The organism is Acidimangrovimonas sediminis, assembly GCF_002871005.1.
In the GTDB taxonomy this organism is placed as follows: Bacteria; Pseudomonadota; Alphaproteobacteria; order Rhodobacterales; family Rhodobacteraceae; genus Acidimangrovimonas; species Acidimangrovimonas sediminis.
On the sequence record NZ_PHSN01000005.1, the window covers coordinates 113,350 to 167,681 of the forward strand.

Here is a 54,332-nt window from a genome sequence, read left to right on the forward strand (position 1 = left end):
CACCCGGGTGAACCGGTCGAGCTTGTCGTCCTCGGTGCAATGAATGCAATCCTGCGCATGAACCTTGTCATGGGTCACGTCGACCCGGACATGGGCCAGCGGCCAGCCCTTGCGCCGCGCATACATCCGTATCGTCATCGAGGTGCAGGCACCCAGCCCCGCGGCCAGGAACTGGTAGGGCGACATCCCACGGTTCGTCCCGCCATAGGCCTTGGGCTCGTCCGCCAGGGCATGGTGCACGGCGCCCGCGCTGATGTCCTGCAGGAAGCCGCGCGGATCGGCCTCGGACACCCGGGTCACACCCTCGGGCGCGCCGGGCGGCGGCGCTGGGGGCCTGAGGTCGAGATAGCGCGAGGCCCAGGCCGCGATCACCCCGGCGGCATATTCGGCATCCGCCCCGTCGCTGATCAGGTGATCGGCCTTGTCGAGGGTGACGAAGCTCTTGGGATGTTTCGCGGCGATGAAGATCCGCGTGGCATTCTCGATCCCCACGACCTCGTCCTCGGGCGCGTGCATCACCAGCAGCGCGCGCTTGAGATGGCCGAGGTCGGCGGTGATCGCGTCGCCGCAGACATCCTCGATGAAATCGCGCCCGATGCGGAACTTGCGCCCGGCCAGCGTGACCTCGGCCCAGCCCTCGGCGTCGATGCGTTCCAGCGCGCCCGCGAAGTTGCGCGCCACGTGGCCGGGGTCGTAGGGGGCGCCCAGCACCGCCACCGCCTTGGCCGAGGGAATCGACCGGGCCGCGCGGATCGCCGCCGCCCCGCCAAGTGAATGTCCGATCAGCAGGGCCGGGGGCATGTCCCGGTCGGCAAGCGCCCCGGCCGCGGCGACCAGGTCTTCGACGTTCGAGGTGAAGGTGGCGTTCTCGAACTCGCCGCCAGAATGGCCGAGGCCGGTGACGTCGAACCGCAGCACCGCGATCCCCATCGCCGCAAGGCGCCGGGCGATGCGCCGCGCCGCCAGGATGTCCTTGCCGCAGGTGAAGCAATGCGCGAACAGCGCGGTCGCAAGATGCGGCCCCTCGGGCAGGTCGAGCCGCGCGGCGAGGCGATCGCCCGCGTGGCCCGAAAAGATCATCTTCTCGGTCGGCATCTTTTTCGTCCCCTCTGCCGCGAACGTGCCGCGAAAGCGGCGCACCGGGCAAGCTTTGTGTGCCCATCTGACGACAAGGTGAGTTAGATGAAGACCTGCCGGACCGCCTGTCAACCGGCCTGTCGTCCGGGTAGGAAGGAGCCGGGGCGCGCACGGCCATGCGACACGGTCGCATCTTCGTGTGGTGCGGCTGGCGGGGCGGGAAAGGCAAGGTTCGGCTTGCATCGCGCGGCCTGCCGCGCAAGGAAGGACTGAGGGTTGCGAAGGGAACGGGGAAGCGGGATGCGTGGGCGGGAGGGCCGGAGGGCGGAGACGGGCGTGGCGACCATCTGGACCGCGGGGCGGATCGCCCGTTTCGGGCGCCTGGCGCGCAGGGCGACCGGCGCACCCGCGGGCGGTGCCGCGCTGTGCCTCGGGCTTGCGCTGGGGCTGGCGGTGGCTCCGCTCCCGGGCCATGCCGCGCCCGAGCGGACCGAATCCGTCACCTTCACCTATGGCCCCGACGGGCAGAGTGCGGTCAGCGGCCCTCTGACGGTGCACCTGACGCAGGCCGCGGACGGGCTTGGATGGCACCTCGTGCTGATCAACGCCGAGGCCGCCGCCGCTGCGGCCGCCGCCGCAAAGGCCGCCGCCGCAAAACCGGCGGCACCGGGCACCACGCCCGGCGACGGGGCGGCGACCGATGGCAAGAAGGCCGGGGCGGACGCGCCAGCCCCATCCGGCGCCCCGTCCAGCGCTCCGTCCGGAACTGCGGCCCCTGCACCCGACGCGGGCGTGGCAGGAAAGGAACCGGTGACGGGCGATCAACCCGGGGCGGCCCCGGCGGGGGCGTCCTCATCTTCTGCTGCCGCCTCATCTTCGGCGGCGGCCCGGGCCACGGCCGCTTCGGCCGCCGCGGCGGCGGCTGCGGGGGCGGAACCGGGCACGGCCGAGGCTGATTTCCAGGGGCCGGAACCGGCGGAGCCGCGCCTTTCGGGCTGGAACCGGGTGACCTATTGCGGCCAGGAGGTGCTTTTGATCACGCTCCGCTATCCGCCGCCGCAACTGGCCGATACGCCGCAATATCTTTACGAGACCTTCGCCTTCCTGCCCGCCGTGCCGCGCTATCTCGACCGGGCCGAGGTGCCCTTTGCCGGGATCGCCCCGGCCCCGGCCGGCGGCAAGGTGCCCGATGGGGTGCATTATCCGCAGCCGGTGCTCGTCGCCTGCAAGCCCGGTAGCGGCGATGCCTACGACTTTCATTTCAAGACCTCGGGGAACTGAGGTGGCGCAAGCCGGGGAGCAGGCCAGAGAGCAGGTCGGGGAGCAAGCCGGGGCGCAGGCGGGGGAGCAGGAGGCGCCGCCGGCGATCGTGCAGCGCGCGCTGCCCTTCGCGCCCTGGGCCGATCCGCGCACCCGGCGCCTGCCGGGGATCCTGCCACTGGCGCCGGACGATTGGCTGGAGGCCGACGATGCCTTCGCCGCCCAGATGGCCGAGCGTGATCGGCTGATCGCGGAGACACCTGCGACGGTCCACGCCCTGCTGCCCCGGGCAGAGCCCGCGGCGCGGGAACTGCTCGACACCGTGCTGGAGATCCTCACCGCGCGCCCCGGCTACCGGGTCGGGGCGGCCGAGGTGCTGCGTCCCGACGGAGCCTGCGTGCCCCTCGACCGCGCGGCGCCGCTGCTGACGCTGGGGCGGCTCTGCCAGGAGGATTTCTGCCTGCTCGAGGCCGAGGCGGCGGAGCATGCCCTCACCGGGGCGATCCTGTGCTTTCCCGCAAGCTGGACGCTGGCCGAGAAGATCGGGCGCCCGCTGATCGGCATTCACCGACCCGTCGATGTCTATGATGACGACCTCGCGCGGCGGGTGCAGCGGCTGTTCGACGCGATCCGGCCGGGGCGGGCGCTCTGGCGGCAGAACGCACTGCTCTATGCCGATCCGGCGTTGCACCATCCGCGGCGCGAAGACAGCCCCCGCGCGCGCCCCGCGGCGGATGCCGCCCGCTTTGTGCGGTCAGAGAAGCAATGCCTGGTGCGGCTGCCGAAGACGGGCGCGGTGGTGTTCTCGATCCACACCTATGTGGTCAGGGTCGAGGATCTGACGCCGGAACAGGCGCAGGCGCTGGCCGATCACCCGATCGGCCGGGCCGGCTGACAGCCCGTCGCCTGGTGCTAGGCGGGGTGCGCGTCAGGAAATGATGCTGATGACGGTCTGGGCAAGGGCGCCATGGCCCAGCATGCCGTGGTTCAGCAGGGCATGGCCGATGCCGATCGCGGCGCCGGTCAGGGCGGTCGCGCGCGCGGTCAGCTTGGCATCCTCGCCGCCCAGCACGTTGTAGGTCATCAGCGCGGCACCGACGGGCAGCGCCACCAGCATCAGCGTGGTGTTGACGGCATAGATCGACAGGCGGTGCGCCAGGATCGGTTTGCTGTCCTCCTCCTCTGCCGCCTCGGGGTAGAGCGCGCGGCGGATGCGGTCGGCCTGGGCGATGTCTGCGGGCGGCAGATCGGGGAGATCGTTCGCAGCCAGCGCCGCGAAATCGGCCCGCGCGTCGATCTCGATCTGCTTCGGGCCCTCGGCGGCGGGGGCGTCGGCGGATTCGGCCAGCGGCTCGGGCAGCCGGGGCAGGCGCATCGGTTCGGTCGTCGGGATCTCGGTCACCAGGCGGTCCATCAGCCGGCGCACCGGCAGTCCGCCGAAGCGCTGCTGGCCGCGCGCGTCGACCGCCGGTTCATCGGGCGCCGGGGCGGGGGTGGCCACGGCCGTGGGTGCACTCAGCGCGGCGGGGACGGGTGACTCCTCGAGCGGACGTTGCGCGGTCTCCAGCGCATTGTCGACGAGGTCGTCGAAATCCTCGGGCGTCGCGACGCCCTGGAAATCCTTCCACAGCACGAGTTCGGCCGGGTTCTGATCGAGGATCGCTGCCGCGACGGACTGGCAGAGCTGCTTGCGGAAGCGCGCAAGGCGGGTGCCCGCGCGCCAGTCCGGCCCCGGCCCGACGCATAGCACGAGAACCGCAGCACAGGTATCGGGTGCCGCGGCGATTCCGGCTTCCCAATAGCCCAGCATCACCCGCGATCCATCGACGTCGATCGTGACGATGTCGTCGTGATCCCAGGACAGTTGCATCGTGTCCTCGAAGCTCCCGCGCAGCGCGGTCTCGATTCGCGACACGTACCCGGCGAAATTCAGGGCCGGGCGCTCTGCGAAGAGCAGCGAAACAGATGTGCTGGTAGCGTTCAGGCACGCGGCGTCATACATGACGGTCTCCGAGTCAGTTCCCGTTTACCATTGCGGCGGAATGTGCCGCATTTGCGGCGAATTGTGGAAATTTATGGATAACAACGGGTTGTGACTGTTTCTTTGACTGCGACAATCTTGGAGAAACCGCGTCAAACCCGGCTTATCGTTTCCTGAAGGGGCCCGGGTTGTTGCCGGATCGGCAATTTCCCGCCCTTAACGAAAAAAGGGCGCCGAAGTGGCGCCCTTTCGTTGTTTTCGAACCGTCGCCGCGGCGATCAGCAGCTGTAGTACAGCTGGTATTCGACCGGGTGCGGGGTGTGCTCGTAGGCGTAGACCTCTTCCCACTTGAGCGCCATGTAGCCCTCGAGCTGGTCCTTGGTGAACACGTCGCCGGCGAGCAGGAACTCGTGGTCCTTCTCCAGCTCTTCCAGCGCCTCGCGGAGCGAACCGCAGACGGTCGGGATCGCGGCCAGCTCTTCCGGCGGCAGATCGTACAGGTCCTTGTCCGAGGACGGGCCCGGGTCGATCTTGTTCTTGATGCCGTCGAGGCCGGCCATCAGCAGCGCCGCGAAGGCGAGGTAGGGGTTCGCCGACGGGTCGGGGAAGCGGGCTTCCACACGCTTGGCCTTCGGCGATTCCGCCCACGGAATACGCACGCAGCCCGAGCGGTTGCGGGCCGAGTAGGCGCGCAGCACGGGGGCCTCGAAGCCCGGGATCAGGCGCTTGTAGCTGTTGGTGCCCGGGTTGGTCAGCGCGTTCAGCGCCTTGGCGTGCTTCAGGATGCCGCCGATGAAGTAGAGCGCTTCCTGGCTGAGGTCGGCGTACTTGTCGCCGGCGAACAGCGGCTTGCCGTCTTTCCAGACCGACATGTTCACGTGCATGCCCGTGCCGTTGTCGCCCTTGATCGGCTTCGGCATGAAGGTCGCCGTCTTGCCGTAGGCATGCGCCACGTTGTGGATCACGTACTTGTACTTCTGGATGTTGTCGGCCTGCTCGGTCAGCCCGCCGAAGATCATGCCCAGCTCATGCTGGCACGAGGCGACCTCGTGGTGGTGCTTGTCCACCTTCATGCCCATGCGCTTCATGGTCATGAGCATTTCCGAACGCAGGTCCTGCGCGTCGTCGACCGGGTTGACCGGGAAGTAGCCGCCCTTGACGCCCGGACGATGGCCGGTGTTGCCGGTCTCGTATTCGGTGTCGGTGTTCCAGGCACCGTCGATCGCGTCGACTTCGTAGGCCACCTTGTTCATGGAGACCGAGTAGCGGACGTTGTCGAAGATGAAGAACTCGGCCTCGGGGCCGAAGTAGGCGGCATCGCCGATGCCCGAGGACTTCAGGTAGGCCTCGGCCTTGACCGCGGTCGACCGCGGGTCGCGGTCATAGGCTTCGCCGGTGTCGGGCTCGACCACGTTGCAGTGCAGGCAGAGCGTCTTCTCGGCGTAGAACGGGTCGATGTAGGCGCTGTCCGCATCCGGCATCAGTTTCATGTCGGACTGGTCGATCGACTTCCAGCCGGCGATCGACGAGCCGTCGAACATGAAGCCCTCGTCGAGGAAATCCTCATCGACCTGGTCGGCCATGACCGTCACATGCTGCAGCTTGCCGCGCGGATCGGTGAAGCGGATGTCGACGTATTCGACCTCCTCGTCCTTGAGGGTCTTGAGAACCTTGTTCTTGCTCATGTGACCTGGATCCCTTCTGTTTGAGCAGTGGTTTGGGCGGCGGGCGTCAGAGCGCCTCGTCGCCGGATTCGCCGGTGCGGATGCGGATCGCCTGTTCCACGGGGCTGACGAAGATCTTGCCGTCGCCGATCTTGTCGGTGCGCGCCGCGGCGATGATCGCCTCGACCGCACTGTCGACCAGATCGTCGGCAAGCACCACCTCGACCTTAACCTTGGGAAGGAAATCCACGACATATTCCGCGCCGCGGTAGAGTTCTGTGTGACCCTTTTGCCGGCCGAAGCCCTTGACCTCGATGACCGAAAGCCCCTGGACGCCGACCTCTTGCAGGGCTTCCTTGACCTCGTCGAGCTTGAAGGGCTTGATGATGGCCTCGATTTTCTTCATCGCCGACGACTCCCTGTGCCAGATGCCTCTCCGACCCGTGTCTGATCATGTCCCACCGGGGGCCACAATCGCGTCTCCCCCGGGGGCGGGGGGCGGGGGGCGGATTCCGGTGGTGTCGATTAAAACTTGTGCATCATGGCGCGATAATGGGCTTTTTGAGAACAATGGAGTCAAGGATGCGTGAGCCGGCGGGGGAAACGGTGCTCACGGCGGCCGCGATGCGCGCCGAAGAGGCGGCAGCGATCGGGTCAGGCGCGGTCACCGGGCGTGAGCTGATGGAGCGGGCAGGGGCCGGGGTTGTGGAGGCGCTGCTGTCCCGATGGCCGGAATTCGCGGCGGATCCGGGGCGGGCTCTCGTGCTGTGCGGGCCGGGCAACAACGGCGGCGACGGGTATGTCGTCGCGCGACTGCTTCACGGGCGCGGCTGGGCGGTCGAGCTTTTCGCACTTGGCGATCTGACGGCGCTGCCGCCCGACGCGGCGGCGAACACGGCGCGCTGGCGGGACCTCGGCGATATCCACCCGCTTGATCCGGAGGCCGTGGCTGACCTGGAAACGTTGGCAGGCGGGGCCGTGGCAGGCGGGGCGGGGATCCGCGCGCCCGACCTGGTGATAGATGCGCTCTTCGGTACCGGGCTGAGCCGCCCGCTTTCCGGTGTGGCGCTGGCGGGGCTGCGGGCGGCGGCCGCCTCGGGCGCGCCGCTGGTCGCGGTCGACATCCTGTCGGGTCTGTGTGCCGACAGCGGGCGGGTGCTGGGGAAGGCGACTTTGCCAGAGGCCGCCCTGACCGTTACCTTCCACCGCGCGAAGCCGGGGCATTTCCTTGCCGACGGCGCGGTTCTGTCGGGCCGGGTGGAGGTGGCCGATATCGGGCTTGCTCCACTGGACGACGCGGCGGAGGATTCGGCGGGCGGGTCGCGGCTTGCGGCGCCGGCGGTGGGGCGACTGGGCAAGGCAGTGGCGGCGCACAAGTACGGGCATGGCCACGCGCTGGTTCTTGCGGGCGGGCCGGGCCATGGCGGCGCGGCGCGGCTAGCGGCGCGCGGGGCGCTGCGGACCGGCGCCGGGCTGGTGACGCTGGGCTGCACCAAGGCGGCGATGGCCGAGAATGCGGCACAGCTCACCGCGATCATGCTGCGCGACATTGGCGGGCCCATGGATCTGGGCGAGGTTCTGGAGGACCGTCGGCTTTCGGCGGTCTGTCTCGGGCCGGGGCTCGGGGTGGGAGAGGCGACCCGGGCGCTGGTCGCGACGGCACTGTCGGCGGGACCGGCGGTGGTGCTCGACGCCGATGCGCTGACATCCTTTGCCGAGACGCCGGACCGTCTCTTCGAGGCGGTCGCCTCTCATCGTAGCTCCGGCGGCGTGGTGCTGACCCCGCATGGCGGCGAATTCGCGCGGCTGTTTCCCGACCTGGCCGGGCGGCTGGCGACCCCGGCCGAGACCGGACCCGCGTGGTCGCGGCTGGATGCGGCGCGGGCCGCGGCCAGGCGGTCGGGCGCGGTGGTGCTGCTGAAGGGGGCGGATACGGTGATCGCGGCGCCGGAGGGGCGCGCCCGGATCCACGCCGCCACCGGCGCGCAAGCGGCGCCCTGGCTGGCCACCGCCGGGGCGGGGGACGTTCTGGCGGGGTTCATTACCGGCCTGCTGGCGCGCGGGTTCGACCCGCTGACGGCGGCGGAATCGGCGGCCTGGCTGCACGCCGCCTGCGCGCGGAGTTTCGGCCCGGGCCTGATCGCCGAGGACCTGCCGGAAGAATTGCCCCGGGTGTTTCGCGGGCTGGGCCTCTAGAGTACGTCGGGCTGGAGGGAGGGGCCTCCCGAGAAGGGGCGCTGGCTGCGTGACGAAGGTCGCTACTTTTCTCCCTGCGCTCGGGACGTAGGTGGAAGAAGAGACGGCCCAGCCCGGCGTTAGCTTGAAAGGCGTGCGAGAGAAGGCCGGTGCCCCCCGCACGGCGGGCATTCAGCCACCGCGGCGTTTGGCGGTCATCTCGGCGCAGCGCGACATCGGATCGGCATTACGGCAATGCCGCTGCCGCCGGCCTGTGGCGCGTTCCGTCGGGGCGGCCCGTCACAGCGTTTGCCTGAGGGGCGTGCGAGAGAAGGCCGGTGCCTCCCGCACGGCGGGCATTCAGCCACCGCGACATGTGGCAGTCATCTCGGCGCAGCGCGACATCGGAGCCGCTTACGGCAATGCCGCTGTCGCCGGCCCGTGTCACGATCCGCTGGGGGCGGGCCGCCAGGAGGCGCCCCTCGATTGACACCCCGGGCGCCGGGACGTAGACGAGGACGGCAATTTCAGGCGCCAAGGGACGGGCCGCAGGGTGAAGTCAGTCGCCATCGTCATTCCGATGCACAACGAGGCCGAGGCCGCAGCCCCCCTGATCGAGGGGATCGCTGCCGCCTGCGCCGAGCTTGACGGGTTCGAGATCATCGCCGTCGACGACGGGTCCACCGACGAGACCGCGGCGCGGCTGGCGGCGCTGCGGACGTCGATTCCCCAGCTGCGCGTGCTGCACCATCCCAGGGCGGGCGGGCAGAGCGCGGCGGTGCATTCCGGGGTGCAGGCGGCCGAGGCGCCGATCTGCTGCACGCTGGACGGCGACGGGCAGAACCCGCCCTCGGAACTGCCCAAGCTCTGGCGCCCGCTGATCGCCGATACCGAGGGCCGGGTCGGCCTCGTCGCGGGGCAGCGGGTCAACCGGCAGGACACGGCGTCCAAGCGGTGGGCCTCGACCGCGGCGAACCGGATTCGGGCCTGGGCGCTCAAGGACGGCACGCGCGACACCGGTTGCGGGCTGAAGGGCTTCCGGCGCGAGGCCTTCCTGGCGTTTCCCTATTTCGACCACATGCACCGTTACCTTCCGGCGCTTGCCAGGCGCGACGGCTGGGATGTCGTCCTCGTCGACGTCGCCCACAAGGAGCGCGAGACCGGCTCTTCCAAGTACAACAACCTTCAGCGTGCCTTCGTCGGCATCCGCGACCTGATGGGCGTGGCCTGGCTGATCTCGCGCCGCAAGAAGGCCCGGGCGGTCGAGGTGACCGCCGCTGCGGCCGAGACCGGGGCCGGGGTCACGGAGGGCCGGATCGCCGCCGCAAGGCCGGGCGCCGAGCCCGGGGAGCAGGCGCGATGATCGACACGCTATTGCGGGTGTTCCATGTCGACAGCGGCCTGGAACTGACCTGGGTGATGATCGGCCTCTTCGGACAGCTGCTGTTCACCGGCCGGTTCCTCGTGCAATGGATCGCGTCCGAACGCGCCAAGCGGTCCGTGGTGCCGGTGCTGTTCTGGTACTTCTCGATCGGCGGCGGGCTGATCCTGCTGGCCTACGCGCTCTACCGCCGCGACCCGGTGTTCATCCTCGGCCAGTCGATGGGGGTGTTCATCTATGCCCGCAATCTCTGGCTGATCCGGGCCGAGCGCCGTGTCGGCTGAGACGCGCACCGTCGGCGGCCCCGCCGTGCATCCCTGCGCGCCCGGGGCGCGGGAGGGCTGGCTGGGGCCGGTCCTCGTGCTGGTGGGGGCAGTCACGTTATTGCGGGTGCTCGCGCTGGCGGGGGACCGGACCGACCTCTTCGTCGACGAGACGCAATACTGGTTCTGGGGGCAGCACCTCGCCTTCGGCTATTACTCCAAGCCGCCGCTGATCGGCTGGGTGATCCGCGCGGTCACCACACTGTTCGGCTCGGACGCGCCATTCTTCGTGCGGTTGCCAGCGCCGCTGTTTCACGGCGCGACGGCGCTGATCCTCGGGGCCATCGCGGCGCGTTACCGGGGTCGGGGGGCGGCGCTGTGGGTGGCCGCGGGCTATGCCACGCTGCCGATGGTGGCGGTGGGCAGCCTGCTGATCTCCACCGACACGATCATGTTCCCGTTCCTTGCCGCGTCGCTGATGTTCTGGCTCAGGCTGTGCGAGCGGCCGGAGGAGGGCGAGACCGGCCTCGCCCTCGGTGCGGGAATCGCCCTGGGCCTTGGCTTCATGGCGAAATATGCCGCGATCTACTTCCTGCTCTGCGCGCTGCTGGGGGCGCTGGCGGTGCCACGGTTCCGGCCCTCTTGGCGGGCGGCGGCGCTGGCGACACTGGGCTTTGCCGCGGCGATCTGGCCGAACGTCGTGTGGAACGCCGCGACGGGCTTTCCGACAGTCGAGCATACGGCCGACAACATCGGCTGGGTGCGCGCGCCCGAGGCGCGGGCCGGGCTGCACTGGGCCAAGCTGGGCGAGTTCTTCGTGGCCCAGTTCGGGGTGATGGGGCCGGTCGCCTTCGGCCTTCTGCTGTGGCATGCCGCCCGGCTGCGGCGGCTGGCGCCCGAGGAGCGCGTGCTGCTGGCCTTCGCACTGCCGATCCTGGCGATCGTGATGGTGCAGGCGCTTCTGTCGCGGGCCTATGCGAACTGGGCGGCGGCGGCCTATATCGCGGGCGCGCTGCTGGTCTTCTGGCAGGGCGGGCGATGGATCCGGGGCGCGGCGATCGCGCTCAACCTCGTGGCCTGCGTGGCGCTGCCGGTGATGGCGGTCTGGCCCGACGCGGTGCGCCAGCCTGACGGGCGCACGGTCATGCACCGCTACATGGGCCGCGCCGCGCTGTCGCACTGGATCATCGGGCAGGCGCAGCTTGCCGCCCTTCCGGCGGTCGTGACCCGCGACCGCGGCGTGATCGCCGACCTGTTCTACACCGGGCGCAACTCGGGCCTGGCCTTCTACGCGACCCCTCCGCAGGGCCGCCCGCGCGATCAGTACGAGCTGACCGAGGCGCTGCCCGCCGGAACCTCGGGCGATGTCCTCTTCGTCACCAGCAATGCGGGGGCGGCCTGCGCCCAGGGCCTGACCCCGCTGGCCGAGACCACGCCGAAGGATGGGGCCTACAAGGGCCATACCTTCCGCGCCTACCGCGTGCCGGCCTCGTGCTGGGCAGGCGGCGGCAGCGGCGGCTGACCGCGCCCGGCCCCGACCGGGGAAGCGCCCGAAAGCGCCCGGGGCGCCGCCTTCTTTCCTGCAAGAATGCTCCTCGCGGGGTCACGGCCCCGGTTCCGGATCCGGGGCGCGCATGACTGGCGGGGCGGCCTCTCGCGCCCGGCCCATGACCTGCGAACCCGGCGCGAAAAAGCGGCGCCTCCGGTCACGCAGCCTCTTGCGCAGCCGGTAACCAAGGCGCTATGCAGCGCCCCGGACCCGGGTGATTAGCTCAGTTGGTAGAGCGCCTCGTTTACACCGAGGATGTCGGGAGTTCGAGTCTCTCATCACCCACCATTCCCCGCGCGGCCTCCGCCCTGCGTCGCCTTCCCAACCGCGCGGCCCGCTCAGTCGCAGCGCGCGGTCATGCCGCCATCCACCACGATCTCGGTCCCGGTGATGAACCGGGCTTCGTCGGAGGCGAGGAACAGCGCCGCATTCGCGGTGTCGCGCCCGTCGCCCATGAAACCCAGCGGGATGCGTTTCAGCCGCGACGCCAGCAGCGCATCGACATCGCCCCCCGCGCGTTGCCCGGCAAGACGCGCCTCGACCATCGGCGTGTGCAGCTGCCCGGGGACCACGGTGTTCACCCGCACGCCCCGCGGGGCGTATTCCACGGCCACCACGCGGCCGAACTGGATCACCCCGGCCTTGGTCGCGGCATAGGCCGATTGCGCCGCCCCGGTCCAGCGCAGGCCGGAGGTCGAGGCGGTGTTGACGATCGCCCCCGATCCCTGCGACGCCATGTGCGGCAGCACGCTGCGGCAGGTCAGGTAGACGCTTTTCAGGTTGAAATCGATCTGCCGGTCCCAGGTCTCCTCGTCCATCTCGACCGGGCCACCCTTGGCCGACCCGCCCACGTTGTTCACGAGGATATCGACCCGCCCGAAGGCGTCGAGACAGGCGGTCACCATCGCCTCGACCGACGCGCGGTCGGTCACGTCGCACAGGTGCGGCACGATCTCGCCCCCGGCGGCGCGGGTGCGGGTCAGCGTCTCTTCCATCGGGTCGGGCCTCAGGTCCACGGCGAAGACCTTCGCGCCCTCCTCGGCGAAGCGCACGCAGGCGGCGCGGCCGTTGCCCCAGCCGGGACCTACGCAGCCGGCGCCGGTGACGATGGCGACCTTTCCCTCCAGACGTCCGGCCATCATGCAATCTCCCCGTCCGGAAAGCGGTAAAGGCGTTGCGGATTGCGCACCATCAGGGTCTCCAGCATTTCGGGCGTCGGCGCGATGGTCGACAGAAGGTCGGTCAGCACCCCGTCGTCGGGCGGCGCGGCGCGGTAGTTCGGATGCGGCCAGTCGGTGCCCCAGAGCACGCGGTCGGGGAAATCGGCCACCAGCCGCCGGGCGAAGGGCGTGGCGTCGGCGTAGGGCGGCTCCTGACGCGAGGCGCGCTCGGACCCCGAGACCTTGAGCCAGATGTGGGGATGCTCGGCCAGCTTCAGCAGCGCCGCGAAGGGCGCCTGATCGGGCCCTTCCGATGCGTCGATCCGGCCCATGTGGTCGATCACCACCGGCACCGGCAGCGCGGCCAGAACCGGGGCCAGCTCGGCAATCAGCCCGGCCTCCATGTGGATCAGCAGGTGCCAGCCCCGCGCCGCCAGCCGTGGACCGAGGGCGCGCAATTCCTCGACGCTGGCACCGGGTGCGAGGTGGGACATGTAGTTGAATCGCAGGCCGCGGAAGCCCTGCGCGTCCAGTGTGTCGAGCTCCGCGTCACTGACCGAGGGCGGGGCCAGCGCGATGCCAAGGTAGCGCCCGGGCCGCGCGGCGATGGCGTCGGCCACGACGGAATTGTCGAACCCGTGGCAGCCCGACTGCACGATCACACAGCGGCGGATCCCCAGCATGTCGTGCAGCGCGAAAAGACGTTCCTTCGGCGCGTCTCCGGGGCGGAAGCGGCTGTCGCTTGCATAGGGAAAGCGGCTGGTCGGGCCGAAGACGTGGCAATGGCAATCGGTCGCGCCCGCGGGCAGCGTGATCGCGGGGCGCGAGGGGGCGGGGTTCCAGGTGATCTCGGCGGTGTTTTCCTGTGCCATGATCTCAGCCAAGCTCCCGCGGCGCGTCGTCGGGGGGCGAGACGTGGAAGATGTTCAGGGTCAGCGAGATAAGCGAATAATACCCCAGCAGCCCGACCAGATCGACGAGGCGGTCCTCGCCCAGCACCGCGACCGCCCGGGAATAGAGCGCATCGGGCACCTGCCGCGTCTGGTGCGCGGCAAGGGTGACGGCGTGGACGACCTCTTCCTCCTCGGTCTCAAAGGGCGGCTTCGCCCCGGTGCGGATCGCCTCGATCACCTCCGCGCTCAGGCCGGCGTTCAGCCCGTGGGGCTTGTGCGCGAACCATTCGTATTCGGCCTCCCAGATCCGCGCGATGGTCAGGATCGCCAGCTCCGACAGGCGGGGCGACAGGGTCGTGTCATAGCGGCAGTAGCGCCCCAGCGCTTGCGCGCTGGCGGCAAGCTCGGGCCGGTGCAGCCAGATCGCCAGCGGTCCGCGCACCCCGCCCCGGGGCCCCGAGGCGATGGCGTCGTGGATCTCCTGCTGGCGCGGGGTAAGGGTGGCGGGGTCGGGCGGCGCGAGGCGCTGTGCGGGCCAGTCGGTCATCAGGAGGTCTCCGGCGGTCTTGCGGTGGCGGAAAAGGCGGGCTCGGCCGCGGCGAAGGCGTCGAGCCAGCGCACGACGCCCGGGAAGGCGGGGCGCCAGTCGACCGGGCGGCGCCAGTCGAGATATCCCAGCGCGCAGGCCAGCGAGATCGAAGCGATGTCGGTGCGCCCGGGGTCCGGCGGCGCGGCCTGGATCACCGACAGGGCGCGTTCCACCTTGCCGCGCTGGTGCGACAGCCAGCGGTCCGAGACCTTGGCCTCGTCGCGGAAGCGGCGTTCGTAGACCATGAGGAGGCCCGCGTCGGTGATCCCGTCGGCCAGCACGGCCTGCGTCAGCACGCGGAACCGCTCCGTCCCGGCGCGGGGGCAAAGCCTGCCGCCCCCCGCCAGCGCGTCGAGGTATTCGAGGATCGTGCGGCTGTCGTAGAGCGTCTCGCCGCCGACGATCAGGCAGGGCATCTTGCCCAGCGGGTTCTGCCGCCTCAGGTCGTCTTCGGGGTCCAGGGTGTCGGCATGGATCACCTCGACCTGCCCGTGCAGGCCCAGCTCGTGGAGTGCGATCCGCACCTTGCGGCCATAGGGCGAGGTGAGCGAGCTGCGCAGCGTCATGCGTGGCGGCATGTCCGGAGACGGGGTGTGTATCGGGTCGGCCATCAGTTGCCCATCCTGCTGGGAAGGTAGAGCGCGAGCTCGGGGAAGATGCAGAGCAGGATCAGCATGAAGAAGCCTGCCAGCACGAAGGGGACGAGGCCGCGGAACACGTCCTCCAGCTTCACCCGCCCGCCCGAGGAAGCCTGCACCACGAAACAGTTGATGCCCACGGGCGGGGTGACGGCGCCGATCTCGACCAGGAGCACGACGAAGATGCCGAACCAGATCGGGTCGAAGCCCAGCGACATCATCACCGGGTGGGTGATCGGCAGGGTGATCGCCAAGAGCGCCGGCGCGTCCATCATCATGCCGAGCGCGAGGTAGATCAGCGACACCAGCGCGACGATCACCCAGCGGTTCACCTGCAACCCCGTAAGGAACCCGCCCATCGCGTTCGCCAGCCCGCTGAGCGCGAGGAACTTGGAGAACACCAGCGCGCAGATCAGGATGGCAAAGATCATTGCAGAGGTGTGGATCGTCTCCATCAGCGTCTCGCGCAGCTTCACGCCCTTCAGGCCACGGTGCCGGATGATGGCGAGGACGAAGGTGAAGAGCGCCCCCATCGCGCCCGCCTCGGTGGGCGTGAAGATGCCGAGGTAGAGGCCCAGCACGATCAGCAGGATCACCAGCACGAGGGGACCGGCGAGGCGCAGCGAGGCCAGCTTTTCACGCAGCGTGAATTTCTGCTCTTCGCGCGGGGCAAGGGCGGGGTTGCGTGCCACGGTCAGCCAGATCGCGATGCACAGCACGATCGCGAAGATGATGCCGGGGATGAAGCCCGCGATCAGCAGGCCGCCGATGCTGCTGTCGGTCAGGATGCCGTAGACCACCACCAGAGACGACGGCGGGATCATCACCGCCAGCGTCCCCGCGATGGCGATCGAGGCCGAGGCAAGGCGCTTGTCGTAGCCGCGGTTGAGCATCTCGGGCAGCGCAAGCTTGGTGAACACGGTGGCCGTGCCGACCGAGGAGCCCGAGGCCGCGCCGAAGGCCGCCGCCCCCAGCGTGGTCGAGATCGCAAGCCCGCCGCGCATGTTGCCCAACCACCTTGTGGTGGCCTCGAACATGTCCTCGCCCAGCCCGGCCCGCATGGCGAAGAAGCCCATGAGCAGGAACAGCGGGATCACCGAGAAGTGGAAGGAATGCGTGGTGTCGAAGAACACCGTGCCAAGGATCGAGGTCGCCGCGTGAAAGCCCACGATCGCGGCAAGGCCTGCGGCCCCCACGAGGCCGAGCGCCACCATCACGTTGACCCCCGCGAGGATCGCCGCGAACAGGCAGACGACGCCGATCAGTCCGATCTCGATGCTCATTCCAGCACCTCCGCCATTTCGGGCAACTGCCAGCCCAGAGCGGCCAGAACCGCATCAATAAGGAATTGCACGGCCAGCAGGGCCAGGCCGAAGAACACCACGAACTTCACCGGCCAGAGCGGAAAGCTGATCGCCCCGCGCTCAAGTTCTCCGTAGGAATAGGCCTTCATCGCCATTTCCCATCCGGCCCAGGCGGCCCAGCCGAAGACCACGGCGCCGGCGGCCATGGCAAAGACCTGAAGTGCGCGGCGGGGGATTGGCGACAGGTGCTGGGTCAGCAGCGTCACCTTGATGTGGCCGCCGCCATGCTGGGTCAGCGCGACGGAGAGGAAGATCATGATCGGCAGTGCCGATTCCGTCAGTTCCAGCGTGCCGGGGATCGGCGCGTTGAACGCGTAGCGCATCAGCACGTTGGCGCAGACGAGGCACATGACTGCGAAGGTCATCAGCCCGGCGATCAGCCCGCAGAGGGCCAGCAGCCGGCCATAGAGATGGCGAAGGGAGACGAGTGTATCCATGGGGATCTCGCGGCGTCCGGAGGTGAGGGAAAGGCGGGGCGCGCCGGGCCGGAGGACCCGGGGCCCCGCCGCTGGCGGGCCCGTCTGGCCGCGCTCAGAACTGAAGCGACTTAACGACCTGGTCGATCTGATCCTGGCTCAGACCGGCCGAGCTGGCCTTGGCCATCCATTCCTTGCGCACCGACTGGATGCCCGGATCCTTGACGATCTCGGCCATTTCCTTCTTGGGGAAGGGGATCACGGTGACGCCCAGCTTGCCTTTCCACTCTTGGCGCACGCGCTTTTCGTCCTGTGTCAGCAGGTCGTTGTACTTGATCAGGTAATCCTTGCCGAGCTGGTCGACGATCTTCTGCAGGTCCGGGCTCATCGCCTTGTAGCTGTCGAGATTCATCGCCAGGAGGTGCCCGAACGAGGCGCCGAAGGGGATCTCGATGTAGTACTTGGCGACCTCGTCGTACTTCCAGCCGCGCGCCAGCGCCGGGCCGATAGGGGTGCAGTCGATGATGTGGCGTTGCAGCGCTTCGTAGGCCTCGGCGGTGGAGATCGTCACCGGCGTCGCGCCCATCGCCTTGATCAGCGCGGGGTAGGCGAAGCCGTAGCTGCGGATGCGCAGGCCCTTCATGTCCTTGATGTCATGCACGGGCTTCGAACACAGCAATCCGTAATCCTCGAGCGGGCGGAAGCCGAAGACGTGGATCCCCTGCTTTTCCATCTCCTGCTGGAACTGCGGATCCTCTGCATACCATTTCTCCATCAGCTTGCCGATCTGAAGGGTGGAGTTCGGCTGCGGGATGAAGAAGCCCACGGCGTTGTTCAGCGGGAAGCGGTCGGGAAAATAGGGCGTGATGATGTCTCCGAAATCGCCCACGCCCGAGGCCAGCGCATCGGGGATCTCCTTGGTCTTGGCGACCGAGCCGCCCCAGAAGACCTGGATCTGATCCTTGCCGCCGGTGCGCTTGGCGAATTCCTTGACCAGCCACTTGGTCGAGACCGCCTGTGCGTCGCCCGCGCCCTCGGGCTTGAAGGTGATCCACTTGTAGACCTTGGCCTGCGACGGCGCGGCCGTCATCAGCGCCGCACCCAGCGCAAGCCCCGCCAAGCCGAGAATGCCCTTGATCTTCATCTTTTCCTCCCTTGTTCTTCCGCGCTGCACTCCCCCGTGCCGCCCGGCATGCCAGACCATCCGGCAGGCAGGAGCATAATTCAAATACTATAAAGGGATGCCTTGCATGCCTGTGAGGTATGCCATTGTCTGGGTCCGACTGCAGCGTGCATGTGGCGGCCTGAGCTGGGGCCGGCACGGGCGGGGGCCGGCATGAGAGGGCGGTATGAGAGGGCGGGGCGAAGGGCCATTCGCCGCTCCGCGTGCCGGGCTATTTCCAGATGCCGCGGCGGACGAGGTCGCCGACGATCGCCTCCACGGCCTGTTCGACGATCTGGATGGTGCGCTTGCGGCGCTGGTCGCGCTTGGTGGCGATGCCCAGCGTCCATTCCATCCGCGGATCGACGATCGGGACGGCTTCGAGCGTACCCTGCTGCACCTCGGACATCACGCCGCCGTAGGTGAGCATGGTAAAGCCGTGCCCCTGCCGCACCAGCGCCTTGAGGTGCCATACGCCATCGACCCGCTGCTGCACGTTCAGCGTGAGGCCGAGTGCGTCGGCATGCTTGTCGATCAGGATCCGCAGGAAGTTCGGCCGGCTCGGCATGATCAGCGGCAGTGTCACCGCCTCGGCCAGGGTATAGACAGGCTTCTCGAGCTTTCCCGGCGGCCCGATCATGTAGAGCTGCTCGACCAGCAGGTCGCTGACCTGAACGTCGTCCTGCATCGGGGCGTCATGCATCACCGCAAGGCTGATCTCGCCGTTCGACAGCCAGCGCTCCAGCTCACGGCTGAAGCCCTCGACGAAGCGCAGCTCGATCTCGGGGTAATGCGCCTTGATATGGGCGAGAAGCGGCGGCGCGATGAACTCGCCCGGGGTGGGGGGCATGCCGACCACGACCGTGCCGCGCGGCACGTCGGCATGGGCGGTGACGTCATGGCGGGCCTGCCGGATCTGGCCCATGATCGCGTAGGCGCGGGCCAGCAGAATCTCGCCCGCCTCGGTCAGCTCGACCCCGCGCGGCGTGCGCAGAAAAAGCGGAAAGCCGAGGTCGCGTTCCAGCCCCGAGATCTGGCGGCTGAGCGCGGGCTGAGCGATGCGCAGGGTCCGGGCCGCGCCGGTCACGCTCTTCTCCTCGGCGACGCAGATGAAATAGCGCAGCGTGCGCAGTTCCGGCTGCCAGTCGGGATCGGCAGGTCCCGGGCTCTCGGCAGATTGCATCTGATCCCCTCCGTTGATCCCCTCCGTCCAGACGGCCCCCGTTCTATCCCGCGCGGGCCGTCCTGCTCAACCGCCGAGATCTGGCGCAAGATCCCGGTTCCTTTGCATCTGCCCGGACGGCCGCCCATTTCCTGTGCGCTCGGGCATCAGGCAACAAGTTTCTCAGCGAAAGCCGCGCAGCGCATTGACAGCGGCGTGAACCTTTTTCTGAATGGTCCGTCCAGGCCTTTCACGAGCGATCCCTTTCATGTCCGCCGATTCCCAGAACGCCCTTGTCCAGCTGCGCAAGCTGATCACCTCCAGCGAGCTGGGCGAGGGGGGGCAGCTGCCGACCGAACGCGCGTTGGCAGAGCGGCTGGGCGTGGGACGGCGGGCGCTGCGGGCAGCCCTCGACGTGCTGGAGGAGGAGGGGCTGGTCTGGCGTCGTCAGGGCAAGGGCACGTTCATCGGCCAGCCGCCCGATCCCCATGGCCAGATCGCCGCCGACATCATCGGCGGCGTCGATGGCGCGTCGATCATGGAGGCGCGGCTGTGCATCGAGCCGATGCTGGCAGCGCTGGCGGCGGCGCGGGCGACGGCGACGGATGTCGACCAGATGCGCCGGCTGGTCGATCACATCGGCCTGTCGCCGGTGACCGAGACGGCCGAACTGTGGGACGGCGCGCTGCACCGGCTGATCGCCCGGGTGGCGGGCAACCCGATCCTGCTGACCGCGTTCCAGCTGATCGACGAGATGCGGGTCCGCGAGGATTGGCAGGCGCTGCGCGAGCGGGTCCGCTCGGCCCAGTCGCTGGAACGCTCGGACCGCGAGCACCGCGCCATCGTCGAGGCGATCGAGGCCGGCGACGCGCTGGCTGCGCGGCGGGCCATGACCGCCCATCTCAGCCGGCTGGCCGGGGCCCTCGTCGCCCTGTCCTCCGACAGCGCGGCGGCCGAGGTCACGGCATGAGCGCCGCCTCTTTCGTCCGCGCCCGACCCGAGACACGCAAGGAAATCAGGACCGCCCCATGACATTCACCACCCGCCCCGAGATCCTCGGCACCTTCGGGGTTGCCGCCTCGACCCACTGGATCGCCTCGCAGGTCGGCATGGCCTTGCTGGAGAAGGGCGGCACGGCGTTCGATGCCGCCGCCGGCATGGCCTTTGTCCTGCATGTGGTCGAGCCGCACCTGAACGGGCCGCTGGGCGATCTGCCCGCGCTGATCTGGCCGGCGGGGGAGGACGTGCCCACCGTCATCTGCGCGCAGGGCGTGGCGCCGGCCGGGGCCACCATCGCGCATTACCGCGACCAGGGTCTGACGATGATCCCCGGCTCGGGCCTTCTGGCCACGGTGGTGCCGGGGGCCTTCGACGGCTGGATGCTGATGCTGCGCGACCATGGCCGCCTGCCGCTGCGCGAGGTGCTGGAACCCGCGATCCATTACGCCCGCCATGGCCATCCGCTGCTGCCGCGCGTGGCCGACACCATCGCCGGGCTGGCCGGGTTCTTCCGCGACGAATGGCCGACCTCGGCGGCGACATGGCTGCCCGGCGGCGCCGCGCCCGGCGCCGAGGCCCTGTTTCGCAACCCCGACCTCGCCGACACCTGGGACCGCCTGCTGTCCGAGGCCGAGGCGGCGCGCGGCCGAGAGGCGCAGATCGAGGCGGCGCGGGCAGCCTTCTACAAGGGTTTCGTCGCCGAGGCGATCGACGGCTGGATGCGCGAGGCCTGCGTCATGGATGCCGCAGGAGAACGGCGCCGCGGCGTGCTGACGGGCGCCGACATGGCCGGCTGGCAGGCAAGCTATGAGCCGCCGGTGTCGGTTGACAGCCACGGGTGGGAGGTGTTCAAGCCCGGCGCCTGGTCGCAGGGGCCGAGCCTGCTGCAATCGCTGCGCACGCTGGACTGGACCGGTCTGGCCGACATGGACCCGGGCAGCGCGGATTTCGTCCATACGGTGACCGAGGCGATGAAGCTCAGCTTCGCCGACCGCGAGGCCTATTACGGCGATCCCGACTTTGCCGCGATCCCGATGGAGACGCTTCTGTCGCCCGAGTACGCGGCCACCCGCGCGGCGCTGATCGGCGCGACCGCCTCACTCGACCAGCGGCCCGGCGCGATCGCGGGGCTCGAGGCCTGGGCCAGGGCGGCCGTGGAGCGGGCGGGCCGCGAGGTCGAGGCCGCGGGCGTGGGCGCGGGCGAGCCGACGATGGCGCATCTGTCCGAGAAGCACCCGACCGAGAAACGGGGCGATACCGTCCATATCGACGTCATCGACCGCTGGGGCAACATGGTCTCGGCCACGCCCTCGGGCGGCTGGCTGCAAAGCTCTCCGGTGGTGCCGGGGCTGGGGATTCCGCTGAATTCGCGCGCGCAGATGTTCTGGCTCGACCCGGGGCTGGCGACCTCGCTCACGCCGGGCGCGCGTCCTCGCACCACGCTGTCGCCGTCGATGGCGCGGCGGCCCGACGGCGCGCGGCTGGCCTTCGGCACCCCGGGTGGCGACCAGCAGGACCAGTGGCAGCTGATCTTCCTGCTACGGCTGATGCGGGGCGGGGCGAACCTTCAGGCGGCGATCGATGCGCCGCTGTTCCACACCGCGCATTTCCAGGCCTCGTTCTATCCGCGCGGCGTGCAGCCGGGGCACCTGATGGTCGAGCCGGCACTGGGGGCGGAGGTGATCGACGACCTGCGGGCCCGTGGTCACCGGGTCGAGGTGGCCGCGCCCTGGACTGTGGGGCGGCTGACCGCCACACAGCGCGACCCCTCCGGCCTGATGCGTGGGGCGGCCACGCCGCGGCTGATGCAGGCCTATGCGGTCGGGCGCTGAGCGCCCGCCACCACCATTGCGCGCTGAGCGCCCGCCACCACCATTGCGCGCTGAGCGCCCGCCACCACCATTGCGCGCTGAGCGCCCGCCACCACCATTGCGCGCTGAGCGCCCGCCACCACCATTGCGCGCTGAGCGCCCGCCACCACCATTGCGCGCTGAGCGCCCGCCACCACCATTGCGCGCTGAGCGCCCGCCACCACCATTGCGCGCTGAGCGCCCGCCACCACCATTGCGCGCTGAGCGCCCGCCACCACCATTGCGCGCTGAGCGCCCGCCACCACCATTGCGCGCTGAGCGCCCGCCACCACCATTGCGCGCTGAGCGCCCGCCACCACCATTGCGCGCTGAGCGCCCGCCACCACCATTGCGCGCTGAGCGCCCGCCACCACCATTGCGCGCTGAGCGCCCGCCACCACCATTGCGCGCTGAGCGCCCGCCACCACCATTGCGCGCTGAGCGCCCGCCACCACCATTGCGCGCTGAGCGCCCGCCACCACCATTGCGCGCTGAGCGCCCGCCACCACCATTGCGCGCTGAGCGCCCGCCACCACCATTGCGCGCTGAGCGCCCGCCACCACCATTGCGCGCTGAGCGCCCGTCACCACCATTGCGCGCTGAGCGCCCGCCACCACCATTGCGCGCTGAGCGCCCGTCACCACTGCTGAGATCCTGCCACCGCCGCGCGGTCACAGTACCTCGGCAAAGATCGCCTTCACCCAGTCGAGGAACACCTCGAGCCTGCGCGAGACCATGCGGTCACCGGCATGAAGCGCGTAAAGCGGCAGCGGCTCGGGCGGGGTATCGGCCAGCACCTCGACCAGCGCGCCCGAGGCGAGATCCTCGCCGAACCGGTAGCGGGGTGCCTGGATCAGACCCAGCCCCTGCCGGGCGAGTGCCGCGCAGGTGTCGGAATTGTCGCTGCTCACGACCACCGGCAGGTGCCGGATCACCGTCGCGCCGCCGTGGCGGAATTCCAGCGGCAACACCTCGCCCGTGCGCGACGAGACGAACCCGACCATCCGGTGCCCTTCCAGCGCATCGATATCCTGCGGGGTGCCATGCCGGGACAGGTAGGCGGGGCTGGCGCAGGTGATCTCGGGCAGGGCACCGAGGCGGCGCAGGCGCAGGCTGCTGTCGTCGGGATGCCCCGCGCGCAGGGCGCAATCGACCCCTTCGCGCACGATGTCGACGAAGCGGTCGCTCTGGCTGAACGACAGGGTGAGGCCGGGGTAGCGATCGAGGAAGGCAGGTACCCGTGGCACCAGGAAGGTGCGGGTCAGCAGGCCCGAGGCGTCGATCCTCAGGTGGCCCTGCGGCAGGGCGCCACCGAAGGCGCCGAGGCTGTCCTCGACCTCGGCGAGGATTGCGCGGGCCCGGCGATAGAACTCCTGCCCCTCCGGCGTCGGCGTGACGTGGCGGGTGGTGCGGGCCAGCAGCCGCACCCCGGTCTCGCGTTCCAGTTCCTTGATCGCCTCGGTCGCGGTCGAGCGCGCGACCTGCAGATCCTGCGCCGCGCGCACGAAGCTGCCGCCTTCCACGATGCGGGCGAAGAGTTCCAGCCGGTCCAGCCTGTCCATATCGATTGTTAGTTCTATCCGAATTATGATGTCAATTTCTACGCGATTGTTTGGCGCAGGCGATGGCTCTATCTCACCATCACAACGGAAAGGACATCGCATGACCGACAGACAGAAGACCGCCCTCGTCACCGGCGCCTCGCGTGGGATCGGCGCCGCGATCGCCCGTCAACTTGCCGCCGACGGGATGGCCGTGGCCGTCAACTACGCCAGCAGCCCCGGGCGGGCCGAAGCGCTGGTGGCCGAGATCGCCGCGGATGGCGGACGGGCCGTGGCGCTGCAGGCCGACCTCACCGATCCCGCGGCGCCCCGCGCGCTGTTCGAGGCGGCCGAGGCCGCGCTCGGTGGGGTCGATGTGCTGGTGAACAACGCCGGGCTGATGAAGCTTGCGCCGCTGGCCGAGGCCGACGACGCCATGCTCGAGGCGCATCTGGCGCTGAACCTCGCCGCGCCGGCCAGGCTGATGCGCGAGGCGGCGGCGCGGTTGACCGAGGGCGGACGGATCGTGAACCTGTCCTCCTCGGTCGTCGGCCTGTATCAGCCCGGCTATGGCCCCTATGCGGCGACCAAGGCGGGGATCGAGGCGCTGACCCACGTGCTGGCCAAGGAGCTGGGGCCGAAGGGGATCACCGTGAACGCGGTGGCGCCCGGCCCGGTGGGGACCGAGCTGTTCCTGGAGGGCAAGAGCGAGGCGCTGGTCGAGAAGATCAAGGCGATGAACCCGTTCGGCCGGCTTGGCACCCCCGAGGATGTCGCGCGGGTCGTGGCGTTCCTTGCCAGCGACGCGGCCGGCTGGGTCAGCGGGCAGGTCCTGCGTGCAAACGGCGGCGTGATCTGATCGGCCGGTAACGGGCCCCGCTACCGCACCGTTCCAGACCCGATGCCGGCACCGCATGGCGGCACCGTCACTTCCCCTGAACAGGAGACCCGAGATGCCTTTCATCAACATCAAGACCCCCGAGGCGGCGCTGAGCGCGGGCCAGAAGGCCGAGATCGGCCATCGCGTGACCGACCTCCTGGCCGAATACCTCTCCGAGGCCGCCCGACCGTACACGATGGTGCTGATCGAGGAGGTGAAGGACGGCGGCTACTACCGCGCCGATGAGCTCTTCACCATCCCCGATGCCTATCGCGCGACCGATCGTGCGGGTTGATATCCGGCAGGGACGCGGCGCCGGCACGTCTTTATGATCTGCCGGCCCCCTGAGTGCGGGCGGTGGGGGCTAGGACAGTGGCGAACACTGCCGTCACGCGTCACGCCGATCCTGCGCTTCGTGGGTTGGATCGCCGACCCGGCCCGACGGTTCAAATCCGGCGGCGAGGGTCAGCCCGCCGGTGATGGGACCGGTGACGGGGCCGGTTACGGGGCCCCGCCCAGCCCGGTCACCAGCTCCAGCGCGAACGGCAGCCCGGCGAGCGAGGCGATATCGGCGCGCGGATCCTCCGCCAGCGCGGCTTCGGCGGCGTCGGCCAGGGTCGCGCCCGCCTGCAAGGCGGTGAGGAAGGCGGCCCCGCCCGGCGGCAGGATCCGCAAGACGACCTCGGCGCCGGGGCGGGCGATCACCACGTCCTCGGGACCGACTGGATCAGGAAGCGCCGTATCGGGGAGGGCGCCGGGCGTCGTGTCCTGCTGCGCCTGCCAGATCGACCCGGCCGGATAGGGCGATCGCACCAGCCCGACCGAGGGGTGCAGCACAAGCCGCAGGCCCGGCAGGGCGGCGGGGGCAAGCGTGGCCAGCGTTCCGGGGGCGAGCGGCGCCGCCTCGGGGGCGTGGTAGGCGACGAGCCGGGCCCGTTCGATCCGTGCGACGCAGGCCACGTAGGGATATCCTGCCAGCGGCGGAAACCCCTCGAGGAAGGCGGCGAACCCGGCGCCGTACCGCGCCATCACCGGCCCGTCGGGCGGGTGTGACAGGGCAAAGATCCGGGCCGCGGCGCGGAAGAAGTCCGCCCCTACCAGACGCGCGGCCGCCGGATAGGCCGCGGTCAGGGCGCCGGTCAGCCCCGCGGCCACGTTGTTGCGGTAGACCGCGAAGCGCCGCGCGCTGGGCTGCCCGTCCGGACCGACGAGACCCGGCGGTACTGCCGCCTCCGGGTCGAGGAGGGCCGCGCCGAACTCCGCCAGACGCTCAGCAAAGGGCGGCATCGCGCGTCCCCCGTTCCCCGGATTTCCCTCCCGCCTTCCCGGCATCCGCCCCGGCGCGTGCCGCCAGCAGGCGGCCGGCCCGTGCCGCCTCGGCCATGAGCACGGACCAGTCAGGAACCCCTTCGTCCCATTCGATCAGCGTGGGGCGTGCCCCCGCCCGCTCAAGCGCATAGGCATAGAGGGCCCACACCTTTGCATCGACCGGCCGGTCATGGGTGTCGATCAACAGCGGCCGCCCGGCCTCGTCCGTCTCGGGCGCGAAGCCCGCGAGGTGGATCTCTCCCACCGCCTCCATCGGGAACCGCCCGAGATAGGCGCGGGCGTCGAAGCCCAGGTTCACCGCCGAGAGATGCACGTTGTTCACGTCCAGAAGCAGCCCGCAGCCGGTGCGCCGCGCGACCTCGGCCAGAAACGCCACCTCGTCCCAGGTGCTTTCCACGAAGCGCAGGTAGGAGGTCGGGTTCTCGAGGAGCATCCGGCAGCCCAGCCGGTCCTGCACCTCGTCCACATGCGCCGCCACGCGCGCCAGCGTCGCGTCGGTATAAGGCAGCGGCAGCAGGTCGTTGAGGAAGCCGCTGTCATGGGTCGACCAGGCCAGATGCTCGGAAAAGCTGGCGGGGCGGTAGCGCCTGATCAGCGCCGCCAGCCGGTTGAGGTGATCGCGGTCGAGCGGGCGGTCGGCGCCGATCGACAGCCCGACCCCGTGCAGCGAGAGAGGATAGGCCTCGGCGATGGCCGCGAGGTAGCGGTGCGGCGGGCCGCCCGCGCCCATGTAATTCTCGGCATGGACCTCGAAAAAGCCGATGTCGGGCCGGGTCGCCAGGATCTCGGCGTAGTGCTGCGGCTTCAGCCCGACCCCCGGCCGTGGCGGCAGGGCACCGGGGGCATGGGGGGCACTGGGGGCACTGGGCGCGCCGCCGGGGGGCTGGTGGCTCGGGCCGGTCATCCGGGCGGTCGTGCGGCTGGGCATCTGGGTGGGGTTGGTCATCTGGCTCTCCCTCGGGGCGGCGGGCGGGCTGCCCGGCTACCCAGAAGACCCGTGGGCGGGCGATCCGTTACGCGCGGGGGCGAATGTTACGGTGCGATCACGGATGCGTGGGGCGGCGTAACGTCGGGCCGTTCGCCGGGTCGACCGTTGCGAAGGCGATGTGACCTTCGCATTTTCAAGAGAGGACCAGAGACATGACCATCCACACCCGCAGCCTGATGATCGCCGCCGCCCTGTCCGCCGGTCTGGGCGCCCAGCTTGCCACCCCCGCCGCCGCCGCGGGCAAGGAGAAATGCTACGGCGTGGCGCTGAAAGGCCAGAACGACTGTGCCGCCGGCCCCGGCACCACCTGCGCGGGCACGTCCAAGGTCGATTACCAGGGCAACGAGTTCAAGCTCGTCCCCGCCGGCACCTGCACCGACATGAAGCTTCCGGGCGGGCGCATGGGGTCGCTTAAGCCGCTCGACCGCGACATGCCCAAGGCCTGACCGGCGCGACTGCCGCCGGAACCGCGCGGGGCAGGGCCCCCTGTGCCCTGCGGCGGCGGCCCCTTCGACGGGGGCGCCGCCACCCTCCCGCGCCGCCCACCGGGCTGACACCGACCTTCACGAGATCCCGCCACGAAAGGACGCGGCATGCCGTACGATCCCCTGACCCTGATCTTCCGCTGGCAGCCGCCGGCGCGCCTGCACGGGGCGGGCGCGATGTCGCTTGCCGCGCGCCTTGTCTTTGCGTCGGTGCTGCTGCGCTTCTTCCTGCAGTCGGCGGCGACCAAGATCGGCCCCGGCGGCCTGACCGACGGCGCCTATTACCAGATCCTGCCGAAGATGTTCGAGGCCGCGGGCTACGATGCCGCGGCGCTGGCCTGGCCCTGGCACGTCGTCGTGGCGGCCGGCACGGTGGCCGAGCTCGCCCTGCCGCTGATGCTGGTGACGGGGCTGGCCACCCGCGTGGCGGCGCTGGGGCTTCTGGGCTTCTTTGCCGTGATGTCGCTGACCGACGTCTATGGCCACATGGTCGATGGGGCCACGATCGGCCTGCCGTTCGATGCCGATCCCTATGGCAAGATCCTTGACCAGAGGTTACTCTGGGCGATGATCGTGGCGGTTCCGCTGTGGCTGGGGGGCGGGGCCGTCTCTCTCGACCGGCTAATCGCGCCGCGTCTCCGGCGGTGGGGTGCGCCTCCGGCCCGGGCCTGACCGGGGGCCTGACCTGAGGCCTGATGTGTGGGCCTGATCCATGGGAGCCGATCCGTTTGGGATTTGATCCCGACGCCCGCCCCGTCCTGGAAACACGCCGCCCTTCGCGGGGCGGCGCCGTCATGTCCGGGGGACGAGTTGCCTAACCGTCGGTCGGACGCGTGCGCAGCTCCGTCAGGATCGCGTCGATGCGTGCGCTTTCGGTGCTGTCGGGCAGGAGCGGCGGCAGCGCGGTCTCGGTCAGCATCCGCGTCACCCTCATCTGCGAGACGAACCGCGCGCAGCCCTTGCAGATCGCGAGGTGAAGCTGGATCTGCAGGCGTTCCCACAGACCCACCTCGCCATCAATCAGCGCGCTTGCCCTTTCGGTCACTTCCTTGCAGGTCATCATCGCATCGCGTTCCTTGTCGGGCGCCCGTTCGCGGGGGCCGCGCCGGGAAGACTCGGCACGGCCCGATCCGTTACCGGGCGGGAGGGGCGCTTGCCCTCAAGATAGGTGGCTGTTGCCGACATGCAATCGAGGTGGTGGGCCGGTCGCGTCATCTCCGCCCCCTACATCAGCTGCGCCAGCGCCGCGCGCACCGCGGTGCGGGCACGGTGCAACAGGACGCGCATGTTGCCCTCGGTCAGGTCGAGGATGGCGCAGACCTCGGCCGCGTCGAGCCCTTCCTGCGCACGCAGGATCAGCACGGCGCGCTGGCCTGCGGGCAGGCCGTCGATCGCGGCGGCGACATGGCTTATCACGTCGCGTCCGGCCAGGATGCGCTCCGGCGTGACCTCTTCCCACAGGTCGGGCGGCGTGGCCCAGTGTCCGTGCCCGTCGAAGGCGCCTGACAGGCCGTCGTCGCTTGTTCCCGCGTCGAGGGGCACCATCCGGCCGTCGCGCCGCGCGCGAGAGCGGGCGCGGTTGACGAGGATCGTGAAGATCCATCCCGCAAGCGAGGAGCGCCCCTCGAAGCCCGAGATGTTGCGCAGCACGGCGACCCAGGTGTCCTGCGCCATCTCTTCAGCCACGGCGCGGCTGCCGACGATGCCGGCGGCGACCCGGATCAGCGAGGCGTTGTGCTGGCGATAGACCTGTTCGAAGGCCGCGCGCTCCCCAGAGGCGAGGCGCCGTACCAGATCCGTCTCGTCGGGTCTGCCCTCGGGCATGTTCCTCCCCCTGGCCCGGCGCTAGCGGCCGCAGCCGGCCGGGCGGCGCCCCTGCCGGAAAGCATTGCATGTCGCGGGCATCGGGTGAAGCGCGCGAGGGGCCTGGCGTCTGCTTGGCGCGGGGGCCGGGCAAGGAAGGGCGGTGGCGGTGCTTCGGCGGGCCCGCCTTTCGGGGCGTGCCCCCGACCGGGCGCGGGCGGCGGCCTGCGCGCGGGGGGGAGCGGCGGCAGGCGAACAGGCGCCCGGCTGGGGGGGACCCGATTGGAAGGGGCCCGGCTGAAAAGGCGCGATCAGCGGCTGGCGACCTGGTACTCGCCGCCCGCATGCGCGTTGCGGGTGACTTCGGCGGCGCGGGCGATCTCGGCGCCGGCCCTGTCTGCGGTCTTGTCCGCGGGCTTTGCGTCGCTGGCCGAGGCCATGATCGTCGGGGCCTTCACCGGAACGCCGGGCGACCAGATGAAGCCCATCACCGGGTAGACGCTGCCGAACTGGTCGGGGGTGCTTTCGACCCGGACGCGCGACCAGTCGTTCTTGTCCGACACGTCGATCACCGCCATGCCCAGCGACACGCGGTTGCGGTGCCAGTTCGCCTGATCGACCAGAATCTCGCGCGGGGAGATGACCTTGGAGACGACGGCGACATGACCCAGCGGCAGCGTGTGCGTCGCGCGGAAGGTCATCACTGCGCCGACCTTGGGCGTGTGGCCGCGGTCAAAGCGTTCCGCCGCCTGGGCCCACCAGGTGCGGGCGTTGCCGCGGATGTCGATGCCGCTTGCGGTGCGGGCGAAGGGCACGCACCACACGCGCCTGCCCCTGGCACGCAGCGCCTTGGCGTCCTGCACCGCCTCGGCCCGGCGAGCCGGGTCGATCGTCGAGGGCGTCCCCGGCCCTCGCGTGACGGAGGGCACCTCGGAACAGGCGGCGGTGAAGAGAAGCAATAGGCATACAGAGGGCAACCCAAGCCTGGGCGGTCCAAATAGTCTCAATTTTCAGTCTCCCCAGAGTGTCCGCTTCGGCAGGCTCGATCCGCCGGCGAACTGCACGCACTCTCTCCGATCCGGTCACAAAATCAAGCCGCGGGGCGCCGGAGTGGCGAAATCCCGCTTATCGGGAAGAAAGATCGGAACCTGTTGCCCAAACGATCCGGCCGGCCCGGTTCCCGTGGCGTGCGCAGGCCGGGTGCCGCGCCCGGGGCGGGAGAGCGCGAAGGCCTGATCTCCCCACTCCGTGCCGCTGGCGTGATCGGTGGTGAGGCAGGCCGCGCGGACCGGCGGCCGGGCGCGGACGCCCACCGACCCAGACGGCGGAGAGGCGCCGCGGGCGGCAACCTGTCCGGCGCGCCGACAGCGGGGGGGCGCCGGGGCAGGGGATCGGACCCTTCGGGGGCGCAGAGAGGCGATGGGAGCGCGGCCCCTTGCCCCCGCCGCCACGGCGGGCATGATGGCGCCACATGAAGGGGGGAGCGGCAGAATGCAGAGGTTGCCGGTATCGGCGGGGATCGGGTTTCTCGCTCTGGGCTATGTGCTCAGCCAGTTCTACCGCGGCTTCCTGGCGGTCGTGGCCCCCTATCTGACCCGGGACATCGGCGCCGGGGCGGACAGCCTGGCCTGGGCGTCGGGCCTGTGGTTCGTGGCCTTCGCGCTGGCGCAACTGCCGGTGGGCTGGGCGCTCGACCGGGTCGGGCCGCGGCTGACGGCAGCGCTGCCGCTGGCGGTGCTGGGCGGCGGCGGCGCCTTCCTGTTCGCCGTGGCGCAGGGGCCCGGGGCGATCACCTGGGCGATGATCCTGATCGGCGCGGGCTGCGCGCCGGTCCTCGTTGCCGCCTATTTCATCTATGCGCGCGAGTTTCCGCCCCGGGTCTTTGCCACGCTGGCTGGGCTGACCATCGGCACCGGGTCACTGGGCAACATCGCGGGCACGCTGCCGCTGGCCTGGGCGGTGGCCGCGATCGGGTGGCGCGCCGCCGTGGCGGTGGCGGGCGTCGTCACGCTTGCGGTCGCGGCGGCGATCTGGGTCAACGTGACGAACCCCGCGCCGCTGCCGCATGACGCACCAAAGGGCGGCATGGGCGCTCTGCTGAGGCAGCGGTCGCTGTGGATCATCGCACCGATGATGGTGGCGGGCTACGCGCCGGTGGCCGATATCCGCGGCCTCTGGGTCGGGCCGTGGCTGGCCGATGTCTACCACCTGGACGCGGGCGGGATCGGCTGGGTGAGCCTTGTGATGGGGCTTGCGATGGTGGCGGGAAACTTTCTCTACGGCCCGCTCGACCGGATCGTGGGCTCGCGCAAGTGGGGGGTGTTCTGGGGCAACGGGCTGACGGTGCTGTGCCTCCTGGCGCTGGGACTGTGGCCCGCGGCGGGGCCGGGCTGGGCCGCGCTGGGGTTGGCGGCACTGGGGATCTGCGGCGCCTCCTACCCGGCGGTGATGGCGCATGGGCGCGCGTTCTTTCCGCCGCATCTTGTGGGCCGGGGGGTGACGCTGCTCACGTTGGTAGGGATCGGCGGGACCGGCCTGATGCAGGTCGTGACCGGCTGGATCCACGAGGGTTATTCCGGCGGATCGCCCACCGCGCCTTACAGCGCGATCTTCCTGTTCTTCGCGGGCTTCGTGGCGCTTGTGCTGGTGGCCTATGCCTTCACCGAAGACCGGCTGGACTGAGGTACTCCTCCCATCTCCCGGCCCTGCGCGTCACCGCGAATGAAAAAGGCCGCCCCGGGGGCAGGGGCGGCCAGGTCGCCGTCCCGCACGGGGCGGAACGGCAGCGGGTTTTCTGGATCAGGGCAGGAGAACGGTGTCGATCACGTCGATCACGCCGTTCGACTGCATCACGTTGGGGATGGTGATCATCGCGGTGTCGCCGTGGTTGTCCATGATCATCAGGTTGCCGTCCTTGACCATGGCGGGCCATTCGCAGCCGCCCACGGTCTTGATCATCGCGCCCTTGCCGGCCTTCATCACCGCCTCTTTCAGCTGGTCGACGGTGAACTTGCCGGCGATCACGTGGCAGGTCAGGATCTTGGTCAGCTTTTCCTTGTTCTCGGGCTTGAGAAGGGTATCGACGGTGCCGGCCGGCAACTTGGCGAAGGCTTCGTTGGTCGGGGCGAGCACGGTGAACGGGCCGGGGCCTTCCAGCGTCTTGACCAGGCCCGCGGCCTTCACGGCGGCGACCAGCGTGGTGTGGTCCTTGGAGTGGATCGCGTTCTGAACGATGTTCTTCGAGGCGTACATCGGCGCACCCCCGACCATCGGGTTGGCGCTGGCGGCGCCGGCTCCGGCGAGGGCGATGGCACCGATGGCGAGCGCAGTACGAATGGACTTGGTCATGGCGTTTCCTCTCTGGTTCGGGCCGGGTCTGTCCCGGATCCTGCAGAGAGCTACGGCCGCGCGTTCAAAAGAGTTTCATCGCCCTGCATCATGACGGTGCAAGCATTTGATAAAGAAAAAAAGTTTTTCTGATCCGGCGTTGGCAGCCGATCGGGGTGGCGGCGGCGCCTACGAAGACGGCCCAGGGGCGGATCAGTCCTTCGCGGGGGCCTTGCGCGTCGCGGGCTTGCGTGCGGCGGCGGGTTTGGCCGCGGTCTTCTTCGCCGGCGCCTCGGCCGATTTGGCCGCCGCGGCCTTCTTCGTCGCGGGTTTCGCCTTCGACCTGGGCGCGGCCTTCGTCGCAGCCTTGCCCGTGGGTTTGGCCTTGGCCGCCGGAGCATCTCCCAGCGCGCGCCGGGCGCGTTCCCAGTGCATCTCGTGTCGGCCCTCGGGCTGCCCCTCGGCCAGCCAGATGTAATAGGCCGCGGTGCGGATCGTTTCCTCGTCGTGTTCGCTGGTGCTCATCCGGATCCCCCGTCTGTCAGAAACATGATACCACGACTGGCGCCGTTTCGCAGCATCCTCTGCCGGGCTTGGGGGCGGCCATGTCCGGCAAAGCCGCATTGTGCGGCCACGGCGGTGCCCTGCGCCTGCGCAACGGGCGGAAACGGAACGCTCTGGATGGGCAGTCGGACGGCGGCAGAACGAAAAAAAGGCCCCCACGATGGGGGGGCCTTTCGGTTCGCGCGGGGCGCGGGGGGGGTCAGCGCGGCTCGGCCTTGAGGCCCTTCCAGATCGCCCAGCACATGAGCAGCAGCACCAGGGTGAACGGCAGGCCGGTTGAGATCACCATCGCCTGCAGCGCCTTGAGGCCGCCGCCGACCAGCAGCACGATCGCCACCGCGCCCTCGAACGTCGCCCAGAAAACCCGCTGCGGCACCGGCGCGTCGACCTTGCCGCCGGCGGTGATCGTGTCGATCACCAGCGAGCCGGAATCCGACGAGGTGACGAAGAACACGATCACCAGCACCACCCCGATCACCGAAGTGATCGCTGAGAGTGGCATCCCGTCGAGCAGCGCGAAGAGCGAGAGCGGCGGGTTGTAGCTGTCGATCACGTTGGCCTTCACCGCCGAGGCGGCGGGATCGGCAAGCACCTGGTGGATCGCCGCGCCGCCGAAGACCGCCATCCACAGCACGCAGACGACCGACGGGATCAGGAGCACGCAGGTGATGAACTCGCGCACCGTGCGGCCGCGCGAGACGCGGGCGATGAACATGCCGACGAAGGGCGACCAGCTGATCCACCACGCCCAGTAGAACGCGGTCCAGCCGTCGCGGTAGCTGTCGTCGGTGCGCCCGAACGGGTTCGACAGCGGGACGATCTCCTGCGCGTAGGTCAGCAGGCCCTTGCCGAAATCGGTCAGGATCACCAGCGTGGGCCCCACCAGCAGGACGAAGATCAGAAGCAGCGCGGCGATCCCCATGTTGATCTCGGACAAAAGCTTCACCCCGCCGTCGAGGCCACGCAGCACCGAGAAGAGGGCAACCCCGGTGATCGCGGTGATCAGCAGGATCTGGATCGGGGTCGAGACGGGGATGCCAAAGACGTGGTGCAGGCCGGCATTGGCCTGCTGCGCGCCGAAGCCCAGCGAGGTGGCAAGGCCGAAGAGCGTCGCGAAGACCGCGATGATGTCGATCACGTGGCCGGTCCAGCCCCAGATCCGTTCGCCGAAGATCGGGTAGAAGGCAGAGCGGATCGTCAGCGGCAAGCCCTTGTTATAGCTGAACAACGACAGGGCGAGGGCCACCACGGCATAGATCGCCCAAGGGTGCAGGCCCCAGTGGTAGATCGTGGCGGCAAGGCCCATTTCCTTGGCGCGCTCGATGTTGGCGGGGATCAGGTTGCCGTCGGCGTCGAAGGGCGAGGGGGTGCCCAGCGGGTGCGACACTGCCATGTGATAGACCGGCTCCAGCACGCCGAAGAACATCAGGCCGATGCCCATGCCTGCGGCGAAGAGCATCGCGAACCAGCCGGTGTAGCTGTAGTCGGGCACGGCGTCCTTGCCGCCCAGGCGCACGCGGCCCCAGGGGCTGACGATGAGGAAGAGGCAGAACAGCACGAAGATGTTGGCCGCCGTCATGAAGAACCAGTCGAAGGTCGAGGTGAGCCAGGGTCGCAGCCAGCCGAAGACGGCGCTGGCCTGTTCCGGCAGCGCCAGCGCGTAGAACACGAAGGCGACGATGGTCACGGCCGAAACCATGAACACCGGGTTGTGCACGTCAAATCCGAAGGGCCCGAGCTTGCCTTCGAGGTTGTCCTGACCGATCTGATAATCGGTGTCGATGAGTTCGGTGTGCCCCTCGGGCGCGGGGATGCCGGTGATCTCCTCGGCATTCGCCATGTAAGTCTCCTGTCCGTCGTTCGCGTTTCTTGCTTCCTGTCGTCCGCAATGTCCCGTCTGCCCCTGTGACATCCCGCTAACCCCGGCGTGGCCGGGGGGGCTTGCATGTCAGGGCGTGGTGCGCCTGTCAGCCGCGCACCAGAAAGACCGAGGCGGCGGCATGGGCCGCCATGTGGGCGCCGTGACCGGACCAGATGTAGTCGGTCACGTTCGGGGCATGCGTGGCCATAACCACCAGATCCGCCCCCAGTTCCGCCGCGGCCTCCGTCAGTTTGCCGTCGAGGTCGATCGTCGGGTCGTGGGCGACGATCACATGGGCACGTGCGCGCTGCGATCTCGCTTCGGATTGCGCCTGGGCGAAATCCTGTAGCCGGGCGGCGTATTCCTCGGGGTTGTGGCCGACCTCGCCGGGCTCGGGCGAGGTGACGCCCACGTAGACGACCTCGGCCGCGTGGCTGTGTGCCAGTTCGGCAGCGATGGTCAACGCCTTTTCCTGCGCAGGGGCCTGCGCGGGCGCGTGACGCAAATCCACCGGAACCATGATCGTGTTGAACATTGTCGCGATCCTCACGTTTCCGTGTTGTTCCCAGCCTACGGGACACGGCGCCGCCTGTCCACCCGAAGGGGCAGATCAACCCGGGATGTGCCAAGGCCGAAGATCCCACGGGGGGCTTCGTCGGGGCCGACGTCACGTTCTCGCGCTGCCGGGGCTTTGCCGTGGTCTTGGCGCGATCAGCTCAGCGGCGCGCTACCTCGTGCTGAAGCGCCCGCGCTTGCGCTCGGTGATCTGCGGGAGGCGAAAACGGCGAGGGGGTCGAGGAGCCGGGGCGCACCGATCCTCGGCGAGGGGGGAGCGCGGCACGGATGCGGGCGACCGGTCCGCCCCCCGGCGTCACCGGGATTGCGGGCAGCGTCCATGCGCCCGGCCGCCCGCCCGGGCCGGAAGCGGGCGACCTCGTGGCGGGGACCCTGGCGGAACTGCCGGCGGGCCGAGCGGCCCGGCGGGTGTCGCCCATGCCCCTCGCCATGGGATCAAATCGGCTGCCGGGGCAGTTAAGTGTTGCCTCACGGGGGCGCTTCTGGTTCTCGGGAAGGCAGGAGTAACGGCGGCTCTCGTTCGCGCGAGGCCGGGGAAGGAAGGTAGCCAGTGTCGAATCCCCTGTTTTACGGCGCGGTCGTCGCGCTTGACCGTAACGCCCATGCCGGGCTGCGCCTCAAGGTCGAGGGGCCGCGCTTCGGCTTCGCCCGCGGGGCCCACCTCGTGCCCGCGCTGGCCGAGGAATTCGAGACCGCCTCGGCCGACCTGCCGATCGCCTTCCTGCCCGGGACGAAACGCCCCAGCCCGGTCTTCGTCGCGGGCCTCACGCCGGGCCGCAGCCTGATGGTGACGGAAGAGGGCGCCTGGCGCGGCCGCTACGTGCCTGCCTACCTTCGCCGCTATCCCTTCATCATCGGCGAGACGGCGGGGGAAGGCGACGCGACGCAGGCGCTGCTTTGCATCGACGACAGCTTTGCGGGCCTGCACGAGAAGGGCGGCGCGGCGCTGTTTGCCGAGGATGGCCAGCCCTCGCAGGCGACGCAGGAGGCGCTGGCGCTGTCCGAAGGCTACCGCCGCGGCGCGCTGCAGACCGATGCCTTCTGCGACCGTCTGCAGGAACTGAACCTGCTGAACTCGGTCACGTTGGACATCAAGCGGGCGGATGGCTCCTCGTCCTCGGTGCACGGCCTGCTGACGATCGACCGCGCGGCCTTCGACGCGCTGCCGGACGAGGTGTTCCTGAGTCTGCGCAAGGCGGGCTACCTCGCGCCGATCTACGCACATTTCCACAGCCTCGGCGCGCTTGAACAGCTCAGCGCCCGGCTTGGGGTGGAGGCCGCCTGAACCGCGCCCGCTTCGCGCCCGTGGTGGCTACGAAACCGGGCCTCTGGGGGCGGGCCCATGGGATCCGGTGCGCGGGATCGGGTGCGCGGATGACGGGCGTCAGGCCGCCTCGGCGCGCAGGGTCTCGGCGAACGCAGGGTAGGTCTTGGCCAGCTCGGTCACGATCCGGTCCCGCATAAGCGCCAGCGTCGCGACATCGGGGCCGGGGATGACCGGCGGGGCCGCGTCGCGTTCCGCCAGCGCCTGGCACGGAATCGCCCTGGCCGCTGGAATCCGCGGGGAGGCCCCGACGGCCACATGCCGGATCCCGCCGATGAGGCCGGCGATGGTATGGATCAGGGTCGCGCTCCGTGACGAGAAGGCGGCGGTGTCTCCTGCACCCCCCGGGATATTTTTGCTCAGAAGAAGAACGGGGGCAGAAGAAGGGGGGCGTCGCGACTGGTAGCCCGGTGCGGTGGGCGCCGGGGGCGGTGCCCCGGCGCGCGACGTCGGACGATGAGGGCGCCCGTGGGCGCCGGGCGGCTCAGGGCTTGCCGAAATCGACGACCCAGAAGTCGTTGCCGTTGCCGCCGTGGGCGCGGCCGATGCCCAGTTCGGTGACATGCTTGTTGAGCATGTTCTTGCGGTGATAGGTCGACAGCATCCAGAAGCCGACGATCGTCTTGACCGTGTCGTTGCCTTCGGCAGGCGCGCCTTGGCCGGTGTTCTCCTCGGCGTATTTCGTCGAGTAGCCGATCCGCTTGAAGCGATCCTCGTAGCTCGACCCGTCGAGGCCGGTGTGCGAGTAGATCCCCTGCACCGCATCGTCGCACGATTGCTGTTGCGCGATCTGCTGCAGGTCCGGCGAGACGGTCAGCGCGGGCAGGTCCTTCTTCGCCCGTTCCGCGTTGATCCCGGCCAGGAGGTCGGCACGGAAGGCGCCGATGTCGGTGGGGATCGAGCATTGCCCGGGGGTCGAGGGCACGATCGGCGGCGGACCGGACGGCGTCGGCGCCGGGGCCGGCTCGGGCGCGCAGGCGCTGAGCGCGCCGAGCGCGACGGTTGCGAGGGTCAGCGCGGACAGCGTCCGGGGCAATGCGGTCTTCTTCATGGGCCTGTGGGTCTCCTGAACGGCGTCTCTGTGCTTGGCGTCAGCGGCGGACATTACCATAGCTGACGCGGGCGGCAATGCACTTGCCGGAGATATACGTTACAGGCATTTAGCGGGTTCCCGCGCGGCAGGTGCGCGGGGATCACCCTCGCGTGTGCGGAACGCCGCGGGCGGGTGGGGGCGGCGGAAAGCTACCGGCGCACTCCGTCCCGCCCGGCGGGTCAGCCGTCGGGCCTGCGCCCCGGCGCTGCCAGGTAGCTGCGCAGCATCTCGCGCGTTTCCGTATCGTAACGTTCCATCCACTCCGCCGCGCCGATGTCGACCGAGAAGATCGCGCTGAAGGTATGGCGGTTCGAGATGTGGAACTGCGCATGCGCCACCCTCATGAAGCAGAGCGTCAGCGGATCGAGACCGGGCCGCACGCTACCCTTCGCCTCGCCGCGTTTCAGGAGTTCCGAGATCTGGGCCAGGACCGGCGAGGACAGTGTGCCGATCTTTTGCGATTGCTGCATGTACTGCGCGCAGGATCCGCTCCTCCGTGTCTCGGGGCCGTGTCTCGGGTCCGTGTCTCGGGTCCGTGTCGCGGGCGCTGCGGGGACGGCTGCGGCCGCCTCCGTTTCCCTCCCCGTGGGCGCGGGGCCGATGTAGGGGCTGTGCGGCATCGGCAAGTGCTTCGGCGATTTCGCCGCGCTCGAGGGCATCGAGCTCGGTTTCGCGGCGTGGGAGATCCACTGCTTGCTGGGCGAGAACGGGGCCGGCAGGTCGACCCTGTGCAACTTGATCTTAGGCATTCACGCCCCCTCCGCGGGCGAGATGCGCCTGAACCGCGCCGCATATGACCCCGCCGGGCCGGGCGAGCGCGCGGCGATCGGCGCCATGATGGCCGGGCAGGAGGTGGCATGACACGGATCGGATCCTCTTTCGACGCGCGAGCCCTGGTGCCGATCGCGGCGGTGCTGGCGGCCTTCGCGGTGGGCTTCTGCTGATCGGCACCACCGGCGCCCTGATCTGGACCGCGATGGGGGCCTTCCTCGACGGGGCCTTCCTCGACGGGGCGTTCGGGTCGGGCTACGCGATCTCGGCTTCGCTCAACCGCTGGGCGGGCTGGCCGGGGCCTACATGCTGGAGGGCGACCAATATGCGCTGTTCTCCTCGGGCTACGGCTTCGACGGGCTGGTGGCGGGGCTGCTGGCCCGGGGCCGGGTGACCGGAGTGATCGCCGGGGCGCGGCTCTTCGGGTTCCTGCGCTCGGGGGGGATCACGATGGAGATGGTCTGTGCCCGCGGCTCTGGTGCAGATCGTGCAGGGGCTGATCGTCGTCTTCGTCGCGGGCCCCGCTATGTGGCTCAAGCAAGCGGAGGCCAGATGACCCGGGAGCTTTTCGCCGTCTTCCTCGGATCCTCGATCCGGCTGGCGCCCCCCCTGATGTTCGCAGCGATCGGAGAGCTGATCTCGGAACGCGCGGGTGTCCTGAACAGGAGCGTCGAGGGCATGATGCTGACCGGCGCCTTTGCCGCGGCGGTGGGCGAGTCGCTGACCGGCAGTCCCTGGCTTGGGGTGGTCGCGGGGCTGATCGCGGTGATCCCGGTGGCGCTTTTGCTGGCGGTGCTGACCAACGCGCTCAGGGCCAACCAGATCGTCACGGGGGGCGGGATCAACATCCTGATCCTGGGCGCCACCACGCTTGGTTACCGCGAGCTCTTCGGCAACCGCTCGGAAACCCAGATCCCGGGCTTCGCGCAATGGGCGCCGCCGGGGCTGGGGCAGATCCCGGTCTTCGGGGCGCAGAGCTTCAGCCAGGTCGGCCTTGCCTAACTGCTGATCCCGCTGGCGCTGGCGGTCTGGTTCGTGCTGCAACGCACCGGCCTGTCCGTGGCGCTGCGCGCGTCGGGCGACGCGCCGATGGCGGTGGCGCATTCGGGGCTGGGCGTGCGCGCGCTGCGCTACGGCGCGATCCTGGCGAGGGGGTTCTGCGCAAGTCTCGGCGGGGCATTCATGTCGGTGGGCGACATCCACACCTTTACCGACGGCATGACCAACGGCGCGGGCTACCTCGCGATCTCGGCGGTGATCTTCGGCAACTGGCGGCTCGGGCGGACCATCGGCGCCTGCCTGATCTTCGGCGCGGCGAAGGCGCTGCAGTTCCAGCTGCCCGCGATGGGGATCGGGGCGCCGAGCGCGCTGCTGATCATGATGCCCTACCTGCTGGCCCTGATCGCGGTGGCGGGCCTCGTCGGCCGGCAACGTCCGCCGGCGGCGCTGACGCGGCCCTGGCCCTGAGCTGGCGCCGGGTTGGCGCTGACCTGGCCCCGAGCGGAGGGGCCCGGCGCCGGGCGCACCGGCCCAAGAGTTTTATCTAAAACTCTTGGCAAATCCTTGATCAAGGATCTTGATCCCCACCGTTCCGGCGTCCCGCGCGGCCGCCGCGGCGTTTCGCGATCAGCGGGGCGCGGGCGGGGAGGGTTGCCATGATCCGCCGCCGCTCGTCCGGGCTCATCCGTGACCAGGCGCCGATCTCCTCGGCGGTGCGGTGGCAACCGACGCAGATCCCGGCCCCGGGGTGAAGCACGCAGATCTTCACGCAGGGGCTCTCGATCTCGTCGCGTTTCCAGACCTCGTCGTCCATCGTCGATCCTCGGGTGGGGCTCAGCCGGCCCTCAGGTTGCGCAACCGGTCGAGCGCGCCTTGCAGGATATAGCCCGCCGCGACATGGTCGATCACCTCGGCGCGACGCTTTCGCGACGTATCCGCCTCCAACAGCGCACGTTCGGCGGCGACGGTCGACAGCCGCTCGTCCCAGAAGGTGATCGGCAGGTCGGTCAGGCCCGAGAGGTTGCGTGCGAAGGCCCGGGTCTTCTGGCAGCGTGGCCCCTCGCTGCCGTCCATGTTGCGCGGCAGGCCGAGGACGATCCCGCCGATCTCGCGCTTGGCGAGGATCGCCAGCAGCGCCTCGGCATCCTTGGTGAACTTCACCCGGCGGATCGTCTCCAGCGGCGTCGCGACCGAGAGCAGGCCATCCGAGACCGCGACCCCGATCGTCTTGTCGCCGAAGTCGAGCCCCGCCAGCGCCCGGCGCGGGGGCAGGGCGGCGGCGAATTCCTCGATCGCCTCGATAACGCTCATGACGCCACCCCGGCCTTCTTCGCCGCCGCGCGGATGATCGAGAGCTCGTCGGGGTGGTCGGCAAAGCGCGTTTTCGCCTCGTTCCAGATCGCCGTGGCGCGCTCGGTGTTGCCCAGCACGCCGTAGGCCCCGATCAGCTGCGCCCATTCCGGCGCGGTGCCGCCCTCGGTCGCCAGCTTGTCGTTCAGACGCTGGACCATGCCCGCGATCATCTTCTGGCGCTCGGCCGGGGTCATCTTCTGTGCCGCCGCGATGTCGCCGGCCGAGGGGCCGGGCAGCGCCGGCGCGGCGCCCGGGGCCCCCGTTCCTTGACCAACCGTTCCCTGATCAGCCGGACCCTGGTCCGCCATGCCCTGAGCTGCTGTACCCTGACCCGCCGCATCCTTCGCCGCGTTCTCGATCAGCTGAAGTGCCTGGGGCTTGTCCTTGTAGGCGGCGCGGGCCTTGGCGATTGCGTCGGCTCGCTTGGCGGTCTCGCCCAGAACGCCGTAGGCGCCGATCAGCCGTGCCCATTCGGCGGGGCTGCCCCCATCCTTGTCCAGCCGTTCCGCCAGCCCCTGAACCATGCCGCGGATCATCTCCTGCCGCTCTGCCGGGGTCATCTTCTGCGCAGCCGCGACGTCGCCGGCCGAGGGGCCGGGCAGGGCGCCTTTGCCGCCCCCGGAGGGCGGGCCCTTCTCGGGTGGCAGCTGGTAGCGGACGCCGGCCAGCGCCGCCATCTGCGGCAGCTGGGCGCGCAGTTGCGGCACCCACGACGCCCCCGCCGGGCTGTCGTCGAGCAATGCCGCCCAGATCCTGAAACCGACGTCGGGCCGGCCGATCTGTGCCATCATCACGCCAAGGTAATAGCGCGCCTCGCCATTCTTCGGATCCATCTTCAGGGCGGTGTTGATCGCGCTCTCGGCCTCGGGTGAGATATAGCCGTTGGTCGCGTCATACATCAGCGCGGCCAGCTCGACATAATCCGCGGCCGTCGCCGCGTCGCCCTTCAGCCGGATCACCTGTTTCTGGGCGTCGACGGCGGCCTCGAACTTGCCGAGCTGCGGCTCATAGGTCACCAGGAGCTTCTGGCCGGTCAGGTCGTCGGGGTGCGCCTTGACCACCGCGCGCAGCTTTTCGATCATCGCAAGCGAGGTGGCATCGGGTGGCGGGAACAGCGGTGGTTGCCCCGCCGCGGCGCGGCGCTTCTCCTCGGCCGCCAGCGCCTGCTGGAACTGCTCAGATATCGCCTTCTGACTGGGCCGCTCCATCGCCAGCTTGCGCGATTCGGCCAGACGGGCGGCCATCGGGTCGTCCTGCATCCCCGGCACGCCCACGTCGCGATAAAGCAGGACGGACCCGGCCAGCAGCAGGACGACGACGATGCCCGCGGCCCAGCTTGCGGCCTTCGGTGCGGCGCGGGGCGGGGTGCCCGCGGCCAGCGCCCGGTCGGCCTCCAGCACCCGGCGCGACACCTCGGTGCGCACCCGGCGCGCCTCTTCCTCGGTGATCGTGCCGCGGGCCAGGTCGCGCTCCACCTCCTTGAGCTGGTCGCGGTAGATCTGCAGGTCGTAGGCCGCCGCAGGGGTTTCCAGTCGCCGTCCGCGCCACAGGGCAAGCAGCATCAGCCCGGCCACCACCGCGATCATCACGCCGGCCGCAAGCCAGAAGCCCGCGTCACCCCAGTCACTCAGGACGTCCATCGTCTACCTCCGCGCTCGCGCCCCCCGTGTAAGCCCTACGTTCGCGCGAAAAAAGCTGAAAATCCGCCGCAGGGGGGAGGCGGGGCCTGCCCCGTCCTGCGTCATCCTGTCCCGGTTTGCCCCGTTCCGGCCCCACGGCGGGCCCGATGTCGCATTCCCGCCGATTTGTGCCGCTCGCGGTGGCGGCCGCCCCCCAAGGGCGATTAGAACCCGGGATAGGACGCCAGACGCCGGGGAGTCGCCGCCGATGAAACGCTATTCCGTCTTCGCCATCGCCCGCGAGGCCATGCGCCACCACACCGGGTGGGAACGCGCCTGGGCCTCGCCCGAGCCGAAGGCAAACTATGATGTGATCATCATCGGCGCCGGGGGGCATGGCCTCGCCACCGCCTATTACCTCGGCAAGAACTTCGGCATCACCAATGTCGCGGTGATCGAGAAGGGCTGGCTGGGCGGCGGCAACACCGGGCGCAACACCACGATCATCCGGTCGAACTACCTTCAGGACCCCTCGGCCGCGATCTACGACAAGGCGCTGAAGCTCTACGAGAACCTTAGCCAGGACCTGAACTACAACGTCATGTTCTCGCCCCGCGGTCTGCTCATGCTGGCCCAGACCCACCACGAGGTCCGCGGCTACCTGCGCACGGTCCATGCCAACAACCTTCAGGGCGTCGCGACCGAGTGGATCGAGCCCGCCAAGGTCAAGGAGATCGTGCCGATCATCAACATCGACGGGCCGCGCTACCCGGTGCTCGGCGCGCTCTGGCAGCGCCGCGGCGGCACCGCGCGGCACGATGCCGTGGCCTGGGGCTACGCACGTGCCTGCTCCGACATGGGCATGCACATCCTCCAGAAGACCGAGGTCACGGGCGTGCGCCAGGAAAACGGCGCGGTCACCGGGGTCGAGACCTCGCGGGGCTTCATCGGCACCAAGAAGCTGGGCATCGTCGTCGCCGGCCATTCGGGCCAGGTCGCCGGCATGGCGGGCTTCCGCCTCCCGCTCGAGGCGGTCGCGCTTCAGGCGCTGGTGTCCGAGCCGATCAAACCCTGCATGGACGTAGTCGTCATGGCCAACACCGTGCACGGCTACATGTCGCAATCCGACAAAGGCGAGATGGTCATTGGCGGCGGCACCGACAGCTTCAACAACTTCACCCAGCGCGGTTCCTTCCACCATATCGAGGAAACCCTGCGCGCGCTGGTCGAGACCTTCCCGATGATCTCGCGCCTCAAGATGCTGCGGCAATGGGGCGGCATCGTCGACATGACCGGCGACCGTTCTCCCATCATCTCCAAGACGCCGCTGGGCAATTGCTTCATCAACTGCGGCTGGGGCACCGGCGGCTTCAAGGCGATCCCGGGTTCGGGCTGGGCGATGGCGGAGCTGATGGCCCGCGGACACGCCCCGCTCGCCGCCGAATTCGGCCTCGACCGCTTCCGCGAGGGCCGCTTCATCGACGAAAGCGTTGCCGCCGGGGTGGCCCACTGATGGTCGTGCCTTCCCTTCATCTTGGCGAAAATACTCTCGGGGGGCTCAGGGGGGCAGTCATGCCCCCTGCCTTCGCCCCCCGCCGTACTGCAAAGGTCTGCCCATGCTGATCCTCGAATGCCCCTATTGCGGCGTCAAAGCCGAAGAATCCGAACTCGCCGCCGGCGGAGAGGCGCATCTGAAGCGCTTCGGCGCGGGATCTACGGACGAGGATTTCGAGGGCTACCTGTTCGCCCGCAAGAACCCCAAGGGCGTGCATTTCGAACGCTGGCGCCACGCCTACGGCTGCGGCAAGTGGTTCCTCGCGGCGCGCTGCACCGCCACGCTCGAGGTGTTCGGGACCTATCCAGCCCAGACCGCCGAGCCGCCCGCCGACCTTGTGGCGAAGATCAAGCAGAAACGCCCGGAATGGGAGGGCTACAAATGAGCACCCGTCTTTCCTCGGGCGGCCGGCTGATCGACCGGGCGCGCACCGTCGAGTACAGCTTCAACGGCAAGCGCCTGCGCGGCTTCAAGGGCGACACGCTGGCCTCGGCGCTGCTTGCCTCCGACCAGATGCTCGTCGGCCGGTCGTTCAAGTATCACCGACCGCGCGGCATCGTGGCCTCGGGCGCGGAAGAGCCCAACGCCCTCGTGGGCCTGGGGACCGGTGCGCGGTTCGAGCCGAACCAGCGCATGACCACGACCGAGCTGTTCGACGGCCTGTCGTCGGCCAGCCAGAACCACTGGCCCAGCCTCGAATACGACGTGGGCGTGCTGAACAACGCGGTGGCAAAGTTCCTGCCGGCCGGCTTCTACTACAAGACCTTCATCCACCCCCGCGCCGCCTGGAAACACGTGTTCGAGCCGGTGATCCGCCAGTCCGCGGGCCTGGGCCGCGTACCGAAGGAACGCGACGCCGACCGCTACGAATATTTCTATGCCCATTGCGACCTGCTGGTCGTGGGCGGGGGGATCGCCGGGCTTCAGGCGGCGCTGGTGGCCGGGGCCGCGGGTGCCCGCGTGCTGGTGCTGGAACAGACCGCGCATTGGGGCGGACGTGCCCCCGTGGACGGGGTGGAGATCGACGGAAAACCTGCCGAGGCCTGGATCAAGGCTTCCGTGCAAGCCCTTGAAAAAATGTCGAATGTCATGCTGCGTCGCCGCACGATGGCGTCGGGTGTCTATGACCACGGCTATGTTCTTGCCGATGAGAAGGTGGCCGATCACACCCCCGGCGACGGGCGTCCGCGGCACCGGCTGTGGCGCATTCGGGCGGGGCGCATCGTCACCGCGACCGGCGCGATCGAACGGCCGCTGGCCTTTGCCGGCAACGACATCCCGGGCGTCATGCTGGCCTCGGCGGTGCGCGACTACGTGGTGAACTGGGCGGTCAGCCCGGGCGACCGCACGGTCGTCGTGACCAACAACGACGATGCCTATCGCACCGCGCTGGCGCTGAAGGCGGCGGGGCTTCAGGTGCCTGCCGTCGTCGACGCGCGTGACCGTGCCGACGGCGCGCTGCCGCAGGCCGCGCGGGCCGCGGGGATCCGCGTGCTCACCGGCTCGGCCATCGCCAAGGCCCATGGCGGCAAGCGCCTGTCGGGCGTCGCGATCTGCGCCCAGGGCGGCGAGGGCAATGCCGTCACCGAAGAGATCCCCTGCGAAGCGGTTGCCATGTCGGGCGGCTGGTCGCCAGTTGTCCACCTCTACAGCCATTGCGGCGGCAAGCTGAGCTGGGACGAGGCACATGCCATGTTCCGCCCTGACGCGGCCCGCCCGCCCACCGGCGCCGATGGCACCGGCTTCGTCTTTGCCGCCGGGGCCGCCAATGGCGCGCTTTACGTGCAGGACGTGCTGGGCGACGCGACGAAGGCCACCATCGCCGCACTTCAGGCCGCGGGCGTGGCCGAGGTCGAAACCGTCGTCCCCGCCGTGAAGGCCGAGGTGGAGGCGCCGATGATCCCGATCTGGGTCATGCCGCAGGGCGCGGGGCCGGATCTGCGCATGAAGATGTGGCTCGACTACCAGAACGACGTGAAGGTCTCGGACGTGCAGCTGGCCGCGCGCGAGGGCTATGAAAGCGTCGAGCACACCAAGCGCTATACCACGCTGGGCATGGCGACGGATCAGGGGAAGCTAAGCAACATCAACGGCTTGGCGGTACTTTCTAATGCTTTGAACGCACCGATCCCAGAGGTGGGTACCACCACCTTCCGCCCGCCCTATACCCCGGTCACCATCGGCGCGCTTGCCGGTGAGGCGCGGGGCGAGATCTTCCAGCCGCTGCGCCGTACCGCGATCCACGACTGGCACGAGGCACATGGCGTTGAGTGGGAGCCCGTCGGCCACTGGCGCCGGCCCTATTGCTACAAGAACGGGGCCGAGATCGCCTCGGCCGCCGTCAACCGCGAAGTTCTGGCGGTGCGCGAACGGGTCGGCCTGCTCGACGCCTCGACGCTGGGCAAGATCCTGGTGAAGGGGCCGGATGCCGGGCGCTTCCTCGACATGCTCTACACCAACATGATGAGCAACCTGAAACCGGGCAAATGCCGCTATGGTCTGATGTGCTCGGAAAACGGCTTCCTGATGGACGACGGCGTCGTCGCCCGGATCGACGAGGAGACGTGGCTGTGCCACACCACCTCGGGCGGGGCGGACCGGATCCATGGCTGGATGGAAGACTGGCTGCAATGCGAATGGTGGGACTGGAAGGTCTACACCGCCAACCTGACCGAGCAATATACCCAGATCGCCGTGGTCGGCCCGAAGGCCCGCGCTGTTCTGGAAAAGCTTGGCGGGATCGAGGTTTCCGGCGAAGAGTTCAAGTTCATGGAATGGCGCGAGGGCACGCTTGGCGGCCTGCCTGCGCGGATCTTCCGGATCTCGTTCTCGGGTGAACTCAGCTACGAGATCGCCACCCCCGCGGGCCATGGCCGCGCGCTGTGGGATGCGCTTCTGAAAGCGGGCGAGGAGTTCGGCATCACCCCCTACGGCACCGAGGCGCTGCACGTCATGCGGGCCGAGAAGGGCTTTATCATGATCGGGGATGAAAGCGACGGCACCGTCATCCCGCAGGACCTGAACCTGAACTGGGCAATCTCGAAGAAGAAAGAGGATTTCCTCGGCAAGCGGGGGCAGGAGCGCAGCTACCTAGCCGATCCCGGGCGGTGGAAGCTTGTCGGTCTGGAAACCCTTGACGGCACGGTCCTGCCCGATGGCGCCTATGCGGTGGCCGACGGCTTCAACGCCAACGGCCAGCGCAACACGCAGGGGCGGATCACCTCGACCTACTGGTCGCCGACCCTGCGCAAGGGCATCGCGATGGCGCTGGTGCACCGCGGGCCGGAGCGAATGGGCGAGGTGCTGGAATTTCCGAAACCCGACGGGTCGAGCGTGAAGGCAAAGATCTGCGACCCGGTCTTCTATGACAAGGATGGGGAGAAGCAGAATGTCTGAACCCGTTTCGATTTCCGCTTCGGCCCCCGCTGCGGCCCAAGCTTCGGCCCCGGCGCCCGTGTCGGCACTGAACGGGGCAAGCTTCGAGGGGATGGTGAAGATCCGCGAGGCCGGGGCCTGCGGCATGATCACCCTGCGTGGGAATTTTGCTTCGGAAGCTTTTGTATCAGCGGTGAAATCCGCTTCCGGCCTCGATCTGCCCGGGATCCGGCAGGTGGTGCGCGCGGACGGCATGACGTTGGGCTGGATGTCGCCCGACGAGCTGATGCTGATGCTGCCCTATGCCGAGGTGCCGGGCGTGCTGGCCCGGCTGAACGCGGCGCTGGCGGGCGAACATGCGCTGGCGGTCGACGTGTCGGATGCGCGGGCGGTGTTCGTGCTGACCGGCACGCGGGCGCGCGAGGTGCTTGCCAAGCTGTCGCCGGCGGACCTGGCGCCTGGCCATTTCGCGGAGGGCGAGCTGCGGCGGACCCGGCTGGCCCAGGTGCCGGCGGCATTCTGGATGACCGGCGAGGCGGAGGTCACGCTGTTCTGCTTTCGCTCGGTGGCGGGCTACGTCATGGGCCTGCTGACCACCGCCGCCGCGCCCGGGGGCGAGGTCGGCGCCTGGTGAACCGGGGCATCGTCGCCGGCACAGTCGCGCTGCTCCTCGCCACGCTTCTAGGCGGTGCCGAGGGAGCCCGCGCCGGGACCGCTGAGGTCTACCGATGTGGGCTGACGAAGGCACCGCCCGGCGGCGGGATCGCGGCGCCCCTGCGCGTCGTGCTGAACCCGGCGGCGGACAGGGCGCAGGTGTCGGACCCGATGACCACCTTCTACGCCGGCGGGCCCGTCACGGCGCGGCTGACGCCTCGGGGCGCGGGCTGGCGCCTTGACTGGCGGATCGACGGGGTCGGGGGCGACGGTGCGGCACCGCACCCGGTGGATTACCGGGCGGAGATCGCCGCGGACGGGGCGCTGACGGTCCGCGCGACGCCCGTGGGCGGCGGCAAGGTCCTGCGCGCATCGGGCACTTGCTACGCCGGCTGAGGCTTCACGCGAAAATGTCTGGACCGGCGGGCGAAGGGCGGCAACGCTCCCTCCCGCGATGTCGTGGTGTCGTATTGAGGGCGGGGGGCAAGGACAGGATGGGACGCAGGATTTCGGAACGGCTGGTGAGCGCGGCGGCGGTTCTGATGCTGGGCGGCGGTGGCGCGATGGCCGCGCCCCTGCGCTATGACTGCCAGCTGAACGGTCGGCCGGCGCGGAGCTTCATGTCACCCACCCTGTCGATCGTGCTGTTCGATCGCACGGACCGGGCCAATGTGCTGGACGGCATCATCTGGAAGGCCAAGCACCGCTGGATCCCGGCACATGTGCAGGTGGACAATCCGCGACGGGCCACACTGGTCTGGGTCGTGAACGGCGTGCCCGCGCGACATGCCAGCAAGTACACCACCGTGTCGGTGCGCGAGACGGCGACGCTGATCAAGGGGGCGGGACGGATCCAGCTGAGCCAGCAGGCGCTGGGGGCGGACAACAGCTTTTCCGCCGCGGGAACCTGCACCGCGCGCGTCCCTCCCTTCATGGAAAAGCGCGGCGCGAGGCGCGGTTGAAGGCACGGCCCGGGGCAGAGGCGTCGCTGCCCCCCGCATCTGTGCCGCAAGACAGGACGCCAAGACAGGGTGCCGATACTGGCATCGAGGTGGGCATCGAGTTCGGGCATCGAGTCTGGGCATCGAGTCCGGGCATCAAAACTGGGCGAAGCGCCCGGGAACGCGGGGGCGGGGGCTTGCGTTATCCGGGTGGCCGGGCGCCGCCCGAAGGTGTCGCCTGACATATCGGCCCTTGACCTCTGCGCCCTACGCGCTCTTTATCCGGTCGAGACCGCAACCTGACCATGCGCGAAAGGAGAAAGCGATGGCTTTCGAACTCCCCGATCTTCCCTATGCCCACGATGCACTTGCCGCGTTCGGCATGTCGAAGGAAACGCTGGAATATCACCACGACCTGCACCACAAGGCCTATGTCGACAACGGCAACAAGGCGATCGCCGGCACCGAGTGGGAAGGCAAGTCGGTCGAAGAGATCGTCAAGGGCACCTACCAGTCCGGCGCCGTGGCGCAGAACGGCATCTTCAACAACGCCTCGCAGCACTGGAACCACACCCAGTTCTGGGAAATGATGGGCCCGGGCAGCCAGTCGATGCCGGGTGAGCTGGAGAAGGCGATCACCGAATCCTTCGGCTCGGTGCAGAAGTTCAAGGACGACTTCGCCGCCGCCGGCGCCGGCCAGTTCGGTTCGGGCTGGGCCTGGCTGGTGAAGGACAGCGATGGTTCGCTCAAGGTCACCAAGACCGAGAATGGCGTGAACCCGCTCTGCTTCGGCCAGACCGCGCTTCTGGGCTGCGACGTGTGGGAGCACAGCTACTACATCGATTTCCGCAACAAGCGTCCGGCCTACCTCACCAACTTCCTCGACAACCTGGTGAACTGGGAAAACGTGGCCTCGCGCCTGTAATCCTGTCGGCTGCGGGGCGCCGGGGCGAGGGCCCGTGGCCCCCGCGCGGGACATCATGAACAAGGCAAGGCCGGGACAGGACGTCCCGGCCTTCGTCGTTTCGGGGATCGGTGAGGGCCGCCCACGGGGTGTGGCGCCGCACGGGTCAGGGCGCGGGACAGGGTGTCGGGCAAGGCGCGACACGGTTTCCTGAGACTTCCGCGATCGGCTGCGATCCGCCGAGGAACAGCGCCCCCGGCTCGCGCGTTTTATCCATGCTTTCCAATACGAAGGAGGAAGACATGGCAGAGCGCCTGAGATCCAGGGACGGCCACCGCGAGACCGACGACATCCTCGGCGAGAGCGGCACCATCTCGCAGGCGGGGCGATCGGGGGGGCAACCGGCCCGCCGCGTGGCCTCCATCGACGAGAAGAAACGCGCGTTCGAGCGGCCCGCCGGCGCCACCCGCGTGACCGAGTCGCTCGAGAAGGGGCGCGACGGCGGGGAGGGTCAGCGATGACCCTTCTGAAGAACGGCACCTGGCTGCTGGTCGCCGATGGCGAGAAGGCCCTGCTGATGGAGAACATCGGCGACGAGGATCTGCCGGTGCTCGAGGTGCGCCGCAAGGACCAGCAGGTGAACCCGCCCGATCACGAGCAGGGCGCCAACCGCCCGGGCCGCAAGGCCGACAACGGCTTCGGTCAGCGCTCGGCGATGGACGATACCGACTGGCACGAGCTGGCGAAGGAGCGCTTCGCCGACGATCTTGCGCAGATCCTATATCTGCGGGCGCATCGTGGCGATTTCGACCGTATCGTGCTGGTCGCGGCGCCCTCGATTCTGGGGGAGATGCGGCGCAAGCTGCATAAGGAGGTGTCCGAGCGCGTGATCGGCGAGGTCCCCAAGACCCTCACCAATCACGAGACCGACCGGATCGGCCATATCGTCAAGGATGCGCTGGCCGAGGCGGCCTGAGTCTCCCGGGCCCGGCAGGGGCGCGGCGGGCCGGCTGCCGCGCCCCTCGCCATCATCGGCCGTGGCCCGACTGCCGGGCTCGGCCCGATCCCGTTTTCGTTCCTTGCATCTGCCGTTCCGCGGGGCCGGGCCCCAGGGTGGATTGCGGCCCGTCGGGCGCCTCTGTAGCGTGGCGCCGCAATACGGGACGCAGGATCAGGAAAGGATCAACGCGGTGCTCAATCACATCATGATCGGTACGAACGACATTGACCGGTCGCAGAAGTTCTATGACGCGGTGCTGGCGGTGCTGGGCGCGGGCGCCCCGGTCCGCAACACCAACGAAACCGGACAGGAACGGCTGTTCTACCGCCACGACGGCAGCACCTTCTCGGTCTCCGAACCGATCGACGGCGCGGCGGCGACCATCGGGAACGGCAGCACCGTGGGCTTCAGATGCACCTCGGCCGAACAGTTGCAGCAGTTCCACGATGTTGCCGTGGCCCATGGCGGCACCTCGATCGAGACGCCGCCGAGCGCCCGGTCGAACGGCATGTGGCTGGCCTATTTTCGCGACCCCGACGGCAACAAGATCTGCGGCGTCTACCGCCCCGCAACCTGACATTCGCCGCGCCCGGGCGGGGGAAGCCTGCCCGGGCCACGCGCCCGGCGTCGTCGTACCCCGGGATCCTTCGCCCACCCCCTTACCTCCGGCGGCTGGACGGGCTAGAGCAGGCGGGCGAACGGGAGAGGACAGATCCATGAGCGGCAGCCGATGAACGAGTCGCTGAAAGGCGTGCTGGCGATGATTGCCGCCTGCGCGATATGGGGTCTCTCCAGCCTTTACTACAAGTTGCTGGAACAGGTGCCCCCGCTTGAAGTGCTCAGCCACCGCACGCTGTGGTCGGCACTGTTCTTCGGCATCGTGCTGGCGTTCCAGGGGCGGCTGGGGCAGGTGCCCGCGCTTCTGGGCGGGCGGCGGGTGCTTCTGGTGACGCTGGCGGCTCTCTGCATCTCGGCGAACTGGTTCATGTTCATCCTGTCGATCCAGATCGGTCACGCGATGCAGGCGAGCCTTGGCTATTACATCTTTCCGCTGGTGGCGGTCGTCCTGGGCATCGTGGCCTTCGGCGAGCGGCCGAACGCCGCGCAGGCGGTGGCGGTGACGCTTGCGCTGCTGGCTGTGGTGGTGCTGACCTGGGGGCTGGGGGTCACGCCGTGGATCTCGCTTACCATCGCGGTGACCTTCGGATTCTACGGGCTCCTCAAGAAGCGGCTCGACGCGGGGCCCGTGGTGTCGGTCACGGCCGAGGTTCTGGTTCTGTCACCGATCGCGCTGGTCTGGCTGGCCGGCCTGCAGATTGGGGCGTGGCCGGGCCAGCCGCCGGCGCATTTCACGCTCTCCGATCCGCGGACGGCGGCGCTGCTGGCGCTGTCGGGCATCCTGACCGGCGGGCCGCTGGTTCTGTTCTCCTACGCCGCGCGGCGGGTCAACATGGCGACGGTGGGGTTGATCCAGTACGTCAACCCGACGCTGCAGTTCCTGATCGCCACCTTCATCTTTGCCGAGCCTTTCACCCCCTGGCACCTGGCGGCCTTCGCGCTGATCTGGGCCGCGCTGGTGATCTACTCGGTGGCGACGGTGGCACGCGACAGGGCGGTGCGCAGGGCCTCGACCAGGCTGTCGACATCGGGGATCAGCCCCACGTAATCCTTCAGCGAGGCATCGGCGAAGCCCTCGGCGATGACGTGGTCCATCAGCCCTTCCAGCGGCTGCCAGTAGCCCTCGGTGTCGAGCAGCAGCACCGGCTTCGCATGCAGGCCCAGCTGGCGCCAGGTCAGCACCTCGAAGAACTCGTCAAGCGACCCGGCCCCGCCGGGCAGCACCACGATCGCGTCCGAGTTCATGTACATGACCTTCTTGCGCTCATGCATGTTCTCGGTGACGACGAAGGTCGACAGATCGCGCTTGCCGACCTCGCGGTTCAGCAGGTGTTCGGGGATCACGCCGAAGGTCGCGCCACCGGCGGACTGGGTGGCGCGGGCGACCTCTCCCATCAGGCCGACGTCGCCGGCGCCGTAGACCAGGCGCCAGCCCTCGGCGGCGATCCGGGCGCCAAGATCGCGGGCCGCGGCGGCATAGGCCGGGCGGGCGCCGGGACGCGAGCCGCAGAAGACACAGACGGAAGCGGGAATGAGGGGCATGGCAGGGTCCGGGCACGGGTTTCTTTGACCCGTGATATCGGGGTTGCTATTGTCTCTCAAGCGCGCTGCCCGACAAAAATCCCGGGAGAAACCCGGAGGGGCGGCGACCGCACCGGGGAGACGGAATGGCTGGTTGGAACGAGATGGGGGCGGGCAAGCGCGCCGCCCTTGGTGGCGGGGTGGCTCTGGTCGTCCTGGGGCTTGTCGGTGGCGTCTGGATGGTCTCCGGGCCGCACCCGGGGGGCGGGGGGATGAAAACCGTGCCGATGCTGTCCCAGGCCGGAAGGGAGGAGAATGCCGCGACGGCGGCGGCGTCATCCACGGCTCCTTCCTCCGTGCCCTTGTCTGCTGCGGCGCCCTCCTCGTCTGCGGCGTCCTCCTCCGCGACCGGCGCTGGCGCCCCGTCTCCGGTGGCGTCGTCCTCTGTCACCGGCGGGACCGGCGCGGCGGGAGACACGGCCAGGACCCCGGCGATGCCTACCAGCCCCGGCGCCCCCTCGTTCGACGTGGTGCGGGTCAGCCCCGACGGCCAGGCCCTTGTCGCAGGGCGTGCCAGCCCCGGCGCGAAGATCGAGATCGAGATCGCCGGCAAGGGCGTGGCCAGCACCGCGGCGGATGGAGAGGGCCGCTTCGTCTCGATGTTCGATCTGCCCCGTGCCGACGCACCCCGGTTGATGCGGCTGCATGCGACCGGCGCCGACGGCAAGCGCGTCGCCTCGTCCGATGACGTGATCCTTGCGCCCACGCCCGCTGCGCCGGCGGCGCCCGGGATGGGGCAGGGCGCAGATGCGGGCCCGGGGGCGGAGCTTGCCACCACCGACGCCGCACCGCTCCCGCCGGGTGGAGCCTCTGGCGCGGCGGGGCGCGTCCCCGGGGCCGCCTCGGCGCCGGGTGGAGAGGGCATCGCGCCCACGGCGATGGCTCCGGGGCCACAGGCGCGCCCGACCTCCGGCCCCGCCGTGGCCGCCGCCGACGGGCAGGCCCCCGCCGTGCTGCTGGCCGGCAAGGACGGGGTCAGGGTGCTTCAGGGTGGTGCCGCCTCGGCGCCGCGGCCGAAGGGAGAGGTTGCGATCGACGCGATCTCCTACGGGGCGAAGGGCGAGGTGCAGCTTTCCGGCCAGGGTAGGGAGGGCGAGGCCGTGCGCCTCTACCTCGACAATCGTGAAGTGGCGACTGCGCCGGTCGGGCCCGGCGGCAGCTGGGCGGTCACGGTGCCGGGCGTGGGGCAGGGCCTCTACACCCTGCGCGCCGATCAGATCGACGCCGCGGGCAAGGTCGTCTCGCGGTTCGAGACGCCCTTCAAGCGCGAGGCACCCGAACTCGTCGCCGCCGCCCCCGGCCAGGGGGAACCGGCAGTGGCGGGCGTCGGCACGACCGCCGGGGTCAGCGCGGCGATCATCACCGTCCAGCCCGGCTATACCCTGTGGGGCATCGCCAAGCGCAATTACGGCGACGGCCTGATGTACGTGAAGGTCTTCGCCGCCAACAAGGGCCAGATCCGCGACCCGAACCTGATCTATCCCGGCCAGGTCTTCTCGGTCCCCGCCGCGAACTGAAGCCGAACCTCCCACCCCTGCAATCCGGACCGATGGCGCGTCCCCCCGGGCCACCGCGCCGCCCGGCAACTGCCGGCCCCCTGTTCCCTTT

At 69.5% G+C, this 54,332-nt stretch carries 57 protein-coding genes, 1 tRNA gene and 1 pseudogene (1 of these 59 running past the window's edge); 29 read left to right on the forward strand and 30 right to left on the reverse strand.

Features of this window, described 5'->3' with window-relative positions:
• Window positions 1-1,095, reverse strand: the 5' portion of a protein-coding gene (locus CVV76_RS04930) for a bifunctional alpha/beta hydrolase/OsmC family protein (RefSeq protein WP_102223530.1). It extends 147 nt beyond the left edge of the window; 1,095 of the gene's 1,242 nt are visible here — the first part of the coding sequence; its start codon is at window positions 1,093-1,095; its stop codon lies off the left edge, out of view.
• 318 nt (window positions 1,096-1,413) lie between these two features.
• On the opposite strand from CVV76_RS04930, the gene CVV76_RS25580 reads away from it, so the two are divergent.
• Both CVV76_RS25580 and CVV76_RS04940 read left to right on the forward strand, forming a co-directional pair.
• Window positions 1,414-2,358, forward strand: a complete 945-nt coding sequence (locus CVV76_RS25580) for a hypothetical protein (RefSeq protein WP_146010245.1) — start codon at window positions 1,414-1,416, stop codon at window positions 2,356-2,358.
• Window position 2,359: 1 nt separating this feature from the next.
• Entirely contained in the window at window positions 2,360-3,232 is an 873-nt protein-coding gene (locus CVV76_RS04940; RefSeq protein ID WP_332888527.1) for a heme-dependent oxidative N-demethylase family protein, read from the forward strand.
• A gap of 33 nt (window positions 3,233-3,265) precedes the next feature.
• Here the strand turns inward: CVV76_RS04940 and CVV76_RS04945 are convergent, their stop codons facing one another.
• The 3 genes from CVV76_RS04945 to CVV76_RS04955 all read right to left on the reverse strand — a co-directional run bounded on the left by CVV76_RS04945 (window position 3,266) and on the right by CVV76_RS04955 (window position 6,388).
• Complete coding sequence (locus CVV76_RS04945) at window positions 3,266-4,339, reverse strand: hypothetical protein (RefSeq protein ID WP_102223533.1); 1,074 nt, start codon at window positions 4,337-4,339, stop codon at window positions 3,266-3,268.
• 257 nt (window positions 4,340-4,596) lie between these two features.
• Window positions 4,597-6,003: a type I glutamate--ammonia ligase gene (glnA, locus tag CVV76_RS04950; protein ID WP_102223534.1), complete on the reverse strand. Its 1,407-nt coding sequence runs from the start codon at window positions 6,001-6,003 to the stop codon at window positions 4,597-4,599.
• A 46-nt stretch (window positions 6,004-6,049) separates the two neighbouring features.
• Window positions 6,050-6,388, reverse strand: coding sequence for a P-II family nitrogen regulator (locus CVV76_RS04955; protein ID WP_102223535.1), 339 nt, complete (start codon window positions 6,386-6,388; stop codon window positions 6,050-6,052).
• Between the two features lie 176 nt (window positions 6,389-6,564).
• On the opposite strand from CVV76_RS04955, the gene CVV76_RS04960 reads away from it, so the two are divergent.
• The 5 genes from CVV76_RS04960 to CVV76_RS04980 all read left to right on the forward strand — a co-directional run bounded on the left by CVV76_RS04960 (window position 6,565) and on the right by CVV76_RS04980 (window position 11,638).
• Window positions 6,565-8,178, forward strand: coding sequence for an NAD(P)H-hydrate dehydratase (locus CVV76_RS04960; protein WP_102223536.1), 1,614 nt, complete (start codon window positions 6,565-6,567; stop codon window positions 8,176-8,178).
• 532 nt (window positions 8,179-8,710) lie between these two features.
• Window positions 8,711-9,520, forward strand: coding sequence for a glycosyltransferase family 2 protein (locus tag CVV76_RS04965; protein ID WP_102223537.1), 810 nt, complete (start codon window positions 8,711-8,713; stop codon window positions 9,518-9,520).
• Window positions 9,517-9,822, forward strand: a complete 306-nt coding sequence (locus tag CVV76_RS04970) for a lipid-A-disaccharide synthase N-terminal domain-containing protein (protein WP_102223538.1) — start codon at window positions 9,517-9,519, stop codon at window positions 9,820-9,822. The genes CVV76_RS04965 and CVV76_RS04970 overlap by 4 nt, the downstream gene beginning before the upstream one ends.
• On the forward strand, window positions 9,812-11,323 hold the full coding sequence (locus tag CVV76_RS04975; RefSeq protein ID WP_102223539.1) for an ArnT family glycosyltransferase: 1,512 nt from the start codon (window positions 9,812-9,814) through the stop codon (window positions 11,321-11,323). The genes CVV76_RS04970 and CVV76_RS04975 overlap by 11 nt, the downstream gene beginning before the upstream one ends.
• A gap of 239 nt (window positions 11,324-11,562) precedes the next feature.
• A tRNA-Val gene (locus tag CVV76_RS04980) sits at window positions 11,563-11,638 on the forward strand.
• Between the two features lie 50 nt (window positions 11,639-11,688).
• On the opposite strand, the gene CVV76_RS04985 is transcribed toward CVV76_RS04980, so the two are convergent.
• The 8 genes from CVV76_RS04985 to CVV76_RS05020 all read right to left on the reverse strand — a co-directional run bounded on the left by CVV76_RS04985 (window position 11,689) and on the right by CVV76_RS05020 (window position 18,755).
• Entirely contained in the window at window positions 11,689-12,489 is an 801-nt protein-coding gene (locus CVV76_RS04985; protein WP_102223780.1) for an SDR family NAD(P)-dependent oxidoreductase, read from the reverse strand.
• A complete protein-coding gene (locus tag CVV76_RS04990; RefSeq protein ID WP_102223540.1) occupies window positions 12,489-13,382 on the reverse strand; it encodes an amidohydrolase family protein in 894 nt (297 codons plus the stop codon). The genes CVV76_RS04985 and CVV76_RS04990 overlap by 1 nt, the downstream gene beginning before the upstream one ends.
• A 4-nt stretch (window positions 13,383-13,386) precedes the next feature.
• The gene (locus tag CVV76_RS04995; RefSeq protein WP_102223541.1) at window positions 13,387-13,950 is read right to left on the reverse strand and encodes a carboxymuconolactone decarboxylase family protein; all 564 of its coding nucleotides are present in this window, start codon (window positions 13,948-13,950) and stop codon (window positions 13,387-13,389) included.
• Window positions 13,950-14,603: a glutathione S-transferase family protein gene (locus tag CVV76_RS05000; RefSeq protein WP_233192718.1), complete on the reverse strand. Its 654-nt coding sequence runs from the start codon at window positions 14,601-14,603 to the stop codon at window positions 13,950-13,952. Before CVV76_RS05000 ends, CVV76_RS04995 begins: the two co-directional genes overlap by 1 nt.
• Complete coding sequence (locus tag CVV76_RS05005; protein WP_102223542.1) at window positions 14,603-15,913, reverse strand: TRAP transporter large permease; 1,311 nt, start codon at window positions 15,911-15,913, stop codon at window positions 14,603-14,605. The genes CVV76_RS05000 and CVV76_RS05005 overlap by 1 nt, the downstream gene beginning before the upstream one ends.
• A complete protein-coding gene (locus CVV76_RS05010) occupies window positions 15,910-16,431 on the reverse strand; it encodes a TRAP transporter small permease subunit (protein WP_102223543.1) in 522 nt (173 codons plus the stop codon). Before CVV76_RS05010 ends, CVV76_RS05005 begins: the two co-directional genes overlap by 4 nt.
• 94 nt (window positions 16,432-16,525) lie before the next feature.
• Window positions 16,526-17,554 carry a TRAP transporter substrate-binding protein DctP gene (dctP, locus tag CVV76_RS05015; protein WP_158243098.1) on the reverse strand — a complete coding sequence of 343 codons (1,029 nt, stop codon included), beginning with the start codon at window positions 17,552-17,554 and terminating at the stop codon, window positions 16,526-16,528.
• 250 nt (window positions 17,555-17,804) lie between these two features.
• Window positions 17,805-18,755, reverse strand: coding sequence for a LysR family transcriptional regulator (locus CVV76_RS05020; RefSeq protein WP_102223545.1), 951 nt, complete (start codon window positions 18,753-18,755; stop codon window positions 17,805-17,807).
• A gap of 247 nt (window positions 18,756-19,002) precedes the next feature.
• On the opposite strand from CVV76_RS05020, the gene CVV76_RS05025 reads away from it, so the two are divergent.
• Window positions 19,003-19,704 (forward strand): FadR/GntR family transcriptional regulator, encoded by a 702-nt coding sequence (locus CVV76_RS05025; RefSeq protein ID WP_158243099.1) that lies wholly within the window; start codon window positions 19,003-19,005, stop codon window positions 19,702-19,704.
• Between the two features lie 58 nt (window positions 19,705-19,762).
• Entirely contained in the window at window positions 19,763-21,565 is a 1,803-nt protein-coding gene (locus CVV76_RS05030) for a gamma-glutamyltransferase family protein (RefSeq protein WP_102223547.1), read from the forward strand.
• On the opposite strand, the gene CVV76_RS05035 is transcribed toward CVV76_RS05030, so the two are convergent.
• Both CVV76_RS05035 and CVV76_RS05040 read right to left on the reverse strand, forming a co-directional pair.
• The gene (locus tag CVV76_RS05035; RefSeq protein ID WP_146010246.1) at window positions 21,547-22,227 is read right to left on the reverse strand and encodes a hypothetical protein; all 681 of its coding nucleotides are present in this window, start codon (window positions 22,225-22,227) and stop codon (window positions 21,547-21,549) included. The genes CVV76_RS05030 and CVV76_RS05035 overlap by 19 nt on opposite strands.
• Before the next feature lie 27 nt (window positions 22,228-22,254).
• Window positions 22,255-23,145: a LysR family transcriptional regulator gene (locus CVV76_RS05040; protein ID WP_102223549.1), complete on the reverse strand. Its 891-nt coding sequence runs from the start codon at window positions 23,143-23,145 to the stop codon at window positions 22,255-22,257.
• A 100-nt stretch (window positions 23,146-23,245) separates the two neighbouring features.
• Between CVV76_RS05040 and CVV76_RS05045 the strand changes: the two genes are divergently transcribed.
• Both CVV76_RS05045 and CVV76_RS05050 read left to right on the forward strand, forming a co-directional pair.
• Window positions 23,246-23,983 carry an SDR family oxidoreductase gene (locus CVV76_RS05045; RefSeq protein WP_102223550.1) on the forward strand — a complete coding sequence of 246 codons (738 nt, stop codon included), beginning with the start codon at window positions 23,246-23,248 and terminating at the stop codon, window positions 23,981-23,983.
• A 94-nt stretch (window positions 23,984-24,077) separates the two neighbouring features.
• On the forward strand, window positions 24,078-24,299 hold the full coding sequence (locus tag CVV76_RS05050) for a tautomerase family protein (RefSeq protein ID WP_102223551.1): 222 nt from the start codon (window positions 24,078-24,080) through the stop codon (window positions 24,297-24,299).
• Window positions 24,300-24,505: 206 nt separating this feature from the next.
• Here CVV76_RS05050 and CVV76_RS05055 read toward each other — a convergent pair whose 3' ends face one another.
• Window positions 24,506-25,291, reverse strand: a complete 786-nt coding sequence (locus tag CVV76_RS05055) for an HvfC/BufC N-terminal domain-containing protein (protein WP_158243100.1) — start codon at window positions 25,289-25,291, stop codon at window positions 24,506-24,508.
• Window positions 25,275-26,279, reverse strand: a complete 1,005-nt coding sequence (gene bufB / locus CVV76_RS05060; protein ID WP_233192720.1) for an MNIO family bufferin maturase — start codon at window positions 26,277-26,279, stop codon at window positions 25,275-25,277. The genes CVV76_RS05055 and bufB overlap by 17 nt, the downstream gene beginning before the upstream one ends.
• A gap of 194 nt (window positions 26,280-26,473) precedes the next feature.
• Here bufB and CVV76_RS05065 point away from each other — a divergent pair, with 194 nt between their 5' ends.
• Both CVV76_RS05065 and CVV76_RS05070 read left to right on the forward strand, forming a co-directional pair.
• On the forward strand, window positions 26,474-26,767 hold the full coding sequence (locus CVV76_RS05065) for a BufA1 family periplasmic bufferin-type metallophore (RefSeq protein WP_102223553.1): 294 nt from the start codon (window positions 26,474-26,476) through the stop codon (window positions 26,765-26,767).
• A 147-nt stretch (window positions 26,768-26,914) separates the two neighbouring features.
• Window positions 26,915-27,478: a DoxX family protein gene (locus CVV76_RS05070; protein ID WP_102223554.1), complete on the forward strand. Its 564-nt coding sequence runs from the start codon at window positions 26,915-26,917 to the stop codon at window positions 27,476-27,478.
• A gap of 142 nt (window positions 27,479-27,620) precedes the next feature.
• Here the strand turns inward: CVV76_RS05070 and CVV76_RS05075 are convergent, their stop codons facing one another.
• From CVV76_RS05075 to CVV76_RS05085, 3 genes are all read right to left on the reverse strand, one after another.
• Entirely contained in the window at window positions 27,621-27,869 is a 249-nt protein-coding gene (locus tag CVV76_RS05075) for an anti-sigma factor family protein (protein WP_102223555.1), read from the reverse strand.
• 161 nt (window positions 27,870-28,030) lie between these two features.
• Window positions 28,031-28,630: an RNA polymerase sigma factor gene (locus tag CVV76_RS05080; RefSeq protein WP_102223556.1), complete on the reverse strand. Its 600-nt coding sequence runs from the start codon at window positions 28,628-28,630 to the stop codon at window positions 28,031-28,033.
• A gap of 290 nt (window positions 28,631-28,920) precedes the next feature.
• The gene (locus CVV76_RS05085; protein WP_332888528.1) at window positions 28,921-29,568 is read right to left on the reverse strand and encodes a CHAP domain-containing protein; all 648 of its coding nucleotides are present in this window, start codon (window positions 29,566-29,568) and stop codon (window positions 28,921-28,923) included.
• Window positions 29,569-30,100: 532 nt separating this feature from the next.
• Between CVV76_RS05085 and CVV76_RS05090 the strand changes: the two genes are divergently transcribed.
• Window positions 30,101-31,291: an MFS transporter gene (locus CVV76_RS05090; protein WP_102223558.1), complete on the forward strand. Its 1,191-nt coding sequence runs from the start codon at window positions 30,101-30,103 to the stop codon at window positions 31,289-31,291.
• 117 nt (window positions 31,292-31,408) lie between these two features.
• Here CVV76_RS05090 and CVV76_RS05095 read toward each other — a convergent pair whose 3' ends face one another.
• The 4 genes from CVV76_RS05095 to CVV76_RS05110 all read right to left on the reverse strand — a co-directional run bounded on the left by CVV76_RS05095 (window position 31,409) and on the right by CVV76_RS05110 (window position 34,896).
• Window positions 31,409-31,957 carry a fasciclin domain-containing protein gene (locus tag CVV76_RS05095; protein ID WP_102223559.1) on the reverse strand — a complete coding sequence of 183 codons (549 nt, stop codon included), beginning with the start codon at window positions 31,955-31,957 and terminating at the stop codon, window positions 31,409-31,411.
• A gap of 192 nt (window positions 31,958-32,149) precedes the next feature.
• On the reverse strand, window positions 32,150-32,461 hold the full coding sequence (locus CVV76_RS05100; protein ID WP_102223560.1) for a DUF2934 domain-containing protein: 312 nt from the start codon (window positions 32,459-32,461) through the stop codon (window positions 32,150-32,152).
• 238 nt (window positions 32,462-32,699) lie between these two features.
• Window positions 32,700-34,340, reverse strand: a complete 1,641-nt coding sequence (locus CVV76_RS05105; RefSeq protein WP_102223561.1) for a BCCT family transporter — start codon at window positions 34,338-34,340, stop codon at window positions 32,700-32,702.
• A gap of 127 nt (window positions 34,341-34,467) precedes the next feature.
• Complete coding sequence (locus CVV76_RS05110) at window positions 34,468-34,896, reverse strand: universal stress protein (RefSeq protein WP_102223562.1); 429 nt, start codon at window positions 34,894-34,896, stop codon at window positions 34,468-34,470.
• A 591-nt stretch (window positions 34,897-35,487) separates the two neighbouring features.
• Between CVV76_RS05110 and CVV76_RS05115 the strand changes: the two genes are divergently transcribed.
• Window positions 35,488-36,222, forward strand: coding sequence for a SapC family protein (locus CVV76_RS05115; RefSeq protein WP_102223563.1), 735 nt, complete (start codon window positions 35,488-35,490; stop codon window positions 36,220-36,222).
• Between the two features lie 99 nt (window positions 36,223-36,321).
• Here CVV76_RS05115 and CVV76_RS05120 read toward each other — a convergent pair whose 3' ends face one another.
• From CVV76_RS05120 to CVV76_RS05130, 3 genes are all read right to left on the reverse strand, one after another.
• Entirely contained in the window at window positions 36,322-36,519 is a 198-nt protein-coding gene (locus CVV76_RS05120) for a hypothetical protein (RefSeq protein ID WP_102223564.1), read from the reverse strand.
• Window positions 36,520-36,745: 226 nt separating this feature from the next.
• Window positions 36,746-37,312: a CAP domain-containing protein gene (locus tag CVV76_RS05125; protein ID WP_102223565.1), complete on the reverse strand. Its 567-nt coding sequence runs from the start codon at window positions 37,310-37,312 to the stop codon at window positions 36,746-36,748.
• A gap of 221 nt (window positions 37,313-37,533) precedes the next feature.
• Window positions 37,534-37,824 carry a hypothetical protein gene (locus tag CVV76_RS05130; protein WP_102223566.1) on the reverse strand — a complete coding sequence of 97 codons (291 nt, stop codon included), beginning with the start codon at window positions 37,822-37,824 and terminating at the stop codon, window positions 37,534-37,536.
• 187 nt (window positions 37,825-38,011) lie between these two features.
• Here CVV76_RS05130 and CVV76_RS25585 point away from each other — a divergent pair, with 187 nt between their 5' ends.
• Complete coding sequence (locus tag CVV76_RS25585; protein WP_269844482.1) at window positions 38,012-38,215, forward strand: ATP-binding cassette domain-containing protein; 204 nt, start codon at window positions 38,012-38,014, stop codon at window positions 38,213-38,215.
• 462 nt (window positions 38,216-38,677) lie between these two features.
• Window positions 38,678-39,592 (forward strand): annotated as a pseudogene (locus CVV76_RS25350) (ABC transporter permease).
• Window positions 39,593-39,692: 100 nt separating this feature from the next.
• On the opposite strand, the gene CVV76_RS05150 reads toward CVV76_RS25350, so the two are convergent.
• The 3 genes from CVV76_RS05150 to ccmI are packed head-to-tail and all read right to left on the reverse strand — an operon-like array spanning window position 39,693 to window position 42,117.
• Window positions 39,693-39,938 carry a DUF1289 domain-containing protein gene (locus CVV76_RS05150; RefSeq protein ID WP_102223567.1) on the reverse strand — a complete coding sequence of 82 codons (246 nt, stop codon included), beginning with the start codon at window positions 39,936-39,938 and terminating at the stop codon, window positions 39,693-39,695.
• 20 nt (window positions 39,939-39,958) lie between these two features.
• Entirely contained in the window at window positions 39,959-40,435 is a 477-nt protein-coding gene (gene ruvX / locus CVV76_RS05155) for a Holliday junction resolvase RuvX (protein ID WP_102223568.1), read from the reverse strand.
• Window positions 40,432-42,117 carry a c-type cytochrome biogenesis protein CcmI gene (gene ccmI / locus CVV76_RS05160; RefSeq protein ID WP_233192722.1) on the reverse strand — a complete coding sequence of 562 codons (1,686 nt, stop codon included), beginning with the start codon at window positions 42,115-42,117 and terminating at the stop codon, window positions 40,432-40,434. The genes ruvX and ccmI overlap by 4 nt, the downstream gene beginning before the upstream one ends.
• 247 nt (window positions 42,118-42,364) lie before the next feature.
• On the opposite strand from ccmI, the gene CVV76_RS05165 reads away from it, so the two are divergent.
• From CVV76_RS05165 to rarD, 11 genes are all read left to right on the forward strand, one after another.
• Window positions 42,365-43,609, forward strand: a complete 1,245-nt coding sequence (locus CVV76_RS05165) for a sarcosine oxidase subunit beta family protein (protein ID WP_102223569.1) — start codon at window positions 42,365-42,367, stop codon at window positions 43,607-43,609.
• Window positions 43,610-43,712: 103 nt separating this feature from the next.
• Window positions 43,713-44,036 (forward strand): sarcosine oxidase subunit delta, encoded by a 324-nt coding sequence (locus tag CVV76_RS05170; protein ID WP_102223570.1) that lies wholly within the window; start codon window positions 43,713-43,715, stop codon window positions 44,034-44,036.
• On the forward strand, window positions 44,033-47,047 hold the full coding sequence (locus CVV76_RS05175; RefSeq protein WP_102223571.1) for a sarcosine oxidase subunit alpha family protein: 3,015 nt from the start codon (window positions 44,033-44,035) through the stop codon (window positions 47,045-47,047). Before CVV76_RS05170 ends, CVV76_RS05175 begins: the two co-directional genes overlap by 4 nt.
• A complete protein-coding gene (locus CVV76_RS05180) occupies window positions 47,040-47,660 on the forward strand; it encodes a sarcosine oxidase subunit gamma (RefSeq protein WP_102223572.1) in 621 nt (206 codons plus the stop codon). The genes CVV76_RS05175 and CVV76_RS05180 overlap by 8 nt, the downstream gene beginning before the upstream one ends.
• Window positions 47,657-48,076 carry a hypothetical protein gene (locus CVV76_RS05185; RefSeq protein ID WP_102223573.1) on the forward strand — a complete coding sequence of 140 codons (420 nt, stop codon included), beginning with the start codon at window positions 47,657-47,659 and terminating at the stop codon, window positions 48,074-48,076. Before CVV76_RS05180 ends, CVV76_RS05185 begins: the two co-directional genes overlap by 4 nt.
• A gap of 98 nt (window positions 48,077-48,174) precedes the next feature.
• Window positions 48,175-48,642, forward strand: coding sequence for a hypothetical protein (locus tag CVV76_RS05190; protein ID WP_102223574.1), 468 nt, complete (start codon window positions 48,175-48,177; stop codon window positions 48,640-48,642).
• 304 nt (window positions 48,643-48,946) lie between these two features.
• Complete coding sequence (locus CVV76_RS05195) at window positions 48,947-49,546, forward strand: superoxide dismutase (protein WP_102223575.1); 600 nt, start codon at window positions 48,947-48,949, stop codon at window positions 49,544-49,546.
• 281 nt (window positions 49,547-49,827) lie between these two features.
• A complete protein-coding gene (locus tag CVV76_RS05200; RefSeq protein WP_102223576.1) occupies window positions 49,828-50,046 on the forward strand; it encodes a hypothetical protein in 219 nt (72 codons plus the stop codon).
• Entirely contained in the window at window positions 50,043-50,501 is a 459-nt protein-coding gene (locus tag CVV76_RS05205; protein ID WP_102223577.1) for a host attachment family protein, read from the forward strand. The genes CVV76_RS05200 and CVV76_RS05205 overlap by 4 nt, the downstream gene beginning before the upstream one ends.
• 214 nt (window positions 50,502-50,715) lie before the next feature.
• Window positions 50,716-51,102 (forward strand): VOC family protein, encoded by a 387-nt coding sequence (locus tag CVV76_RS05210; protein WP_102223578.1) that lies wholly within the window; start codon window positions 50,716-50,718, stop codon window positions 51,100-51,102.
• Window positions 51,103-51,255: 153 nt separating this feature from the next.
• The gene (gene rarD, locus CVV76_RS05215) at window positions 51,256-52,191 is read left to right on the forward strand and encodes an EamA family transporter RarD (protein WP_102223579.1); all 936 of its coding nucleotides are present in this window, start codon (window positions 51,256-51,258) and stop codon (window positions 52,189-52,191) included.
• On the opposite strand, the gene CVV76_RS05220 is transcribed toward rarD, so the two are convergent.
• Complete coding sequence (locus CVV76_RS05220; protein ID WP_102223580.1) at window positions 52,107-52,685, reverse strand: LOG family protein; 579 nt, start codon at window positions 52,683-52,685, stop codon at window positions 52,107-52,109. The genes rarD and CVV76_RS05220 overlap by 85 nt on opposite strands.
• Window positions 52,686-53,158: 473 nt before the next feature.
• Here CVV76_RS05220 and CVV76_RS05225 point away from each other — a divergent pair, with 473 nt between their 5' ends.
• Window positions 53,159-54,241, forward strand: coding sequence for a LysM peptidoglycan-binding domain-containing protein (locus CVV76_RS05225; protein WP_102223581.1), 1,083 nt, complete (start codon window positions 53,159-53,161; stop codon window positions 54,239-54,241).
• Window positions 54,242-54,332: the final 91 nt, after the last annotated feature.

Excerpts from the sequence above, each read along its gene's own strand:
- glnA (WP_102223534.1), bottom strand. The coding sequence starts at position 6,003 with ATGAGCAAGAACAAGGTTCTCAAGACCCTCAAGGACGAGGAGGTCGAA.
- CVV76_RS04990 (WP_102223540.1), bottom strand. The coding sequence starts at position 13,382 with ATGGCACAGGAAAACACCGCCGAGATCACCTGGAACCCCGCCCCCTCG.
- CVV76_RS05025 (WP_158243099.1), top strand. The coding sequence starts at position 19,003 with ATGTCCGCCGATTCCCAGAACGCCCTTGTCCAGCTGCGCAAGCTGATC.
- CVV76_RS05110 (WP_102223562.1), bottom strand. The coding sequence starts at position 34,896 with ATGTTCAACACGATCATGGTTCCGGTGGATTTGCGTCACGCGCCCGCG.
- ccmI (WP_233192722.1), bottom strand. The coding sequence starts at position 42,117 with ATGGACGTCCTGAGTGACTGGGGTGACGCGGGCTTCTGGCTTGCGGCC.
- CVV76_RS05010 (WP_102223543.1), bottom strand. The coding sequence starts at position 16,431 with ATGGATACACTCGTCTCCCTTCGCCATCTCTATGGCCGGCTGCTGGCC.
- CVV76_RS05055 (WP_158243100.1), bottom strand. The coding sequence starts at position 25,291 with ATGCCGCCCTTTGCTGAGCGTCTGGCGGAGTTCGGCGCGGCCCTCCTC.
- CVV76_RS05180 (WP_102223572.1), top strand. The coding sequence starts at position 47,040 with ATGTCTGAACCCGTTTCGATTTCCGCTTCGGCCCCCGCTGCGGCCCAA.
- bufB (WP_233192720.1), bottom strand. The coding sequence starts at position 26,279 with ATGACCAACCCCACCCAGATGCCCAGCCGCACGACCGCCCGGATGACC.
- CVV76_RS05030 (WP_102223547.1), top strand. The coding sequence starts at position 19,763 with ATGACATTCACCACCCGCCCCGAGATCCTCGGCACCTTCGGGGTTGCC.
- CVV76_RS05165 (WP_102223569.1), top strand. The coding sequence starts at position 42,365 with ATGAAACGCTATTCCGTCTTCGCCATCGCCCGCGAGGCCATGCGCCAC.
- CVV76_RS05150 (WP_102223567.1), bottom strand. The coding sequence starts at position 39,938 with ATGGACGACGAGGTCTGGAAACGCGACGAGATCGAGAGCCCCTGCGTG.
- CVV76_RS05050 (WP_102223551.1), top strand. The coding sequence starts at position 24,078 with ATGCCTTTCATCAACATCAAGACCCCCGAGGCGGCGCTGAGCGCGGGC.
- CVV76_RS05000 (WP_233192718.1), bottom strand. The coding sequence starts at position 14,603 with ATGGCCGACCCGATACACACCCCGTCTCCGGACATGCCGCCACGCATG.
- CVV76_RS05220 (WP_102223580.1), bottom strand. The coding sequence starts at position 52,685 with ATGCCCCTCATTCCCGCTTCCGTCTGTGTCTTCTGCGGCTCGCGTCCC.
- CVV76_RS04985 (WP_102223780.1), bottom strand. The coding sequence starts at position 12,489 with ATGGCCGGACGTCTGGAGGGAAAGGTCGCCATCGTCACCGGCGCCGGC.
- CVV76_RS05170 (WP_102223570.1), top strand. The coding sequence starts at position 43,713 with ATGCTGATCCTCGAATGCCCCTATTGCGGCGTCAAAGCCGAAGAATCC.
- CVV76_RS05065 (WP_102223553.1), top strand. The coding sequence starts at position 26,474 with ATGACCATCCACACCCGCAGCCTGATGATCGCCGCCGCCCTGTCCGCC.
- CVV76_RS05070 (WP_102223554.1), top strand. The coding sequence starts at position 26,915 with ATGCCGTACGATCCCCTGACCCTGATCTTCCGCTGGCAGCCGCCGGCG.
- CVV76_RS04970 (WP_102223538.1), top strand. The coding sequence starts at position 9,517 with ATGATCGACACGCTATTGCGGGTGTTCCATGTCGACAGCGGCCTGGAA.
- CVV76_RS05040 (WP_102223549.1), bottom strand. The coding sequence starts at position 23,145 with ATGGACAGGCTGGACCGGCTGGAACTCTTCGCCCGCATCGTGGAAGGC.
- CVV76_RS05090 (WP_102223558.1), top strand. The coding sequence starts at position 30,101 with ATGCAGAGGTTGCCGGTATCGGCGGGGATCGGGTTTCTCGCTCTGGGC.
- CVV76_RS05080 (WP_102223556.1), bottom strand. The coding sequence starts at position 28,630 with ATGCCCGAGGGCAGACCCGACGAGACGGATCTGGTACGGCGCCTCGCC.
- CVV76_RS05205 (WP_102223577.1), top strand. The coding sequence starts at position 50,043 with ATGACCCTTCTGAAGAACGGCACCTGGCTGCTGGTCGCCGATGGCGAG.
- CVV76_RS05175 (WP_102223571.1), top strand. The coding sequence starts at position 44,033 with ATGAGCACCCGTCTTTCCTCGGGCGGCCGGCTGATCGACCGGGCGCGC.
- CVV76_RS05105 (WP_102223561.1), bottom strand. The coding sequence starts at position 34,340 with ATGGCGAATGCCGAGGAGATCACCGGCATCCCCGCGCCCGAGGGGCAC.
- CVV76_RS04955 (WP_102223535.1), bottom strand. The coding sequence starts at position 6,388 with ATGAAGAAAATCGAGGCCATCATCAAGCCCTTCAAGCTCGACGAGGTC.
- dctP (WP_158243098.1), bottom strand. The coding sequence starts at position 17,554 with ATGAAGATCAAGGGCATTCTCGGCTTGGCGGGGCTTGCGCTGGGTGCG.
- CVV76_RS05100 (WP_102223560.1), bottom strand. The coding sequence starts at position 32,461 with ATGAGCACCAGCGAACACGACGAGGAAACGATCCGCACCGCGGCCTAT.
- ruvX (WP_102223568.1), bottom strand. The coding sequence starts at position 40,435 with ATGAGCGTTATCGAGGCGATCGAGGAATTCGCCGCCGCCCTGCCCCCG.
- CVV76_RS04945 (WP_102223533.1), bottom strand. The coding sequence starts at position 4,339 with ATGTATGACGCCGCGTGCCTGAACGCTACCAGCACATCTGTTTCGCTG.
- CVV76_RS05225 (WP_102223581.1), top strand. The coding sequence starts at position 53,159 with ATGCCTACCAGCCCCGGCGCCCCCTCGTTCGACGTGGTGCGGGTCAGC.
- CVV76_RS05125 (WP_102223565.1), bottom strand. The coding sequence starts at position 37,312 with ATGAAGAAGACCGCATTGCCCCGGACGCTGTCCGCGCTGACCCTCGCA.
- CVV76_RS05130 (WP_102223566.1), bottom strand. The coding sequence starts at position 37,824 with ATGCAGCAATCGCAAAAGATCGGCACACTGTCCTCGCCGGTCCTGGCC.
- CVV76_RS04960 (WP_102223536.1), top strand. The coding sequence starts at position 6,565 with ATGCGTGAGCCGGCGGGGGAAACGGTGCTCACGGCGGCCGCGATGCGC.
- CVV76_RS05095 (WP_102223559.1), bottom strand. The coding sequence starts at position 31,957 with ATGACCAAGTCCATTCGTACTGCGCTCGCCATCGGTGCCATCGCCCTC.
- rarD (WP_102223579.1), top strand. The coding sequence starts at position 51,256 with ATGAACGAGTCGCTGAAAGGCGTGCTGGCGATGATTGCCGCCTGCGCG.
- CVV76_RS04995 (WP_102223541.1), bottom strand. The coding sequence starts at position 13,950 with ATGACCGACTGGCCCGCACAGCGCCTCGCGCCGCCCGACCCCGCCACC.
- CVV76_RS05200 (WP_102223576.1), top strand. The coding sequence starts at position 49,828 with ATGGCAGAGCGCCTGAGATCCAGGGACGGCCACCGCGAGACCGACGAC.
- CVV76_RS05190 (WP_102223574.1), top strand. The coding sequence starts at position 48,175 with ATGGGACGCAGGATTTCGGAACGGCTGGTGAGCGCGGCGGCGGTTCTG.
- CVV76_RS05020 (WP_102223545.1), bottom strand. The coding sequence starts at position 18,755 with ATGCAATCTGCCGAGAGCCCGGGACCTGCCGATCCCGACTGGCAGCCG.
- CVV76_RS05005 (WP_102223542.1), bottom strand. The coding sequence starts at position 15,913 with ATGAGCATCGAGATCGGACTGATCGGCGTCGTCTGCCTGTTCGCGGCG.
- CVV76_RS05045 (WP_102223550.1), top strand. The coding sequence starts at position 23,246 with ATGACCGACAGACAGAAGACCGCCCTCGTCACCGGCGCCTCGCGTGGG.
- CVV76_RS05195 (WP_102223575.1), top strand. The coding sequence starts at position 48,947 with ATGGCTTTCGAACTCCCCGATCTTCCCTATGCCCACGATGCACTTGCC.
- CVV76_RS05075 (WP_102223555.1), bottom strand. The coding sequence starts at position 27,869 with ATGATGACCTGCAAGGAAGTGACCGAAAGGGCAAGCGCGCTGATTGAT.